Origin of the sequence: Vagococcus sp. WN89Y, from assembly GCF_052220145.1 — a bacterium.
Taxonomy (GTDB): Bacteria; Pseudomonadota; Gammaproteobacteria; order Enterobacterales; family Enterobacteriaceae; genus Kosakonia.
In genome coordinates, this window is sequence record NZ_JBQPOM010000018.1 from 114,829 (window position 1) to 161,320 (window position 46,492).

The following is a 46,492-nucleotide window of genomic DNA, read 5'->3' on the forward strand; positions in this document are numbered from 1 at the left end:
ACGCAGCAATTGCCATAACAGGCAGAGCCAGCATCAGGCCTTTCAGCACTTTGTTCAGTTGCATTTCTTTGATTCCTTTATAATCAATTATTTATTATCACAGATACGGCGACCAGGCAGGGAATTTGACCTGTCCATCAGTTGCCGGAAGACGCGCTTTGAAACGCCCATCTGTAGAAACCAGATTCAGCACGGAACCCATCCCCTGAGAAGAGCTGTAGATTACCATAGTGCCGTTAGGTGCCAGACTTGGCGTTTCATCCAGGAACGTTGACGACAGAACCTGTACGCCACCCGTTTCCAGATCTTGTTTGGTAACGTGCTGCTGACCGCCGTCAGTGCTAACCATTACCATAAATTTACCGTCGCTGCTTACATCAGCATCCTGGTTTTGCGAACCCTGCCAGGTAATACGCTGTGCGGCACCGCCGTTCACATTGACTTTATAAACCTGCGGACGACCGGCCTGGTCAGAGGTAAACGCCAGGTTCTGGCTGTCCGGGAACCAGGTCGGCTCCGTATTGTTGCTGCGACCATCCGTCACCTGACGAATCTGGCCGGAACCGATATCCATCACATAGATATTCAGGCTGCCGGTTTTAGACAGGGCAAACGCAAGCTTTGTCCCGTCCGGTGAAAAAGCAGGCGCACCGTTGTGGCGAGGGAAAGACGCCACCTGACGGATGCTGGCATTAGCCAGGGTCTGAATAACCAGCGCAGAACGACCGCTCTCAAACGTGACGTACGCCAGTTTAGAACCGTCCGGCGACCATGCTGGCGACATCAACGGCTGCGGTGATTTATGCACCAGGAACTGATTGTAGCCATCATAGTCGGAAACGCGCAGCTCATACGGGAACTGGCTGTTCGCCGTCTGCACAACGTAAGCGATACGGGTACGGAACGCGCCTTTGATACCGGTCAGTTTTTCGAAAACTTCGTCACTGGCGGCATGGGCTGCGTAGCGCAACCACTGTTTATTCACTTTGAAAGAGTTTTGCGCAAGCACAGTGCCTGGCGCGCCGCCGGTATCCACCAGCTGATAAGCTACATTGTAGCTGCCATCAGGGTTTGGCGTGACCTGGCCGACGACGACCGCATCAATACCCAGCGCAGACCAGGCGGCTGGCTGAACTTCCTGCGCGGTGCCAGGCTGTTGAGGTAAACGGGCGCGATCGAGCGGATTAAATTTGCCGCTGTTACGCAAATCCGCAGCAACAATACCGCCCGCATCTTCAGGCGCGGCACCCGGCCCCGCCCACTGGAAAGGAACAACACCAATTGGGCGCGCCGAATCCACCCCCTGGGTGATTTCGATACGGACTTCTGCGTGCAGAACCGCCGCCCACAGCATCAGAAAACCAAATGCAACACGTAATGCCTGCTTCATCATATCTCCCTTATCCGGGCGGAAAACCCGCGATAATTTAGCAGAATTTTAACAAACTCAATGAGCCAAAACTACTTATGTCAAAAGCACCTTTAGCCTCTTTCCTCCCTTAGCGCGAGAAGGAAAGTGTATCTTAAGGTTTAAAGTCCAGCGGCGCATTTTTGAACACTTCATACACAGCCTGGCTGGGTGGCTTCGGCATTTTTGCCTGACGTGCTGCTGCAAGTGCCGCCTGGCAGAGCGCCGGATCGCCCCCTTCTGACTGAATATCTAAAAGCATACCATCTGGTGCCATTTTGATGCGCAATGAGCAGACTTTGCCCTTATAAGAGGCGGCATCATAGAAGCGGCTTTCAATGGCTGCTTTAATCTGTCTTCCGTAGCTATCTATCTCAGCACCGGACGCGCCGTTACTCTTAGTGTTACCAGAACCTGCCGGAGACGCATTGTTTCCTTGCGCCCCAGCGCCCGTTTTCGGCGCATTCTTACCGGAGCTTAAGTCGCCAAACAGATCGTCAACACCTGTGGCGGCAGCCTCTTTCTCGGCGGCGGCTTTCTTCGCAGCGGCAGCTTTTTCGGCGGCCTTTTTATCCGCAGCCGCTTTTTCGGCCGCAGCTTTTTTCTCAGCTGCTGCTTTTTCTGCTACGGCTTTTTTCTCCGCCGCGGCTTTTTCGGTTGCGGCCGCTTTCTCTGCCGCCGCTTTTTTGGCGGCCTCAGCCTGCGCTTTCTTCTCTGCATCGGCCTGGGCTTTTTTCGCCGCTTCCGCTTCCGCTTTCTTCTTCGCATCGGCAGCAGCTTTCGCCGCTTCGGCCTCTGCCTTTTTCTGCGCATCGGCCGCAGCTTTCTTCGCCGCTTCTTCGGCCGCTTTGGCCTGAGCTTCCGCTTTCGCTTTGGCATCCGCAGCCGCTTTTGCGGCGGCTTCTTCCGCCTGCTTTTGCTGCTGCTGCGCAAGTTTTGCCGCTTCTTCGGCTTTCTTCTGCTGCTCGGCCTGTTCACGCGCAGCTTCCTGCGCCTGTAAACGTTCCTGCTCCAGCTGCTTCAGACGCTCCTGCTCGGCCGCCTGCTTTTCACGCAGCTCTTCCGCTTGCTGTTGCGCCTGCTTTTCACGCTGCTCTTTGGCGCGCTGTGCGCTGGCCTGCTGCTGCTGTTGACGATTGTAATTGTCTACTACCGCGCCCGGATCGACCATCACCGCATCGATAGCCGAACCGCCGCCGCCACCGGCAGAAGCATCAATATGCTCATCGAACGAACTCCATATCAGCAGTGCTATCAACAGAATGTGCAGCACCACCGAGATAATAATCGCTCGCTTAAGCTTGTCGTTTTGTACGGTTGCCTTTGACACTCTCGGTTCCCAAAAACTGTCCGCCTGTCAGGCGAGTGATCAGATAGGCTGCGTCATCAAACCAACCGATTTCACACCCGCGCTATGTAACAGATTCAGCGCTTTAATAATTTCATCGTACGGCACCTCTTTCGCGCCGCCGATTAAGAACACGGTCTTCGGATTTGCCTGCAGACGACGTTGCGCCTCGGCAATCACCTGCTCCGGCGGTAGCTGATCCATACGATCTTTTTCCACCACCACGCTGTACTGCCCGACGCCGGAAACCTCAATAATGACCGGAGGATCGTCATTACTGCTGACGGTCTGCGACTGCGTCGCGTCCGGCAAGTCCACTTCCACGCTCTGGGTGATAATGGGTGCCGTCGCCATAAAAATCAGCAGCAGCACCAGCAACACGTCCAGCAACGGTACAATGTTGATTTCGGACTTCAGGTCACGCCTGCCTCGTCCACGCGTTCTGGCCATGGCTTACTCCTTGTTGCTGTCGCTGCTGGCAAACGCCTGGCGATGCAGAATAGCCGTGAACTCTTCCATAAAGTTGTCGTAATTCAGTTCCAGTTTGTTCACGCGCTGGTTCAGGCGGTTGTAGGCCATGACCGCAGGAATTGCCGCAAACAGGCCGATCGCGGTGGCGATCAAGGCTTCGGCGATACCTGGCGCAACCATTTGCAGCGTTGCCTGCTTCACCGCACCCAGCGCGATAAAGGCATGCATTATCCCCCACACGGTACCAAACAAACCGATGTACGGACTAATGGAACCGACGGTGCCAAGGAACGGAATGTGATTTTCCAGATTTTCCAGCTCGCGGTTCATTGAAATACGCATCGCTCGCGATGCCCCTTCAACAATCGCCTCCGGCGCATGACTGTTGGCGCGGTGCAGCCGGGCAAACTCTTTGAACCCGCTGTAGAAGATTTGTTCCGAGCCGCTCAGGCTATCGCGTCGTCCCTGGCTTTCCTGATACAAACGCGACAGTTCAATACCGGACCAGAACTTGTCTTCGAAGGCTTCGGCTTCACGCCCTGCTGCGTTAAGGATGCGCGTTCTCTGGATGATGATAGCCCAGGACGCAATAGAAAAACCAATCAAAATCAACATGATAAGTTTAACCAGAAGGCTTGCCTTCAGGAACAAATCAAGGATGTTCATGTCAGTCACTGCTTAAACTCCGCGACAATAGACTTGGGAAGCGCACGAGGCTTCATTAAGAGTGGATCAACGCAAACAATCAGCACTTCTGCTTCGTTCAGCACTGTATTCTCGGCGTTGACTATCCGCTGCGTGAATACCATAGAGGTGCCACGCATTGATGTAATTTCCGTTTGGACTTCGAGCATGTCGTCGAGTCTGGCGGGTGCAAAATACTCCAGCGTCATTTTACGCACCACGAAAGCGACGCGCTCAGCCAGTAGCACTTGTTGGCTAAAGTGATGGTGGCGCAGCATCTCAGTGCGGGCTCTTTCATAAAAAGCAACGTAGCTGGCGTGATAAACCACACCACCGGCATCAGTATCTTCGTAATAGACCCGAACCGGCCATCGAAACAGCGTTGTATTCACTTTACATCCCGGTAATGCAAAAAGTTAGAGCATTCAAACTTCGCTACTATACGCGCGGGAAAGAGGGTTGGGAATGGGTTGACGTAAAGGGAGAGTAAAAATTTATGGGCTTTTGCAAGCCCATGAGGAAGGCGGATATTTCTTATTCAAAAGAAGAAAAAGATAAGACCTGCTAACAGGACTAAATCCGCCAGCGGCGGGCAGAAAACCCCCTGCCAGTGAACAGCGCGCGGGCGAAAACCCACGCCATGGATAACCCCGGCACACACCGCCCACATCAGCAGCAAGCCGTGCCAGATTTCCAGCTCGCTGGTTTTGGCAGCAAAACGGGAGGGGTCCCAAAAAATGCAGCCAGCCAGCAGTAAGGCCATCACTAAGGAAAGGGCCCTCAACGGGCCCTTGTCCATTACCGCATAAAGCTTTGCGATAAGTTTATTCATCAATGTTTTTCTTGTCCGTCTTTGGACGCTTCAACCTGCTCCAGCGCCAGGGCGGTGATCACTCCAAAAGCACAGGCAAGAAGCGTTCCTAAAATCCATGCGAAATACCACATATTCAGCTCCTTCCTTAATACATAGAGTGGGTATTGCTTTCAATATGCTCTTTGGTGATGCGACCAAACATTTTCCAGTAACACCAGGCGGTGTACAGCAAAATGATCGGCACGAACACCATAGACACGTAGGTCATCACGTTCAGCGTCAGCTGCGTCGAGGTGGCATCCCACATCGTCAGGCTGGCTTTCAGCATCGTGCTTGACGGCATAATGAACGGGAACATCGCGATACCTGCAGTCAGGATGATGCAAGCCAGCGTCAGTGAAGAGAACACAAACGCCCAGGCAGCTTTGTCCAGACGCGCGGTCAGGATCGTCAGCAGCGGCAGCACCACACCCAGCGCCGGAATAGCCCACAGCACCGGCATGTTGTTGAAGTTGGTCAACCAGGCACCCGCTTCAACCGCCACATCTTTGGTCAGCGGGTTAGACGGCGCGTAGTGATCCATTACAGACGTCACCACATAACCGTCGATACCGTAAACCACCCAGACACCCGCCAGCGCGAAGCAGACCAGCGTAACCAGCGCGGCAATCTGCGTGGTTGCGCGAGCGCGCAGATGCAGCTCGCCAACGGTACGCATTTGCAGGTAGGTTGCCCCCTGCGTCAGGATCATCGCCACGCTAACCACGCCCGCCAGCAGACCAAACGGGTTCAGCAGCTGGAAGAAGTTACCGGTGTAGAACAGACGCATGTCGTTATCGATATGGAACGGTACGCCCTGCAACAGGTTACCGAACGCGACGCCAATCACCAGCGGCGGTACAAAGCTGCCGATGAAAATGCCCCAGTCCCACATATTGCGCCAGCGGCTAATCTCAATTTTCGAGCGGTAATCAAAACCTACCGGGCGGAAGAACAGAGAAGCCAGCACCAGAATCATCGCCACGTAGAAGCCGGAGAAGGCCGCTGCGTAAACCATCGGCCAGGCGGCGAACAGCGCGCCACCGGCGGTGATGAGCCACACCTGGTTACCGTCCCAGTGCGGCGCGATGGAGTTAATCATCACGCGGCGCTCGGTATCGCTACGCCCCAGGATACGGGTCAGCATCCCGACGCCCATGTCGAAGCCGTCGGTGACCGCAAAACCGATCAGCAGAACGCCGACCAGCAGCCACCAGATAAAACGTAATACTTCATAATCGATCATTTGACGACTCCTGTCTTAGCGTGCCGGCTGAGAAGATACGGTGGATTGCTCAAAGTGGTAGCGACCTGTTTTCAGGCTGCTCGGCCCAAGGCGAGCAAATTTGAACATCAGGAACACTTCCGCCACCATAAACAGCGTATAAAGGCCGCAAATCAGAATCATGGAGAAGAGCAGATCGCCCACGGTCAGCGATGAGTTCGCTACCGCAGTCGGCAGCACTTCACCAATTGCCCACGGCTGACGACCATATTCTGCAACAAACCACCCGGACTCGATGGCGATCCACGGTAGCGGAATACCATACAGCGCGGCGCGCAGCAGCCATTTCTTCTCGCCGATTCGGTTACGAATAACCGTCCAGAAAGAGATACCGATAATCAGCAGCATCAGAACGCCGCACGCCACCATGATACGGAAAGCGAAATAGAGCGGCGCAACGCGTGGGATAGAATCCTTCGTTGCTTGCTGAATCTGCGCATCGGTCGCATCGGCAACGTTCGGCGTATAGCGTTTCAGCAGCAGACCATAGCCCAGGTCTTTCTTGACGCTATTGAACTGATCGCGCAACGCCTGATCGCCTGAGTTAGCGCGCAGCTGCTCAAGCAACTGGTACGCTTTCATACCGTTACGAATACGCTCTTCGTGCTGCACCATCAGGTCTTTAAGACCGATAACCTGCGTGTCAACTGAGCGGGTTGCGATAATGCCCAGCGCATAAGGGATCTGGATAGCGAATTTGTTTTCTTGTGTATCCTGATCGGGAATGCCAAACAGGGTAAACGAGGCCGGAGCAGGCTGGGTTTCCCACTCGGCTTCAATAGCAGCCAGTTTGGTTTTCTGCACGTCACCCATTTCATAACCGGATTCGTCACCCAGCACGATAACGGAGAGGATAGCGGCCATACCGAAGCTTGCCGCGATGGCAAAAGAGCGTTTGGCGAAAGCCACATCACGACCGCGCAGCAGGTAGTAAGAGCTGATACCCAGGATAAAGATGGCGCCGCAGGTATAACCGGAAGCAACTGTGTGCACGAATTTAACCTGCGCGACCGGGTTAAGCACCAGCTCGGCAAAGCTCACCATTTCCATACGCATGGTTTCGAAGTTGAAATCAGAGGCGATAGGGTTTTGCATCCAGCCGTTAGCAACAAGGATCCACAACGCAGACAAGTTCGAGCCAAGCGCAACCAGCCAGGTCACTGCCATATGCTGCACTTTGCCCAGACGATCCCAACCGAAGAAGAACAGACCTACAAAAGTGGACTCGAGGAAGAAGGCCATCAGACCTTCAATGGCCAGCGGCGCACCGAAGATATCCCCAACATAGTGAGAATAGTAAGACCAGTTAGTCCCGAACTGGAACTCCATAGTCAGACCGGTTGCCACGCCCAGCGCAAAGTTGATCCCAAACAACTTGCCCCAGAACTTGGTCATATCTTTATAAATCTGTTTGCCGGAGAGGACGTAGACCGTTTCCATAATGGCCAGCAGGAACGCCATACCTAGCGTCAGCGGCACAAACAGGAAGTGGTACATCGCGGTCAAGGCAAACTGTAAGCGTGACAGTTCGACTATATCTAACATCATGACTCCTTGCTCATCGCATGAAGACGGTGAGAATGAACCCGTAAGCGCGAGTTCACACGCATGCCCCAAAACAAATTATTGCCCCAATAATTACCGCATCGCAAAAAAGTGACGGGGAACTGAAAAAGTGACAATCAGGTTAATAAAAAATCTCAAATTGATCCCTCGAATATAATACTCCGCAAAACCATTACAATAAAAAGGTTTTTATTGAGTTTGTTTTACGTTTTTCGACAGCGATCAATTTCTCACGAATCTATCACTTTCAGGCCAATTTGATCCGCAACAATTTACCCATTTTTAACGCTTTTTCCAAGCATTTACGTATTGATTTAAATCAACATTTTTCAATACTGTTAATTATGTATACTGGTAGATACCACAGTAAAAATAATGTTAATTTAGTGTTTATTTTAGCGTGAACGCCAGGTTACCAATCGGTAGGAAAAGAGAAATAATGATGAGCTTATTTAACGTTTAGTAATTCATGCTGTAAATAAATCTACTAATAAGATTTGAATAGCGCAAATTTAAAAACAATTAACCGCGCACAAATTCACAATTAATTCACTTTATTATTTAACGGCGTTAACACCGCGAAGTGATTATTTCTAAAGCAATACAATAGCGTAGTGACACTATTGATAAGCATAATGGCAGGGAAAATGCTCAGCGGGCGCACGCAAAAAAAGGCCACCCTTACGAGTGGCCAACCATGTCGAAACAGGTATCGCTCCCCTTCAGAGGAGCGTGAGTTTTATTTAATAACAGATTTCAGAGCTTCGCCGATATCGGCCAGGCTGCGTACGGTTTTCACGCCTGCGGCTTCCAGCGCAGCGAATTTCTCATCCGCTGTTCCTTTACCCCCGGCGATGATCGCACCGGCGTGGCCCATACGTTTGCCCTTCGGCGCAGTCACACCCGCGATGTAACCGACAACCGGCTTGGTGACGTGCTCTTTAATATAGGCTGCGGCTTCTTCTTCCGCGCTGCCGCCGATTTCACCAATCATCACGATGGCTTCAGTCTGCGGGTCTTCCTGGAACAGTTTCAGGATATCGATAAAGTTAGAGCCAGGGATCGGATCGCCACCGATGCCCACACAGGTGGACTGCCCGAAGCCGTAATCGGTCGTCTGCTTGACCGCTTCATAGGTCAGCGTACCGGAGCGCGAAACGATGCCGACTTTGCCCGGTTTGTGGATATGGCCCGGCATGATGCCGATTTTGCACTCGCCCGGAGTGATAACGCCTGGGCAGTTCGGGCCAATCATACGCACGCCTGCTTCGTCCAGCTTCACTTTTACCGTCAGCATATCCAGCGTCGGGATACCTTCAGTAATGGTGATGATAAGCTTGATGCCTGCATCGATAGCTTCCAGAATCGAGTCTTTGCAGAACGGCGCCGGAACGTAAATCACGCTTGCTGTCGCACCGGTTGCTTCCACCGCTTCACGCACGGTGTTAAAGACCGGCAGGCCCAGGTGAGTGGTACCGCCTTTGCCCGGCGTAACACCGCCAACCATCTGCGTACCATAGGCAATCGCCTGTTCGGAGTGGAAAGTGCCCTGGCTGCCGGTGAAACCCTGGCAGATAACTTTAGTGTTCTTATCAATCAAAACAGACATTATTTCCCCTCCACTGCGGCAACAACCTGCTGTGCTGCGTCCGTCAGACTTTTCGCTGCAATAATATTCAGACCGCTGTCAGCCAGACGTTTTGCGCCCAGCTCCGCGTTGTTACCTTCCAGACGCACAACAACCGGTACGTTAACACCCACTTCTTCTACCGCGCCGATGATGCCGTCGGCAATCAGGTCACAACGCACAATACCGCCGAAAATGTTAACCAGTACGGCTTTAACGTTTTCGTCAGACAGGATGATTTTAAATGCTTCGGTTACGCGCTCTTTGGTTGCGCCGCCGCCCACATCAAGGAAGTTAGCCGGTTCGCCGCCGTGCAGTTTCACGATGTCCATGGTACCCATCGCCAGACCTGCGCCGTTAACCATACAGCCGATGTTGCCGTCCAGCGCAACGTAGTTCAGTTCCCACTGCGCAGCCTGCGCTTCGCGCGGATCTTCCTGAGACTGGTCGCGCATTTCGCGCAGTTCCGGCTGGCGGAACAGGGCGTTACCGTCAGCGCCCAGTTTACCGTCCAGGCAGATCAAATCGCCCTGTTTGGTGATAACCAGCGGGTTGATTTCAATCAGCGCCAGGTCGCGCTCAAGGAAAATGGTCGCCAGGCCCATGAAGATTTTGCTGAACTGCTGAACCTGCTTACCTTCCAGACCCAGTTTAAAGGCCAGGTCACGACCCTGATACGGCATCGGGCCGGTCAGCGGATCAATAGTGGTTTTGTGGATTAAGTGCGGGGTTTCTTCCGCCACTTTTTCGATTTCCACGCCACCTTCGGTAGAGGCCATAAACACCACGCGACGGGAGCTGCGATCGACAACCGCGCCGAGGTACAGCTCTTTGTCGATATCCGTTGCCGCTTCCACCAGGATTTCGTTAACCGGCTGGCCGTTAGCATCCGTTTGATAGGTGACCAGGCGTTTACCGAGCCAGTTTTCCGCGAAGGCACGGATCTCTTCTTTACTGTTAACGACTTTTACGCCGCCCGCTTTACCACGGCCACCGGCGTGCACCTGGCATTTTACAACCCACGGACCGGAACCGATTTTGGATGCGGCTTCTTCTGCTTCACGCGGGGTAGCACAGGCATAACCAACCGGAGTCGGCAGACCTGACCGGGCAAAAAGTTGTTTCGCCTGATACTCGTGTAAGTTCATGTGTTCTATCCATCCTTCAGGTAATCATTATCATAGTGCCTGTCGAGGAGACAGTGCAGGTGATGACTCTCAGGCCCGGCGCGCATGTCGCCGGGCACAAACGGCGCTATTTACTACACATCCAGCAGCAGGCGTGTTGGATCTTCGAGCATATCTTTGATAGCCACCAGGAAGCCAACCGACTCACGACCATCAATCAGACGGTGATCGTAAGAGAGCGCCAGGTACATCATCGGCAGGATCTCAACCTTGCCATTGATGGCCATTGGGCGATCTTTGATAGCGTGCATACCCAGGATTGCACTCTGCGGCGGGTTGATGATAGGCGTAGACATCAGCGAGCCGAACACGCCACCGTTAGTGATGGTGAAGTTGCCGCCGGTCAGGTCTTCAACGGTCAGTTTGCCGTCACGGCCTTTTAGCGCCAGCTCTTTGATTTTCTTCTCGATATCCGCCATGCCCAGCGTATCCACATCACGCAGAACCGGGGTCACCAGGCCGCGCGGCGTGGAAACCGCCATACTGACATCGAAATAGTTGTGGTAAACAACATCATCGCCATCAATCGATGCATTCACTTCCGGGAAGCGTTTCAGTGCTTCAACCACCGCTTTCACATAGAAAGACATAAAGCCCAGACGAATACCGTGACGTTTTTCAAACGCTTCACCGTATTGCTTACGCAGGTCCATAATTGGCTTCATGTTGACTTCGTTAAACGTCGTCAGCATCGCGGTAGAGTTTTTCGCTTCGAGCAGACGTTCCGCAACACGTTTACGCAGACGGGTCATCGGCACGCGTTTTTCAGAGCGGCTACCCAGCTGCGGTGCCGGGCTGCTTGCAGGTGCTGCTGCCGGTTTCTCTTCTTTTTTCGCCGGACCTTTCGCCAGATGTTTATCCACATCTTCACGGGTGATACGCCCGCCTACGCCGGTGCCTTTGATAGCGCTGGCATCAAGATTATGCTCGGCCAGCAGGCGACGAATCGCCGGGCTGAGCGCATCATTGCTCTGCTCTTCCAAAGACGCCTGCTGACGCTGAGCCGGGGTCGCTTCTTTCGCTTCTGATTTAGCGCTGCTCTCTTTACCCGCGCTGTTGCCTTCGCGCAGGCGGCCCAGGATCTGGCGAGAGGTGACGGTCGTCCCTTCGTCTTCCAGCACCGCATCCAGGATGCCGTCGGCTGACGCCGGTACTTCCAGTACCACTTTGTCTGTTTCGATCTCTACCAGGACTTCATCGCGCTGTACGCTATCGCCAGGTTTTTTGTGCCAGGTTGCAACGGTCGCATCAGCTACGGACTCGGGCAGGTCAGGAACAAGAATATCTACGCTACTCATTTTCTATCCTTTATTTAATCGACGTTCAGCGCGTCATTTACCAGATCTTGTTGCTGCTTCTGGTGAACGGACATATACCCCACCGCCGGAGAGGCGGAGGCCGGGCGGCCTGCATAACGCAGAGAAGCCCCAAATGGAATCACCTCACGGAAATGATGCTGGCTGCAGTACCATGCGCCCTGGTTGAGCGGCTCTTCCTGACACCAGACAAAATCATGCACGTGGGCATAAGGTTTCAACGCTTCCTGCACGGACTGGTGCGGGAACGGATACAGCTGTTCGATACGCACAATCGCGACATCCTTCTGGTCGTTTTTACGACGCAGCTCCAGCAGATCGTAATAAACCTTACCAGAACAAAGGATAACGCGTTTTACAGCTTGCGGATCCAGATCGTCTATTTCACCGATCGCCGGCATAAAGGTGCCGTTTGCCAGCTCATCCAGCGTGGAGACCGCTTGCGGATGGCGCAGCAGCGATTTCGGCGACATCACCACCAGCGGGCGGCGCATACCGCGCAGCGCCTGGCGACGCAGCATGTGGTAGACCTGTGCCGGGGTGGACGGTACGCACACCTGCATGTTCTGCTCAGCGCACAGTTGCAGGTAACGCTCCAGACGTGCGGAGGAGTGCTCCGGCCCCTGCCCTTCGTAACCGTGCGGCAGCAGCATCACCAGACCGCACATACGGCCCCATTTCTGCTCGCCGGAGCTGATGAACTGGTCGATAACGACCTGCGCGCCGTTGGCGAAGTCGCCAAACTGCGCTTCCCAGATAGTCAGCGTGCGCGGCTCTGCGGTGGCGTAGCCATATTCAAACGCCAGCACCGCTTCTTCAGACAGCACCGAGTCCCAGACACGGAACGGGCCTTGCCCATTGTGAATATGTTGCAACGGCGTGTAGGTGGAACCATTCGCCTGATTATGAACAACCGCGTGGCGGTGGAAGAACGTGCCGCGACCGGAGTCTTCACCCGAGATACGAATCGGAATGCCTTCGTCAACCAGCGTGGCGTAAGCCAGCATCTCTGCGCCGCCCCAGTCGAACAGTTTTTCGCCGGAGGCCATCAGTTGGCGATCGTTGTAAATTTTTGCCACGCGAGACTGCATTTCGATGGCATCCGGCACCGTACTGATGCGTTTTGCCAGCTCCTGCAGGCGCTTCATCTCGACCTTGTTCGGGTAGCTTTCGTCCCACTCATGGTTAAGGTATGGCGACCAGGTAAAGGAGTGCATATTCATCGGACGCCACTCTTTCACCACGCATTCGCCTTCATCCAGCGCGTCGCGATAGAGATTGACCTGCTCGGTCGCGTCTTCAAGCGTAATGATTTTTTCCTGCTCCAGACGGTCGGCGTAGATTTTACGCGGCGTCGGGTGCTTTTTGATTTTCTGATACATCAGCGGCTGGGTTGCGCTCGGCTCGTCGGCTTCGTTATGGCCATGACGGCGGTAGCACACCAGATCGATAAACACGTCGCGTTTAAACGTGTTACGGAAATCGAGCGCCACGCGGGTCACGAAAGCCACCGCCTCCGGGTCGTCTGCGTTGACGTGGAAAATCGGCGCCTGCACCATTTTCCCGATATCAGTACAGTACGGCGTGGAGCGCGCATCCAGCGGGTTGGACGTGGTGAAACCCACCTGGTTGTTGATAACGATACGCACGGTACCGCCCACTTCGTAGCCGCGCGCTTTGGACATGTTCAGGGTTTCCTGCACCACGCCCTGCCCGGCTACCGCTGCGTCGCCGTGGATGGTAATCGGCAGCACTTTATTGCTGCTCGGCTCGGCGAGACGATCGAGACGCGCGCGCACAGAACCAATCACTACCGGGCTTACGATTTCAAGATGCGACGGGTTAAACGCCAGCGCCAGGTGCACCAGGCCGCCTTCGGTTTCCACGTCAGACGAGAAGCCCATATGGTATTTCACATCACCCGTGCCCAGGTGCTCTTTATGCTTACCGGCAAACTCGTCGAACAGATCCTGCGGTTTTTTACCCAGCACGTTAATCAGCACGTTCAGACGACCACGGTGCGCCATACCCAGCACCACTTCACGGGTGCCGCTGTTGCCAGCGTGGCGGATCATCTCTTTGAGCATCGGCACCAGCGCATCGCCGCCCTCAAGCGAGAAACGTTTCGCCCCCGGGAATTTTGCGCCCAGGTAACGCTCCAGCCCTTCGGCTGCGGTCAGTTCGCTTAAAAAGCGCTTTTTCTCTTCTGCGCTGAAGTTCGCTTTACCCGCCGCCGATTCAATGCGTTGCTGGATCCAGCGTTTCTCTTCAGTGCTGGTGATGTGCATATATTCCGCGCCAATAGAACCACAATAGGTATCTTTCAGCGCTTTGATCAGCTCGCCCAGCGGCATCGTGTCTTTGCCGATGGCAAACGAACCAACATTGAAGGTATTCGCGAAATCCGCTTCGGTCAGATCGTGAAACGCCGGGTCGAGGTCAGCCACCGTTTCTTGCTGCCACAGCCCCAGCGGATCAAGGTTCGCTTGCTGATGGCCACGGAAACGGTAGGCATTGATCAACTGCAGGACTTTAACCTGTTTGGTGTTGGTATCAGGGTCAGAAATTGAGGAGGAATAACGTGAGGCATCTTTCGCCAGCTGACGGAAATAATCACGTGTTTTTGAATGGATTTGATCCGGTTTGACTCCGGTACCTGGTAACTGCTGGAACATGGAACGCCAGTTAGCATCTACCGAGTCAGGGTCGGTTAAGAAGTCTTCATAGAGCTGTTCTATCCAGCTCTGGTTAGACCCAGAGAGGTAAGAAGAGTCCAGCCAGGCTTTCATTGCGCCGTTCTGCATCGTGATCCCTTAAGCATATTATGCTTACTTCGCCGTGGATAACTTCGACGTATGCGAGTAGCGTACGTCCCAGGGTTCACTTGCGGGCTCTTGAGTGGCCCGCGAAGGAACCTTTAAAAACTGCCTTAATCTTCGCTGTTTGGGCTGCGACTATGTTGGCTGCCTTGTCTCGCTCCAAACATCTCGATTATTTTTATATACAACAGCTTTTAAAGATTTCCTGCTTCCCATTCCCTGGTTTTTGTTCTCTCCTCCCGACATTTGCCGGGAGGAGACAGACCTGCTTACTTATGCGTTCTTACGCGTTACGTTGCAGCAACATCGACTTGATATGGCCGATGGCGCGCGTCGGGTTCAGCCCCTTAGGACATACACTGACGCAGTTCATGATGCTATGGCAGCGGAATACGCTGAAAGCGTCGCTCAAACCGTCCAGACGCTTATCGGTTTCGGTATCGCGGCTGTCAATCAGGAAACGATAAGCAGCCAGCAAGCCCGCCGGGCCGATAAACTTCTCAGGATTCCACCAGAATGACGGGCAAGACGTTGAGCAACAAGCGCACAGAATGCACTCATACAACCCATCGAGTTTTTCACGCTGACCCGGAGACTGAAGATGCTCTCTGGCCGGCGGATTTTGCCCATTATTCAACAAGTAAGGCTTGATTTTCTCATATTGGGCATAGAATTGCCCCATGTCCACCACCAAATCGCGAATAACTGGCAGACCCGGCAAAGGACGAATAACAATCTTCTGCTTGCCGTTGCCAAGCGCGGAAACTGGCGTGATACAGGCAAGACCATTCTTGCCATTCATATTCAAACCATCGGAACCACACACCCCTTCACGGCAGGAGCGGCGAAAAGCCAGCGTAGGATCTTTTTCTTTCAGCTGGATTAACGCATCCAGCAGCATCATGTCGCGGCCCTCTTCGCCCTCCAGGGTGTAATCCTGCATGCGCGGAGCGTCATCAACATCCGGGTTATAACGATAAATAGAAAATTCGAGTTTCATTATCCTGTCTCCGCATTAATAAGTACGAATCTTCGGCGGGAACGCCGGACGCAGTTTCGGCTCCATATTGACGCTGCGACGCGTCATGGACTCCGTATCAGGCAGATACAGGGAGTGGCACAGCCAGTTCTCATCGTCACGATCCGGATAGTCGAAGCGGCTATGCGCGCCACGGCTCTCGGTACGGAAGTTCGCGGAAACAGCGGTTGCATAGGCGGTTTCCATCAGGTTATCCAGCTCCAGGCACTCAACGCGCTGGGTATTAAACTCGGAAGAGGTATCGTCAAGACGGGCGTTTTTCAGGCGCTCGCGGATAACTTTAAGCTGCTCAAGACCTTTTGCCATCGCATCCCCTTCGCGGAACACCGAGAAGTTATGCTGCATGCACTCTTGCAGCGCTTTGCGGATGGTGACCGGATCTTCACCGTCACGGTTGTTATTCCAGCGGTTCAGGCGCGCCAGAGACGCCTCGATATCCGACTCGCTGGCATCGCGCAGCGCGCCCTGCTCGGCGATAGATTCCTGCAAATGCAGACCCGCCGCGCGACCAAAGACCACCAGATCCAGCAGGGAGTTGCCGCCGAGGCGGTTAGCACCGTGCACCGATACGCAGGCGATTTCGCCCACCGCAAACAGGCCAGGCACGACCACATCTTCGCCCTGCTCGTTCACCGTCAGCGCCTGACCGGTCACTTTGGTCGGAATACCGCCCATCATATAGTGGCAGGTCGGGATCACCGGGATAGGCTCTTTCACCGGATCGACGTGCGCAAACGTGCGCGACAGCTCAAGGATCCCCGGCAGGCGTGACTCCAGCACCTCTTTACCCAGGTGATCCAGTTTCAGTTTGGCGTGCGGCCCCCACGGGCCATCGCAACCACGCCCTTCGCGGATTTCAATCATAATCGAGCGCGCAACCACGTCGCGGCCCGCCAGATCTTTCGCGTTCGGCGCATAACGCTCCATAAAGCGCTCGCCATGTTTATTCAGCAGGTAACCGCCTTCACCACGGCAACCTTCGGTGACCAGTACCCCGGCTCCGGCGATCCCGGTTGGGTGGAACTGCCACATCTCCATATCCTGCACCGGCACACCCGCGCGCAGTGCCATACCGACGCCGTCGCCAGTATTGATATGGGCGTTGGTAGTGGACTGATAAATACGCCCCGCGCCGCCGGTTGCCAGCACGGTTGCACGCGCTTTGAAGTACACCACTTCACCGGTTTCAATGCACAGCGCCGTACAGCCAACCACCGCGCCATCCTGGTTTTTCACCAGATCCAGCGCATACCATTCGGAAAAAATCGTCGTATGGTTTTTCAAATTCTGTTGATAAAGGGTGTGCAGCAGGGCATGGCCGGTACGGTCAGCCGCTGCCGCTGTACGCGCCGCCTGCTCGCCGCCGAAGTTCTTCGACTGGCCGCCAAACGGGCGCTGATAGATACGACCATCATCAAGACGGGAGAACGGCAGACCCATATGTTCCAGTTCCAGAATCGCTTCCGGGCCGGTCTTACACATATATTCGATGGCATCCTGGTCGCCGATATAATCGGAACCTTTTACCGTATCGTACATGTGCCATTCCCAGTTATCTTCATGGGTATTGCCCAGCGCAACGGTAATACCGCCCTGCGCGGATACAGTATGGGAACGGGTCGGGAAAACTTTGGAAAGCAGCGCGCATGTCTGGCCGCTTTGGGAAATTTGTAGCGCTGCGCGCATACCTGCGCCGCCTGCGCCAATTACAACCGCATCAAACTCTCTGACTGGCAAATTCATTACACACCCCACACCACAACAAATCCATAAATTACGTAAACCGCCAGTGCAACAACAATAACCAGTTGCAATGTCAGGCGAAGCGCCACTGATTTAACGTAGTCGGTCAACACCTGCCACATGCCAATCCAGGCATGAATTAAAATCGAAAACAGCGCCAGCAGGGTGAAGACTTTGGTGAAAGCGGAGGAGAAAAACCCGGTCCAGACTTCGAAAGTGACTTCGCTGTTTATGGCAAAGAAACCCACCATATAAATGATATATAGCGTCAGGACGATGGCAGTAGCGCGGACAAGGATAAAGTCATGTACGCCGTTGCGTCCTAATGCGGAGGCGTTGCTTACCATACGAGGACTCCTGCGAGAATTGAAAGCACGACAGTGATTGCAAAAGAGAGGTTTGCCGACCGTTTACCTGCTGCAAAGGTTTCTTCCAGTGCGCCGAAATCCATCAGCATGTGGCGAATGCCGCCAACCGCGTGGTACGCCAGCGCAGTCAGAATGCCCCACATAATGAATTTGGCGAAGAAACCGCTCATCATTTCAGAGGCGGCGTAAAAGCCCTCTTCTGAAGAGAGAGACAGACCCAAAACCCACAGCAGAATACCGATCGCCACAAACGTGATGACACCGGAAACGCGGTGGAGAATGGAAGCTATAGCCGTAACAGGAAACCGGATGGTTGTCAGATCCAGGTTGACAGGTCTTTGTTTTTTCACATTTTTTATCATGAATAACGCCCACATGCTATTCTTATAGTTTCCTTCCTCCGGTCTGCGTGCGGGTCAGACAGCGTCCTTTTCTATAACTGCTCGTCATGCAAAAAAATTAGCTTCCAGATGCTAAACGACAGGTTACAACGCTGGGTGGCTCGGGATTGCAGGGTATTCCGGAGACCTGGCCGCAGTATAGGTCGTTCACAAAATCATTACAATTAACCTACATATAGTTTGTCGGGTTTTATGCAGAACAGTGACGAAGGTCACGATAACTACATTTTTTTAAATATTAATCATCTGATTTGACAAAAGTTAAACATTCTTGTTACAAACAACGCCAGAAAGGGCTTATAATTCTCAAAAGTTATGGGGTCTTCCTTTCACCTGAGAATAAGTTATGTAACAGTGTGATGGTATTGACCGAAGTATTCAGGACAGTTAATAGTGATAGTCAGGTTTGATAAATTCGGATCACTTGCACGCTGATTTGCTGTAATTTCGCTGTATTTTCAATGTGTACCTGCATGCGCCCACCGCTCTGTACCCTGGTATCCTCCTCTACACAGAGCTGAGAGCAAAATAACAAACTGGTAACGTTGGCCGACAGACGAAAGCAATGCTGCTGACGGTGGTCTTAAGCAACAAGGCGCTAAGGAGACTGTAAATGTCTGATAAAAAAGCAAATATCACCTATAACGGTGACGCTGCTATTGAACTGGATGTGCTAAAAGGTACGCTCGGTCAGGATGTTATTGATATCCGTAGCCTCGGTTCAAAAGGCGTATTCACTTTTGACCCTGGTTTCACCTCTACCGCATCGTGCGAATCTAAAATTACGTTTATTGATGGTGATGAAGGTATCCTGCTGCATCGCGGCTTCCCGATCGACCAACTGGCGACCGACTCCAACTATCTGGAAGTCAGTTACATCCTGCTGTACGGCGAAAAACCCACGCAAGCGCAGTTCGACGAATTTAAACTGACTGTTACCCGTCACACCATGATTCATGAGCAGATTACTCGTCTGTTCCACGGCTTCCGCCGCGATTCTCACCCCATGGCGGTGCTGTGCGGTGTGACCGGCGCGCTGGCCGCGTTCTATCACGACTCGCTGGATGTCAATAACCCGCGCCATCGTGAAATTGCAGCCTTCCGCCTGCTGTCTAAAATGCCGACCGTTGCGGCAATGTGTTACAAGTACTCCATCGGGCAACCTTTTGTGTACCCTCGCAATGATCTCTCCTACGCCGGTAACTTCCTGCATATGATGTTCGCCACCCCGTGCGAAAACTATGAAGTGAACCCGGTGCTGGAACGCGCAATGGACCGCATCCTGATCCTGCACGCCGATCACGAGCAGAATGCGTCCACCTCAACAGTACGTACCGCAGGCTCTTCCGGCGCGAACCCGTTTGCCTGTATCGCGGCAGGCATCGCCTCCCTGTGGGGACCGGCGCACGGCGGTGCGAACGAAGCGGCGCTGAAAATGCTCGAAGAGATCAGTTCCGTGAAACATATCCCGGAATTCCTGCGTCGCGCCAAAGATAAGAACGATTCGTTCCGTCTGATGGGCTTTGGTCACCGTGTTTATAAAAACTATGACCCGCGTGCGACCGTGATGCGTGAAACCTGCCATGAAGTGCTGCGTGAACTGGGCACCAAAGACGATCTGCTGGAAGTGGCGATGGAGCTTGAGCATATCGCGCTTAACGACCCGTACTTTATCGAACGCAAACTCTACCCGAACGTGGACTTCTACTCCGGTATCATCCTGAAAGCGATGGGCATTCCGTCTTCTATGTTTACCGTTATCTTCGCGATGGCGCGTACCGTAGGCTGGATTGCACACTGGAACGAAATGCACGACGATGGCATCAAAATTGCCCGTCCGCGTCAGCTGTATACTGGTTACGATAAACGTGACTTCAAATCCGATCTGAAAAAAGATTAATACACGACGGCGTAATAACGACAAAGCCCTGGGCACGCGCTCAGGGCTTTTTTATATTCTCTTTATATGAATTTTTGTTATATAAAACTAATGCTGGCAGCCTGGGCACCAGTAAAAGGGGCGCGATGAGAGCGTGGTTTTCTCAATGATAGTGCCGCAGCACTCGCACGGCTCCCCTGCCCGGTGAAACACCTTGAAGCGAAACAACGCGCCGTGATGCCTGTTTTCATCCACGATGCCGCGCGTCTGGTAGGAAAGCCTGGGGATTTCAAGCAGCGCCTGCGCCAGCACATCAAGCTGCGTGTCGCTCAACTCAGCGGCGCGGTGGCGGGCGTCCAGACCCGCCTGCCAGAGGATCTCCACACGCAGGTAGTTACCCAGCCCGGCAAGAAATGCTTGATCGAGCAGGAGTGCGGCAAACTGGCGGCGGCGAAAACGGGGCAAAAGCAAGCGTTCCCTGACCTGTGCCACGGTAAGCGACATATCCAGCACATCCGGCCCGACACGCTGTAAAAATGGATGCTGCGCCAGCTGCTCAGACGTGAGCAGCGCAATATCAGAGGCGCTATAAAGCAGGATAGCGTTATCCGCCGCCGCCAGTTTTACGCGCAAAATACGGTTCGTTTGCGGCGTTTCTCCGGCGTCGACTACGCGCCAGACACCATAAAGTTGATTGTGGCTGTAGAGCGTCAGCCCGCCGGAAAAGTGCGTCAGCAGCGCTTTTCCACGCGTTTCAATACGCGCGACCTGCTGGCCTACCAGCCCGCTGGCCTGCTCGGCAAGCCGGGGCAAACCAAACCAGACATCGGTTAAAGGTTTATTGACAATAGCCGCCGCTAACTTATCCGCCGCCCGGCGGATCTCCGGTCCTTCAGGCATCTTCTCCCCTTATTAACTGGCTGAAACACGCACGCCGTGCCCGGCAAAGGCTTCACGTAAGCGGCGAGCGAATAACAGCGCCTGCTCGCCATCGCCATGCAAACACACCGTCTGCACCTGCACGCGGGTATATTCTCCGTTGATGCTTTTCACACGCCCGTGCAGCACCATCTCCAGCGTTTGCGCCAGCGCGGTCTCTTCATCATGCACCAATGCGCCCGGCTCGCCGCGCGGCACCAGGCGGCCATTGGGCAGATAGCCGCGATCGGCAAACACCTCCTGGCGCGTCGCCAGGCCATAACGCTCTCCCGCCTCGATAAGCGCGCTGCCCGCAAGCCCCACCAGCAACAGACCGGGGTCGGCGTCATAAACAGCTTTAGCAATCGCATCCGCAAGCTGAGGGTCATCCGCCGCCTGGTTATACAACATGCCGTGCGGTTTAACGTGGCGCAGCGTTCCCCCCTGGGCATGAACTATCGCTGCCAGCGCGCCAATTTGATAAAGCACACAGACATAGACACTCTCCGGTGGCAGCTGCATCGCCGTGCGACCAAAATTCTGCCGATCCGGGAAAGAGGGATGCGCGCCAATCGCCACGCCACGGCGCAGCGCCTCACGCACGCAGCTCAGCATGGTACTCGCATCCCCCGCGTGGACACCGCAGGCAATATTTGCCGAGGAAACCAGCTGCAACAATGCCGCATCGTTCGCGCCGCCTTCGCCAAGGTCGGCGTTGAGATCAACTTGCATAATTCAGCCGCCAGGCCAGTTGTTCCAGAAAACGCTGCTGCTCGCGCCGCGCCGCCAGCGCTTCTTCCAGCGAACACTGGACAAAATGCACCGGCTGACCAAGCGGAATTTGCGCAAGATGGTACATATCTGCTTCGATAATGCAGGCAATGCGCGGGTACCCTCCGGTCGTCTGGGCATCGTTCATCAGGATGATCGGCTGCCCGTTGGCGGGCACCTGCACCACCCCTGGCAACAAACCGTGCGACACCAGTTCGCGCCGGGTATTACGCACCAGCGCCTGCCCCTGCAAACGATAACCCATACGGTTACTTTGCGGGCTGAGGTGCCACGGCAGACGCCAGAACGCTTCCTGTGACGCTTTATCGAACTCCTGATGCTCAGGGCCTGGCAAGGCGCGAATACGGTTACTCCACAGAAGCTGTTTTACCCCCTGCTGCGCGTGGAACTGATGCCGGGCGCGCTCCAGCGGGAGCGTATCGCCATCGCGCAGTAAGCGCCCCTCCAGCCCGCCAATACCGGTTTTCAGATCGGTACTGTAAGAACCCATCACTTTGGGCACATCAAACCCACCGGCCACCGCCAGATAAGTGCGCACGCCGTGTATCGGGCGTTTGCACACCAGCCGTTGCCCTGCCTTTACCGCATGCCGCCAGCCGGTCCACACAGCTTTACCATCAAGCCGGGCATCACACCCCGCCCCGGTTAGCGCAAACCAGCCGTCTTGCGTAAATTCCACCTCGCACTGGCCGAGGGTGATTTCCAGCGCCGCCGCGTCGGGTTCATTGCCCACCAGTGCATTCGCGATATGTAACGCCGGGCCATCCAGCGCACCGCAGTAACTGACCCCGGACTGGCGCATACCAAGCCGTTTACCGCCCTGCAAGGAGGTGTGCATTCCGGCGTGAATAATTTTCAACATACACCCTCCTTTTGCGGGATAAAGCGCAGCCTGTCGCCAGGGTGCAGCAATACCGGCTCTGAGCGTTGCGGGTCAAAAAGTACCGTGCGGGTGTGGCCAATTAAATTCCAGCCGCCGGGAGACGCCAGCGGATAGATACCGGTTTGCACACCGCCTATTGCGACCGTTCCCGCTGGTACCCGCACGCGTGGTTCGGCGCGGCGTGGCGTGGCAAGCGCCTGTGGCAGACCGCCCAGATAAGGAAAACCTGGCTGGAAACCAATAAACCACACCACATATTCAATAGATGCGTGCAGCTCGACCACCTGCTGCTGCGTCATACCCGCATGCTCTGCCACAAGACCCAGATCCGGGCCAGCCCGACCGCCATAAATCACCGGGATATCCATTAAGCGGGACTCCGGCTCCAGCGCCTCGCTCTCTTCCCACCAGCGCTGCAACCGTTCGATAGCATCCAGCGCCAGCGTATAAGGATCGCGCAGCACAACGGTAATGTTATTCATCCCAGGAATGGCTTCCACCACGTCCGGCACCTCCGCCAGCCGTTGGGTAAGCCGCCAGATACGTTTTTGGGTGGCAAGGGTCACCGGCGGCTCCAGCTCCAGCACAACGGCCGTCTCCCCTAATAAATAACAACGCGCTCTCTGCATCCTTCCTCCTTATGCCGGGTTGGGAATATCAACAAACGTGACGTCAAGGTCCGTATTTTCGCTCAGCCAGCCGCTCAATGCGCGAATGCCGCCGCGCTCGGTAGCATGATGGCCTGCGGCATAGAAGTGTAGCCCTTGTTCGCGGGCTGAATGAATGGTTTGCTCAGAGACTTCGCCGGTGATAAACGCATCCACGCCGAACTCCGCCGCCTTATCAATAAAGCTCTGGCCGCCGCCGGTACACCAGGCCACGCGCTTGACGTTATCCGGCCCGGTATCGCCGCACCACAGCGGTTTACGCCCGAGGCGCGCCTCAATCCACGAGGCCAGCTCCTGCCCCGGCACCGGCATCGACAGCTCGCCCCAGGGCAGCAGCGCGTCTATTTCACCCATGACCGTTACCCCCAAAAGTGCGGCCAGTTGCGCGTTGTTGCCCAGCTCAGGGTGCGCGTCGAGGGGTAAATGCCAGGCATAGAGGTTGATATCATTGGCCAGCAGGGTTTTGAGTCGGTTGCGCTTCATACCGCGTACCGCAGGCGCTTCGTTTTTCCAGAAATAGCCGTGATGGACAATAACCGCGTCGGCCTGCTGGCGCACGGCTTCGTCGAGCAGCGCCTGGCTTGCCGTGACGCCCGTAATCACCTTCTGCACCGTGTCGCGCCCTTCAACCTGCAGACCATTCGGGCTGTAGTCGCTGAACGCCGCACTGTTAAGCTTCTCGTTAATTAATTTTTCCAGTTCGATATTGTTCATCGTCGCTCTCATTAGGCTTTGCGGGCCGCTTCATAGGCGGCAAGGGTGGCAGTGCGCGCCTGTTTATGCTCAACAATGGGTCGCGGATAATCGAGGCTCACCCCGTGTTTATCGGCCCATAACCAGGGTTGATGCAACGCCTTCGGCGGCACATCGCCAAGCGCTGGCAACCAGCGGCGGATAAATTCACCCTGTGCATCAAAGCGCTCGCCCTGGGTCGTGGGGTTAAAAATGCGAAAATAGGGCGCCGCGTCGGTACCGGTTGAGGCGGCCCATTGCCAGCCGCCGTTATTCGCCGCTAAATCGCCATCAATCAACTGTGAAATAAAATAACGCTCTCCGCAACGCCAGTCGATAAGTAAGTCTTTCACCAGAAAACTGGCGGTGATCATCCGCAGTCTGTTATGCATCCAGCCCGTTGCATTGAGCTGGCGCATAGCTGCATCGACAATGGGATAACCGGTGCAGCCGTTTTGCCAGGCCTGTAAATGCGCCTGATTAACCTGCCACTGCACGTTATCCGTCCAGGCGATAAAAGGACGGTGTTTACATAATGATGGATTATAGGTAATCAGGTGGCGATAGAACTCGCGCCATATCAGCTCATTGAGCCAGACCGAACCACTGCCGCCCTCCAGCGCCTGCGGCTGCTCTTTCAATAAACGGTGCAGGCACTGGCGAGGCGAAATCGCGCCAATCGCCAGCGCCGCCGATAAACGGCTGGTGCCTTCGATAGCGGGAAAATCACGCTGCTGCTCATAATCTGCCGCCAGATGCTGGCAAAAGTGGCGTAACCGCGCGAGGGTGCTTTTTTCATCGGCGGGAAACAGGGTTGCGTCAAATTCCTGCTGCGGATAGTTCAACACCACAGGCTGCACGGGCAAAGCCTGCCCTCGCGCTCGCGGGGCGGCGACACACTCCGGCAGATCTTCTTTCAGGCGACGTATAAACGCGTTTTTAAACGGCGTAAACACTTTATACATTTGGTGATTGCCGGTGACCACGCTGCCGGGCGCTAACATGACGCTGTCATCAAACCCCTGGCAGGCGACATGGGGCAGCGCGCGCTCAAGCGCCGCATCGCGCTGGCGCTCGTTAAATTCATACTGATAGTTATAAAAAAGATGGCTTACCTGCTCGCGCTCGCACACCTCGACCACCGTTTGTACACTGGCGGCAAAATCCGTCGCCTCGCGGTAAATCAGCGGGATGCCCCTTTCTGCCAGCGCCTGCTGCAACCCGTTAAGGTGCGCCTGGATAAAGGCCGCCTGGCGCGGTGCCATACCGTGCTGGCGCCACTGTTCAGGCGTGGCAATAAACAGCGCGAGGGTGCGTGCGTTGGGGTTGCGACAGGCCGCCGCGAGCGCAAGGTTATCCTGTACGCGTAAGTCGGCGCGAAACCAGACCAAATGGGTGGTCATAATGATCCGAAACTCCATAACAAAGGTCGAAATAGCGTTGCCCGGCCAGATAAGCGTCGGGAAATTCAAGCATATAGTGTTTGAGTAGCGTAACGGGCGCAAGCAGCGGTTGCTCGCCCCGACGGTAGCTATCGATAAGCCGGGTCAATTCTTCACGCTGGCTGGCGTTAAGCTGTGGGCGAAAATAGCCCTGGATGTGCATCAGCGCATTGGTGTGATTACGGCGCGTCGCCGGGCAGGAAAGCAGCGCTGATAAGCGCTGTTTGTATTCAGAAAACCAGGCCTCCAGCGAGTCCCACTGATGGATCCCGGCAACAAAAGGGCCAATCTGGCGATAGAGCGGCTGCGAATGCGCCAACAACAAATATTTATAACGGCTGTGAAAGGCAATCAGCTTGCCGCGCGTTAAACCGCTTTCACCCACCCTATCCAGTTCTTGTAATACTGCATTACGTACGGTGAAATCCGCTCGAAAAACAGGGATTTTCTTACTCATGGCTGCTCCTTTTGTGCTTCTGTTAGTGTAGCCAAAAGGTTGCAGATAAAAAAAACCACCGCATTTAGCGGTGGTTGACTGTATTGCTGTGTGCCGTCTTTTAATAAAAATCGCAGGTCGCTTTTTCGGCCTGTTCCATCCACACCGGTTTTTCACTGGTTTTCACCCAAACGCGGTGCAAATAGCTGTAAAAACGTGCCCGATCTTTCCAGAATAACATGATCGGTAGCGCCAGAACGCCTGCCACAACGGCGAAAGCGCGGCGTAAAAACACGATATGTGCTGGAAATTCTTTATAAGTGCTCATAATCCTCTCCCCTTTTGTCAGGCCGGTAACATTCACCGGAAAAATGTTCATCACCGCTGAAGTTAGTGCTCATGTATTCAGGGCGGTTCTGGAATCTGTTTAAAATAATACCGCTTTGTATGTAATTTTACTACTCATCCGACCACTATTTTCACGGTCATTTACCGATTATTTATCTGCGCGCCGTAATTAAGTTACAAAACGGTTAAATTAATACTAAACATTAGTTAAATTGAGCATTTAGCCATTTTTATATTTTTTTTACACCCTCCCTTTCTATTTTTGCGAAATCTTTGCACCGCCTCACTTACCTTCTCATCACGACGTTTTTCTCTGGAGGTGTACTGTGAGTGCAGGCGTAATAACCGGTATCGTGCTGGTTTTCCTGTTGTTGGGCTACCTGGTGTATGCCCTGATTAACGCGGAGGCGTTCTGATGGTAGCCCAGGCATTTTTGTTAATCGCCAGCTTCTTACTGCTGCTCTTTATTCTGGCGCGTCCGCTTGGCTCGCTGCTCGCGCGCATGATAGCCGGTGAACCGCTGCCAGGGTTTGGCCGCATTGAAAGCATCATCTGGCGCGGCATGGGTATCAATACGGCAGAGATGGGATGGCGGCACTATTTATTCGCCCTGCTGATGTTGAATATGGTGGGTCTGGTGGTGCTGTTCGCCATGCTGATGTTGCAGGGCATGCTGCCGCTCAACCCGCAGCAGTTACCCGGCCTCTCCTGGCACCTGGCGCTGAATACCGCCATCAGTTTCGTGTCCAATACCAACTGGCAATCCTATAGCGGGGAGAGCACGCTCAGCTATTTCAGCCAGATGGCCGGGCTGGCGGTGCAAAACTTCCTGTCGGCGGCAACCGGCATTGCGGTGGCTTTTGCGCTGATCCGCGCCTTTGCGCGCCGCAGCCAGCAAACACTCGGTAATGCCTGGGTGGATATTACCCGTATCACCCTCTGGCTGTTATTACCGCTCTCTTTACTGCTGGCGCTGTTTTTTATCCAGCAAGGGACACCGCAAAATTTTTTACCCGCCCAGCCTTTCACCACGCTTGAAGGCGTTTCGCAGCAGCTTACGATGGGGCCGATTGCCTCGCAGGAGGCGATCAAACTGCTGGGAACCAACGGCGGCGGCTACTTTAATGCCAACTCCGCGCATCCATTTGAAAACCCGACCGCACTGACCAATTTTGTGCAGATGCTGGTTATCTTTCTGATCCCGACGGCTCTCTGTTTTGCCTTTGGCGACACGGTGGGCGATCGTCGCCAGGGTCATGCTCTGCTGTGGACGATGACGCTTATCTTTGTGGTCTGCGCCGGGGTGGTGATGTGGGCGGAAGCCCACGGTAACCCGCACCTTCTGGCGCTCGGCGCAGACAGCGCCAGCAATATGGAAGGCAAAGAGAGCCGGTTCGGTATCCTTGCCAGTAGCCTCTATGCGGTGGTCACCACTGCGGCCTCATGCGGTGCCGTCAATGCGATGCACGACTCATTTACCGCCCTCGGCGGCATGATGCCGATGTGGCTGATGCAGATTGGTGAAGTGGTGTTCGGCGGCGTTGGCGCAGGGCTTTATGGCATGCTGCTGTTTGTGCTGCTGGCGGTGTTTATCGCCGGGCTGATGATTGGCCGCACGCCGGAGTACCTCGGTAAAAAAATCGCTATCCGCGAGATGAAAATGACCGCCCTCGCCATTCTGGTGACCCCGGTGCTGGTGCTTTTGGGTACCGCGCTGGCGATGATGACGGAGGCCGGGCGCAGCGGCATGCTCAATCCGGGGATTCATGGTTTCAGCGAAGTGCTCTACGCCGTCTCCTCGGCGGCGAACAACAACGGCAGCGCCTTCGCAGGCTTAAGCGCCAACACCCCGTTCTGGAACTGCTTGCTGGCCTTTTGCATGTTCTTTGGCCGTTTCGCCGTGATAGTCCCGGTGATGGCCATCGCCGGATCGCTGGTCGCGAAAAACATTCAGCCCGTCTCAACCGGTACGTTACCAACACACGGCCCGCTGTTTATCGGCCTGCTGACAGGAACCGTGCTGCTGGTCGGCGCGTTGACGTTTATCCCGGCCCTGGCGCTTGGCCCGGTTGCCGAACTTCTTTTACCCTGAGACAGGCGGAGACACATTTTATGACTCGCAAACAACCCGGCCTGTTCGAACCTCAGCTTGTTCGACAGGCGTTAATTGCCGCTATCACCAAACTCAGCCCGCGCGTACAGTGGCGCAACCCGGTGATGTTTATTGTCTGGATTGGCAGCGTGCTGACCACTGCGCTGGCGCTCGCAATGGCGACCAATCATCTCAACGGCAGCGCTCTATTTACCGGTGCTGTCTCGCTGTGGCTATGGGTGACGGTGCTGTTTGCTAATTTTGCCGAAGCGCTGGCGGAAGGTCGCAGCAAAGCCCAGGCCAATAGCCTGAAAGGAGTGAAGAAAACTGCTTTCGCCCGCAAACTGCGCGCGCCGGAGTATGGCGCGCAAATTGACCACATTCCGGCGCAGGATCTGCGCAAAGGCGATGTGGTGCTGGTGGAAGCCGGAGACATCATTCCGTGTGACGGCGAAGTGATTGAAGGCGGTGCGTCGGTGGATGAGAGCGCGATAACCGGCGAGTCTGCCCCGGTTATCCGTGAGTCCGGCGGGGATTTTGCCTCGGTGACCGGCGGCACGCGCATTCTCTCTGACTGGCTGGTTATCCGCTGTAGCGTGAATCCGGGCGAAACCTTTCTCGACCGGATGATAGCGATGGTGGAAGGCGCGCAGCGGCGTAAAACCCCTAACGAAATCGCGCTGACGATTTTACTCCTCGCGCTGACCATCGTCTTTCTGCTGGCAACCGCAACCCTGTGGCCGTTCTCCGCTTACGGCGGCACGGCGGTTAGCGTCACGGTGCTGGTCGCGCTGCTGGTCTGCCTGATCCCCACTACCATCGGCGGGCTGTTGTCGGCGATTGGCGTGGCAGGCATGAGCCGGATGCTCGGCGCAAATGTTATCGCCACCAGCGGGCGCGCGGTGGAAGCCGCGGGCGATGTCGATGTGCTGCTGCTGGATAAAACCGGCACCATCACCCTGGGTAATCGCCAGGCCAGCGCTTTTTTACCCGCGCAGGGTGTCGATGAGAAGACGCTGGCCGATGCCGCGCAGCTGGCTTCGCTTGCCGATGAAACACCCGAAGGCCGCAGCATTGTTATCCTCGCGAAGCAGCGCTTCAACCTGCGCGAGCGGGATATGCAAGACCTGCAAGCGACCTTTGTTCCTTTTACGGCGCAGACGCGAATGAGCGGTATTAATGTGCACGACCGCTTGATCCGCAAAGGCTCGGTGGATGCAATTCGCCGCCATATCGCTGCAAATGGCGGCCAGTTTCCGGCTGATGTGGAAGCGCTGGTGGAACGCGTCGCACGCGATGGCGCAACGCCGCTGGTGGTGGCCGAAGGGGCGAAAGTCCTCGGCGTTATCGCCCTTAAAGATATCGTTAAAGGCGGCATAAAAGAGCGCTTTGCTCAGCTGCGCAAAATGGGTATCAAAACGGTAATGATAACCGGAGACAACCGCTTGACCGCTGCGGCCATTGCTGCCGAAGCGGGCGTGGATGATTTTCTGGCCGAAGCAACGCCGGAAGCGAAGCTTGCGCTTATCCGCCAGTATCAGGCCGAAGGGCGGCTGGTGGCGATGACCGGCGATGGTACTAACGACGCACCGGCGCTGGCGCAAGCGGATGTGGCGGTAGCGATGAACTCCGGCACGCAGGCGGCGAAAGAAGCGGGCAATATGGTCGATCTCGACTCAAACCCCACCAAGCTTATCGAAGTGGTGCATATCGGTAAGCAGATGCTGATGACGCGCGGCTCGCTGACCACGTTCAGTATCGCCAACGACGTGGCGAAATACTTTGCCATCATCCCGGCAGCCTTTGCCGCCACTTACCCGCAGCTTAATGTGCTGAATGTGATGCATCTGCACTCGCCCGCATCGGCCATTCTAAGCGCGGTGATTTTTAACGCGCTGATCATTGTGTTTCTTATCCCGCTGGCGCTAAAAGGGGTGAGCTACCAGCCGCTGGCCGCCTCTGCCATGCTGCGCCGCAACTTATGGATTTACGGCCTGGGTGGCCTGGTGGTGCCGTTCATCGGCATCAAGGCTATCGACCTGCTGCTCACGCTCTTCGGCCTGGTTTAAGAGGATTCATCATGGCTATGTTTCGCCCCGCTTTATTACTTTTTATCCTGCTGTCGCTGATAACCGGCGGGCTTTATCCGCTGCTCACTACCGCGCTTGGGCAGTGGTGGTTTAACCCGCAGGCCAACGGTTCGCTTATCCATCAGGGAGACAAGGTTGTTGGCTCCACCCTGCTGGGGCAAAATTTTACCGCACCGGGATATTTTCACCCGCGCCCTTCCGCCACCGCAGATACGCCTTATAATCCAGGAGCATCCGGCGGCAGTAACCTGGCGGGCAGCAACCCGGCGCTGGATAACATAATAGCTGAGCGCGTCGCCATGCTTCGCGCGCAGAATCCGCAGGCGGATGCGCGCGTGCCGGTCGAGCTGGTGACCGCCTCTGCCAGCGGGCTGGACGGGCAGCTCTCGCCTGAGGCGACGGCCTGGCAAGTGCCGCGCATTGCCACGGCGCGGCATCTGCCGGAGCAGGAGGTGGCCCGGCTGGTGGCTGAGCACACCGAAAAACCGCTGGCGGATTTCCTCGGTCGCCCGGTGGTGAACATTACCGAACTCAACCTGGCGCTGGATGCGCTCAAGGATAAGTAACGCATGACAGATGAGCCGTTGCGCCCCAACCCTGACCGCTTGCTGGAACACGCCGCGAGCGCGCACCGGGGCAAGCTGAAAATCTTTTTTGGCGCCTGCGCCGGGGTCGGGAAAACATTCGCTATGTTGCAGGAAGCCCAGCGGTTGCGGGCGCAGGGGCTGGATATTCTCGCAGGCGTCGTAGAAACCCACGGGCGCCAGGAGACCGCCGCCCTGCTCGACGGGCTGGCGACGCTCCCTGCCCGGCGCATCGCGCATCGCGGTCGCGTGCTGACGGAGTTTGATCTCGACGCCGCCCTCGCCCGGCGTCCGGCGCTGATTTTAATGGATGAACTGGCGCACAGTAATGCGCCCGGCTCGCGCCATCCCAAACGCTGGCAGGACGTAGAGGAGCTGCTGGAAGCCGGTATCGATGTCTTCACCACCATCAACGTGCAGCACCTGGAAAGCCTGAATGATGTGGTCAGTGGCGTGACGGGGACGCCGGTGCGTGAAACCGTGCCGGACCCGTTTTTCGATAGCGCCGATGAGGTAGTACTGGTGGATTTACCGCCGGACGATCTGCGCCAGCGGTTGCATGAAGGCAAAGTGTATATCGCAGGCCAGGCGGAGCGCGCTATCGAACACTTCTTTCGTAAAGGGAACCTGATAGCGCTGCGCGAACTGGCGCTGCGGCGCACCGCCGATCGGGTGGACTCGCAGATGCGCGACTGGCGGGACAGCCTGGGAGAGGAGAAAGTCTGGCACACCCGCGATGCGATTTTGCTCTGTATCGGGCATGGCGCGGGGAATGAAAAACTGTGCCGCAGCGCCGCGCGGCTGGCGGCTAAGCTTGGCAGCGCATGGCATGCGGTGTATGTCGAAACCCCGACGCTGCATAAACTTCCCGAAGCGCAGCGGCGGTCAATTTTAAGCGCGTTGCGCCTGGCGCAGGAGTTGGGCGCTGAAACCGCGACGCTTACCGACACGGCTGAAGACAAAGCCATTTTACGCTACGCCCGCGAGCACAACCTCGGCAAAATCATACTCGGCAGGCACAACAAACGCCGCTGGTGGAGTAAGCCCTCGTTCGCCGAGCGGCTGGCGCGCCGCGCGCCGGATGTGGATATCGTGCTCATCACGCTGGATGATGGCCCCCTCCCGCTTCCCGCCCGCCCGGCAGAGCCGCGCTCATTTATTGAGCGCTACCGGGTGCAACTCAAAGGCTGCGTGGTGGCCCTCGCCCTGTGTGCCGCCATCACGCTGATTGCCATGCAGTGGCTGAGCGCTTTTGACGCCGCCAACCTGGTGATGATCTACCTGCTCGGCGTGGTGCTGATAGCGCTGTTTTATGGCCGCTGGCCTTCAGCTTTTGCCACGGTCATTAACGTGGTGAGTTTCGATCTCTTTTTTATCGCGCCGCGCGGGACGCTGGCGGTCACCGATGTGCAATACCTGCTGACTTTTGGCGTGATGCTGAGCGTGGGCCTGCTGATTGGCAACCTGACGGCGGGCGTGCGCTACCAGGCGCGCGTGGCGCGCTACCGGGAGCAACGCACCCGCCATCTGTATGAGATGTCAAAAGCGCTGGCGGTCGGGCGCAACAGCCTGGATATCGCCACCACCTGTGAAACCTTTATTCACTCCACCTTTAACGCCCGCAGTAAACTGCTGGTGCCGGACCATAGCGGGCAACTGGTGGCGTTGACGCAAAGCCAGATAACGCCCTGGGATGATGCGATTGCCCGCTGGAGTTTTGATAAAGGCCAGCCTGCCGGAGCAGGCACCGACACCCTGCCCGGCGTGCCGTATCAGATCCTGCCGCTAAAAAGCGACGCCAAAACCTGGGGATTGTTGGTTGTCGAGCCTGCCCATCTTCGCCAGTTAATGATCCCCGAGCAGCAACGGCTGCTGGAAACGTTCACGCTGCTGGTTGCCAGCGCCCTGGCGCATCAGGCACTGGCTGCCAGCGAAGAGCAGGCGCGGCTGGCAAGCGAACGGGAGAGCGTGCGCAATGCGCTGCTGGCGGCGCTTTCGCACGATTTACGCACGCCGCTGACCGTGCTGTTTGGCCAGGCGGAGATCCTGACGCTGGATCTCGCCAGCGAAGGCTCAAAACACGCGCCGCAGGCCAACGAAATCCGCCAACATGTGTTGAACACCACGCGGCTGGTGAATAATCTGCTGGATATGGCCCGTATCCAGTCCGGCGGTTTTAACCTGAAAAAAGAGTGGCTGACGCTGGAAGAGTTAGTGGGTAGCGCGCTCAAAACGCTTGAGCCAGGCCTCGGCGGGCGGCACATTACCCTGGCGCTGCCCGACCCGTTAATGCTGGTGCATGTGGATGGCCCACTCTTTGAGCGGGTGCTGATTAATTTGCTGGAAAATGCGGTGAAATACGCCGGATGGCAGGCGGAAATCGGCATCCGCGCCCACAGCACGCCCGATGCCCTGATGCTTGACGTGTGGGATAACGGACCGGGTATTCCACCAGGCCAGGAGCAGGCGATTTTTGCGAAGTTCGCGCGTGGCAACAAAGAGTCATCCATTCCCGGCGTCGGGCTTGGCTTAGCTATCTGCCAGGCGATTGTGGAGGTTCACGGCGGCACCCTTAGCGCCCACAACCGCCCGGAAGGCGGCGCGCTGTTTTGTGTTACGCTTCCTCGCGAAAATCCACCGCAACTTGATGAGTTATCAGAGGATCTGTGATTAACGTTCTGATTGTTGAAGATGAACAGGCTATTCGTCGCTTTCTGCGCACCGCGCTGGAAGCCGAAGGACTGCGCGTTCATGAAGCGCAGACGTTGCAGCGAGGCTTAATCGAAGCCGCCACCCGGAAACCGGATCTGGTTATCCTCGATCTGGGTTTGCCGGACGGAGACGGGATCGATTTTATTCGCGACCTGCGCCAGTGGAGCCAGATGCCGGTGATTGTGCTGTCGGCCCGCACGGAGGAGAGCGATAAAATTGCCGCCCTTGATGCGGGGGCCGATGATTACCTGAGTAAACCGTTCGGTATTGGCGAGTTGCAGGCGCGCCTGCGGGTGGCGCTGCGCCGCCACGCCAGCAGCGCGCCGGATGAGCCGATCTTCACGTTTTCCGACATCCGGGTTGATCTTGCCAACCGGCGTATTCAGCGCGGTGATGAGGAAATCCATCTCACGCCTATCGAGTTTCGCCTGCTGGCGGTGCTGCTCAATAACCACGGCAAGGTGCTGACCCAGCGGCAGCTTCTCAGCCAGGTATGGGGGCCAAACGCCGTCGAGCACAGCCACTATTTGCGCATCTATATGGGGCATTTACGGCAAAAACTGGAGCGAGACCCGGCGCGTCCTTGTCATTTAATCACCGAAACCGGGATTGGCTATCGATTCATGCTCTGAAAGCGTATCCTGTTGTTATACAGGAGGTGAATCATGAGCGCCTGGTTAATTTATGCTCTGCTGTCGGCGCTGACCGCCGCGCTGGTAGCGATTTTCGGTAAAATCGGCCTGCAACATCTTGATGCGAATACCGCCACTGCCGTGCGCGCAGTGGTGATGGCGCTGTTTCTGGTGGGCGTGGTGGTGGTGCAGGGAAAGTTGTCGCTGGTCAGCGCGGTGCTGGCAGATAAAAAAGCGTTGCTGTTTGTCGTGCTAAGCGGCGTGGCGGGTGCGCTGTCGTGGCTGTTCTATTTTATGGCAATTAAAAACGGTAGCGTGTCGCGGGTGGCGCCCATCGATAAGCTCAGCGTGGTGTTTGCCGTGGTGCTGGCGGTGGTGTTGCTGGGTGAGAAGGTCTCGCTGGTTGCCGGTGCAGGCGTGGTGCTGATTGCTGCTGGCGCGTTGCTGGTCGCGCTGGGGTAAAGGCTCCCGCAGGAGCCTTACTGGTTATGCGTTTTTCAGCACGTCGCTGACAATCTCTACCGCTTCTTTTTCAATCTGCTGACGGTGCTCAGCACCGAGGAAGCTTTCGCAATAGATTTTGTAAGCGTCTTCCGTACCGGACGGGCGCGCGGCGAACCAGCCGTTTTCCGTCATCACTTTCAGACCGCCAATCGACGCGCCGTTACCGGGTGCTGCCGTCAGACGCGCAATGATCGGGTCTCCGGCGAGCGTGCTGGCGCTGACCATCTCTGGCGACAGCTTAGAAAGCGCGGCTTTCTGCGCCGACGTCGCCGCTGCCTGCAAACGGTTATAGCTCGGCGCGCCAAAACGCGCGGCCAGCTCATCGTAATGCTGCTGCGGGTTTTTCCCGGTCACCGCGGTGATTTCTGCCGCCAGCAGGCACATAATGATGCCGTCTTTATCCGTTGACCACGGCGTGCCGTCGAAGCGCAGGAACGACGCGCCCGCGCTCTCTTCGCCGCCAAAGCCAAAGCTGCCGTCATGCAGGCCATCAACAAACCATTTAAAGCCGACCGGCACTTCCACCAGCTTGCGCCCCAGCGCGTCAACAACACGGTCAATCATCGCCGAAGAGACCAGCGTCTTACCGACAGCAACCTCTTTGCCCCACTGCGGACGATGCTGGAACAAATAATTGATAGCCACCGCCAGGTAGTGGTTCGGGTTCATCAGCCCTGCCGGGGTCACGATACCGTGGCGGTCATAATCCGGGTCGTTTGCGAAAGCCAGGTCAAACTTATCGCGCAGCGCCAGCAGACCGGCCATTGCGCACTCGGAGGAGCAATCCATACGGATAGCGCCGTCTTTGTCCAGATGCATAAAGCGGAAAGTCTGATCGACCTGATCGTTAACAAGGGTCAAGTCCAGCTTGTAGTGCTCAGCGATACGCTTCCAGTACTCGATACCGGAACCGCCCAGCGGATCAACGCCCAGCTTCAGCCCTGCTTTCTGGATAGCGGCCATATCGACGATGTCGGCCAGCCCTTCAATAAAAGGTTGCACCAGATCTTTTTGCGTCACGTGGCCGGATGCCAGCGCCGCGTCCAGCGAAAGGCGTTTGACCCCTTTCAGGCCATCGGCCAGCAGCGCGTTCGCGCGGTCTTCCACCACTTTGGTGACATTGGTATCGGCCGGGCCGCCGTTTGGCGGGTTGTATTTGATGCCGCCATCTTCCGGCGGGTTATGCGACGGTGTGATAACGATACCGTCGGCCTGCGCGCCGCCGTTTTTATTGTGTACCAGGATAGCATTGGAAACCGCAGGCGTCGGCGTAAAGCCGTTATTTTCCTGCACAATCACGTCCACGCCGTTGGCTGTCAGCACTTCCAGCACCGAGATAAACGCCGGCTCAGAGAGCGCATGGGTGTCTTTGCCCACATAGCAAGGCCCGGTGATGCCGTTTTTCGCACGCTCTTCGGCAATCGCCTGGGCAATCGCCAGAATATGCTGCTCGTTAAAGCTGTGGCGACCCGCGCTGCCGCGGTGACCAGACGTACCAAATTTGACCGCATGTTCTGAGTTGCCGACTTGCGGTTTTAGCACGTAGTACTGCGCAGTGAGCTGAGCGACGTTAATCAAATCGTTCTGTTGTGCAGGTTGCCCCGCACGTGGGTGGTTAGCCATTGCCTGGTCCTTTTCAATGCAAGGATTAAATTGTACCGCAAACTTTTTCAATCAATTCCGCCGGGAACTGCATTGACTGCATGATGTGCTCGATCATGCTGCATTTACGGCCCGTATTCGTGTTGGTAATAACCCAAAATGGGGTATCCGGCACCTGTTTTGGTTTCGTCTGGTTGCCGTTTTGCAACAACGTTTGCTCGTTGAGAGCAAAGTATACGCGCGTGCGCCCGTGCAGGGATTCAGTGGATTCTGTAAAGCCTTTTTCATCAAGTGAATAAAGCGTCGACAGCACCAGCAGAAAACGGTTAACCGCTTTTTTCTGCTCCGCGTATTCATCAGACAATAATAGTTCACGCACGGCGCGGACTTTGTCTTTTGCGGTATTGACCGGTTTCACCGCTTCAGCGGTACGCGCTTCTTTTACCGGAGCATGTGTGTGGGCAGGCAGAGACTGTGGTACGGCGGAAAATTTCAGCATGCGCCGTAAAATATCTGACGCGCTTTCGCCAATATGCTTAGTATGGCTGGCAATATAACTGTAAAGCTCGTCATCAACTTCGATAGTTTTCATCTTAATCCAGTGAGATATCTAATCTGAATACAAGTGTTGGGATTATAAAGTGAAATCGCAACATCGGGTAGCGTCAAACCAGGATGGCGGCAAAACTCAGAGAAATTCTCAACCTTGCAGCCGGGCGGTAGAATGTTCACCATAATAGCCTATCCCTGAGGCGTGAAAAAAAGAACTTTGCCATGAAATTGAATACGCGCGCGCAAACTGCGCAACAACCGCACAACAATTCACCCATTATTCTGGTGCACGGTCTGTTTGGTAGCCTGGATAACCTCGGCGTGCTGGCCAGGGATCTGGTGGCCGACCACGATGTGGTGCAGGTGGATATGCGCAACCACGGGCTTTCGCCACGTTCTGCTGAAATGAACTACCCGGCGATGGCGCAAGACCTGCTCGATACGCTTGATGCGCTGCAGATAGAGAAAGCGACGTTTATCGGCCACTCGATGGGAGGCAAAGCCGTAATGGCGCTCACCGCGCTGGCACCAGAGCGCATTGACCAGCTGGTGGCAATTGATATCGCGCCGGTGGATTATCAGGTGCGCCGCCATGATGAAATCTTTGCAGCTATCAATGCGGTCAGTGAGGCGCATGCCACCACGCGCCAGCAGGCCGCTGCGCTGATGCGCGAACAGCTTAATGAAGAAGGCGTGATTCAGTTTTTACTGAAATCGTTTGTTGAGGGCGAATGGCGGTTTAACGTGCCGGTCTTGTGGGATCAGTATCCGCATATTGTTGGCTGGCAGACCGTTCCGGCGTGGGATAAACCCGCGCTTTTCGTGCGCGGCGGCAACTCGCCTTATGTCACCGAAGCGTATCGCGACGCGCTGCTCACACAGTTCCCGCAGGCGCGGGCACATGTTATCGCCGGGGCGGGCCACTGGGTGCATGCAGAGAAGCCCGAAGCGGTGATGCGCGCCATTCGTCGTTATCTTGCTGATAAGCCTGAGTGATTAAAAATCCGCCGACTGGTCGATTCCATGCGCCCGGTCGTTGGCGCGCTCGTTATGCTGATGTATGATGGCGCGCTAATCAGCCCGGGCACTGGCCCGATTGCTTGTATCTCCCGTAGTATGCTTAAACCATGGCTAAAGAACAAACGGACCGCACGACACTAGATCTGTTCGCAAATGAGCGTCGACCGGGCCGACCCAAGACCAACCCGCTCACGCGCGATGAACAGTTGCGCATTAACAAACGCAACCAGCTAAAACGCGATAAAGTTCGCGGGCTTAAGCGTGTCGAGCTGAAGCTGAATGCCGACGCGGTTGACGCGCTAAACGAGCTTGCCGAAGCGCGGAACATGAGTCGCAGCGAACTGATAGAAGAAATGCTGCTCACTCAGCTTAACGCCTTGCGCGGCTAGCGAATAATCCGAAACGCCTTCCAAAATTTTGCTTTCATGTAGCATACAGTGCAGTCGGCGGTGATTCCGTTTCCGCGCGCTTGTCTGTTCTGCTATGATTGCCCTTATCTGTGGGCTTATCGCCACCACCATACCATTTAGTTTCAAGAGGTTATTTTACTCATGGCAATTACAGGCATTTTCTTCGGCAGCGACACCGGTAACACCGAAAATATTGCAAAAATGATCCAGAGTCAGCTTGGTAAAGACGTTGCCGACGTACATGACATTGCCAAGAGCAGCAAAGAAGATCTCGAAGGCTATGACATCCTGCTGCTCGGCATTCCGACCTGGTATTATGGTGAAGCGCAGTGCGACTGGGATGACTTTTTCCCTACGCTCGAAGAAATTGATTTCAACGGTAAGTTAGTGGCGCTGTTCGGCTGTGGCGACCAGGAAGACTACGCGGAGTATTTCTGCGATGCGCTGGGCACCATTCGCGATATCATTGAACCGCGCGGCGCAACAATTGTGGGTCACTGGCCTACCGCCGGGTATCATTTTGAAGCATCGAAAGGTCTGGCGGATGATGATCACTTCGTGGGTCTGGCTATCGACGAAGACCGCCAGCCGGAGCTGACCGCCGAGCGCGTGCAGCAGTGGGTGAAGCAGGTGCGCGAAGAGTTGCACCTTGACGATATCCTCAATGCCTGATGATGACGGCATGTCGGCAAGACATGCCGTATTAATAGGTAGAAGCAATGAAATTAATTGCTACAAATTTTTAACTTTTTCTGCCATCGCGGTACAATAGGCCCTGCTAATGTGAGGTGGATCATGGACCAGGTCGTCCACCCCACGTTTTATAAGCTTACCTTACTTGAGGGCTTGCAGTTTTCATTTATACATGGCAGTTCTATAATGAGACGCATTATCCCAGGTGCATTCCTTATAACTTCCTTGAGGGAAGTGAATCGTATAGCAACAGGACAGATTCCGCATGACTGACAACAATACCGCATTAAAGAAGGCCGGCCTGAAAGTCACGCTTCCTCGGTTAAAAATTCTGGAAGTGCTTCAGGAACCGGATAACCATCATGTCAGTGCGGAAGATTTATATAAACGACTGATCGACATGGGCGAAGAGATTGGGCTGGCCACGGTGTACCGTGTTCTTAACCAGTTCGATGACGCCGGGATTGTGACCCGTCATAATTTCGAAGGCGGTAAATCCGTTTTTGAACTGACTCAGCAGCATCACCATGATCACTTGATTTGCCTCGACTGTGGCAAAGTGATTGAATTCAGTGACGACTCTATCGAAGCTCGCCAGCGTGAAATTGCCTCCCGACACGGCATCCGTCTGACGAACCACAGCCTTTACCTGTATGGTCACTGCACCGAAGGTGACTGCCGCGAAGATGAGCACGCTCACGACGCAAAGTAATTTGTGCAACATACTCTGAGCCAACCTGACGGTTGGCTTTTTTTTGCCTGTAATAAAAAGCCCGGCAAGCTCTCGCCGCCGGGCATCTTCACCGCTCTCTTTATGCTTTTACGTTATCCACCCGGCTCATACGTTTCCCGTCCGGGCTGACCGTGCGCACCTGCACCTCACCGCTGACCTGCGGGCGGGCACTGTCATTATAGCGCTGCCAGTTTTTGCCGCCGTCGGTTGAGTACTCAACAACCATACCGGGGAAACTGGTGTTGGCTTCAAGCTTGCCCTCCACCACGCGCGCGCCGGGCACCGGCAGACGGTAGTTCACGCCTGCTTTATCCAGCTTCGCCAGCTCGCGACTGCCTAACAGATTGGCAAAGCGTACCCAGTCTTTGTGCAGTGCGTTCACATCGACCTGATGTGTCTCGCCGCCTTTATACTCCCGGCCCGCCTGGTAATCCTGCTCCCAGGCCGCGCGATGCCAGGCGCGTTCAGCAACAGAGAACATACGCGGGTAGATCATGTATTCCATCTGGTCATCGGTACGCACCACTTCGCTCCACAACTGGGCTGAGAGGCCATACGCGCCCGGCCAGGGTTTATCGGATTTGGCGCTAAAAGCGTTGCCGTCCCGATCGACTGAGGTTTCCGCGTTTTGTGGCATATTGTCCGGCGCGAAGCTAAAGATTTTACGCTCATCGCTAAAACGCGTTCCCCAGTAGTAACCGCTCTCTGCCGGATGTACCTCATTCGGGAAGTCGAGGTAAACATAGTCCGGGTTAGAGACGACAACACGGAAGCCTTTATTCGCCCAGTCGTTTACTGAGTCAAAACCGCCCCAGTAAAGGGTATCCCAGAAGTTAACATTGACATGATCGGTCGCAAATTCCGAGGCGTTTTTGGCATCCTTCAGCCCATCCTGCCAGGCCTGCATGGTGTTGATGCCGTGTGCTTTCACAAGCTTACTCACTTCAACGCCAAAGTAGCTGGAGAGGTGCTCAACATCGGCAACCTTGCCTGCTTTGATCATTGCCTGGCACGCCTGAGACTTCGCCCAGGGTTTATCCTGATTGCTTTGATCGATAATCCCTTTGCCCGCTTCCGGGTTTTTCTTGTCGGTGTAACCCGCGCCGAGATAGATATTTTTCGCTTCGTCACCGCCAAAATGCCAGGTATTCAGCGTCAGTCCGGCTTCTTTATGCATCTGCTGAATTTCACCCATCACTTTATCAACAAAGTTACGCGATGAATTGAGGCACGGGTTGAGATAGCCGGTACGGTTATAGAACTGCACGCCGGTGGTGTTGGAGGTATCGGTCGGATCGAGCAGGCGGAACTGGTTCGCTTCCTGCTCTTTGCCCTCTTTCATCAGCTTTTCATAACGGGCTTCCATGGCTATCACCGCCGCACGCGCGTGGGCAGGCATATCGATCTCCGGGATCACTTCTATCTGCCGCGCTTTGGCGTATTTTAAAATCTCGATGTAATCCGCGCGCGTAAAGTAGCCGCTGCCGGTGTTATCGCTGCCAGGGCCGGAGCCAAGCTGCGGCAGCAGGCAGGTTTTCTCGCTCAGATCGTGGCAGCGCTTGCTGCCGATGTCGGTCAGCTCCGGCAGGCCAGGGATCTCAATGCGCCAGCCTTCGTCATCGCTCAGATGGAAGTGGAATTTATTGAGCTTGTAAGCCGCCATTTGATCCAGCAAACGCAGCACCGCCTCTTTGCTGTGGAAATTGCGGCCAACGTCCAGATGAATCCCGCGATAGTCAAAGCGCGGCGCATCTGTCGCGGTTAGAGTTGCGATTTTCAGCGGCCCTTCGGCCGGGAGAAGCGACAGAACAGATTGCAGGCCGTAGAACACGCCCGCTTCGTCATAGCCGGTGATAACCGTTTCTTTCTCGCCAATCGTCAGCTGATACGCGCCGGACACCGGTTCATCGCCTTCAAACTTATCGCTGGCGATTTCCCCTCGAACCGGGTATGTCCCCTCTTTCACCCCTAACAATGCAAAGCGTGCTTTCACCGCCTCCAGCGATGCCGCCGACAGCCCCGGTAGCGCAAGCTTCACGCCGTTACTCAGATCCACATCCTGGCCGTGCACGCTCACCTCGCGCGGCGTCGGCACAATTTGCCCGCGCAGCGCCTGCAGATTCAGCGCCTTGACGTCGCTGTTTTTATCAAAGCGCGCTTCGGCCGTCATCAGCACGTTTTTATCATCCGGCGTCCGTTTCCACTGCCCGGTCAGCGGTGTGACGAACTGCGACAAATCTTCGCTATCCGTATTGGCGATAACTTTTGGCGTGGCCCCGTCGGCAGTGACATACCAGCGCGGCAGCACGTCGGTGACGAAAAGCTGCCAGTATTCATTGATAACCGGGATCTCAACCGACTGCTTTGCCGGGAAGCCGGTGAATTTTTCCGTCGGCTCCAGCTTGTGCAAATCGCCCATAATATGGGTCACTTTAAACTGGTCATTCGCCACGTCCAGAATCGGGCGAATGCTGTGGAAATAGATAGCCCAGTCCTTGTCAGTGACCGCTTCGCCGTTATTGGTCAGCGTCACCACAGCCTTGCTACAGGATGCCCAGTCTGCGCCAAGCTTTGCGCAATCGACACCGTTGAGGGCGGCAAAATTATCCTTCACCGCGTAGTTAAGATGGAACTGGCTGATCGCATCCACTGTGCTCTGGCTTGCCTGCGCAGGCAGGCTGCCCATCAGGCCAAGTACGGCGCTGGCAAGTAGTGTTAATCGAACTGTTTTCATGAGTTATTCCTTCAGGCGTCCGGCATGCTTATCAAAAAATAGTGAAAGGTGCAGTGACCATAAATTTCACGTCGCGCTCATCCTGGAAGATGTTGCCGTAACCACCGCTCCAGCTCGGAATGTCGGAGTGGTTGTCGTATTGTGTGAAGTGCAGCTTAAACATGGTGCCTTTCGCACGGCCTTCCTGAACGGTGTAGATAGCATCCAGGCTGTAGGCAGACTCTTTGATTTTATTCGACGGGAAATCCGTGGCCTGGCCGTTAACCAGTTGCCATGTTGACGGTTTAGCATCCCAGGCGTAGGCATACGAAGCCCCCACTGACCAGCCCGGCAGATCCCAGTTTTTCAGGTCATACATCGCACCAAAGAACACCGCTTTTTCGCCGTTGGCGTTGAAGTCCGAGCGGTTATCCCACCAGATATCCAGACGACCGTTGGAAGAGGCATACTTTGGCGTCATACGTTGCAGAAAGTAGCCCTGCTGGCCTTCTGCTTTGACCCAGGTTCCTTCAAGACGTAAATCCACCGGGCCGATGGTGTAGCCAAAGGTCAGCGCCTGTAACCAGGCCAGGCCGTCGTAAATATCGTTAACAGTGTGGCTGGACGCTTTATCACGCGCGCCATAGAACTGGTAGCTGGTGCTAAGCGGGCTGCCCGCTACCGGGAATTTGTAGCTCGCTTTGGCAAAATACTGATCGACAAAACCTTCGGCCTGACCAAATGCCGCTTCCAGCACCAGGTCGTTTTTAAAATCGTACTTCGCGCCCAGCGAGTGCAGGTATTTAACTTTGGTCTTATTGTCGTTGCGGTAAAACTTATCCATCTCCAGATGCCACGGCGCTTTGTACTTGTTGGTCCACATGTACGAGAAGCTCAGCGCGCCCGCATCGCCGTAGTCAAAATTCGCCCCGGCTTCCGCGCCCTGATAAGTGCCCGGCATAAAACTCCAGTGTGGCGCGAATAATGTCTGACCGGTCGGCTGGATATAACCGGCGCGTACCCACACCGGGCCATATTTAAATTTCGCCGCCGCTTTATATAAACTTACGCCGCTTTTATCGCCTTTATAGGTTTCTTTATACGCTTTATTACTGTGAGAAAAGGCGATTTCGTTCGGGTGCCCGCTCTTGCTGTCTTCCGCCATTTCAATGGCTGTAAAAGCAGCAATATCCAGGCCGAACATATCCGCAGCAAAACCGGACTGGAAATCAAGGTTCGCATTCCAGGTTGCGTGTGAGAGGTTAGTCGTATATTTGCCGTAATCTTCACTGCCTGGTGTAAGATCTTTGCGGTCGCGCTCACGCTGCCAGTAATAAATACCCCCGGTTAGCGTGGAATCATCAATAAAACCCGCCGCCTGCGCCTGCGGTGCTACAACCCAGCCCGACATTGCCGTGACGCTGGCAATAGCCAGCGCCAGCGCACTACGTTTGCCAATAAACGTACGCATGTGTAATTCCTTTAATTTGATGTTTATAACGTCGCCGGGAACGGCGAAAAAAAGACAAAAAGTTTAATTAGTTAGCAAAACACCCGAATGAGCTAATGCCTTAAGACTATTTTTCGCGACGCGAATTATCAATGCCTTTTGTTCATCAAATTACAGGATTATGACAGAGTGCACATATTTAGACGTATTTTGTAATATTCACAAAATCACCACACAATTAAGAAAAAACTCGTTACTTTTCAGATATTATTTTTTATTGATAACGATTACATTAATATTTTTTATTTAATGGCGAGGTATTAATTAACTTAAATAATGTCAATGGGGAGATATATTAATTCGCGACGCGAAAATTAATACAAGTAATCACTTAAAGGATAAGCAAAAAAAACGCCGCGAGTCGCGGCGTTGGAATTAAATGGTATGTGGTTGACCTGGTCAGTCAGCGATTTTCGCCCAAGTATCCCGCAAACCTACAGTGCGGTTAAACACTGGTTTGGTAGCGGTTGCATGGCGGCTGTCGAGGCAGAAATACCCCTCGCGCTCAAACTGGTACGCTTTGCCCGCTTGCGCTTCTTTGAGTGACGGTTCCGCGTAACCCTGGCGAATAACCAGTGATTCCGGGTTAAGCGTTGCCAGGAAATCTTCCGCAGCGCCAGGGGTTGGCACGCTGAACAGGCGATCGTAGAGGCGAATCTCTACCGGCAGCGCATGCTGTGCGCTAACCCAGTGGATAACACCTTTCACTTTGCGGCCATCTGCCGGATCTTTGCTGAGCGTGTCCGCATCGTAAGAGCAGAAAATGGTGGTGATATTGCCTTCGGCATCTTTCTCCACGCGCTCGGCTTTAATCACGTACGCATTACGCAGACGCACTTCTTTGCCAAGCACCAGACGCTTGTATTGCTTGTTGGCTTCTTCGCGGAAATCCGCGCGATCGATCCAGATTTCGCCGCTGAACGGTACTTCACGCGTGCCCATTTCCGGCTTGTTCGGATGGTTCGGCATCGTTACGATTTCGCTGCTGCCCTGCGGGTAGTTTTCGATAACCAGTTTCACCGGATCGATAACCGCCATGGCGCGCGGCGCGTTTTCGTTCAAATCTTCGCGAATGCAGGACTCCAGCGACGCCATCTCGATAGTGTTGTCCTGCTTGGTGACGCCAATGCGTTTGCAGAACTCACGAATGGAGGCCGCGGTATAACCACGGCGGCGCAGACCAGAGATGGTCGGCATACGCGGGTCGTCCCAGCCTTCAACATGCTTATCTGTGACCAGCAGGTTGAGTTTGCGCTTGGACATCACGGTGTACTCCAGATTCAGACGAGAGAACTCGTACTGACGCGGGTGAACCGGGATGGTGATGTTATCCAGCACCCAGTCATACAGGCGACGGTTGTCCTGGAACTCCAGTGTACACAGTGAGTGGGTAATGCCTTCCAGCGCATCGCTGATGCAATGGGTAAAGTCATACATCGGGTAGATGCACCACTTATTACCAGTCTGGTGGTGTTCTGCAAATTTGATGCGATACAGCACCGGGTCGCGCATGACGATAAATGGCGAAGCCATATCGATTTTCGCACGCAGGCAAGCGGTGCCTTCGGCGAAACCACCGGCACGCATTTTCTCAAACAGCGCCAGGTTCTCTTCTACGCTGCGATCGCGAAACGGGCTGTTTTTGCCCGGCTGCGTCAACGTACCTCGATACTCGCGGATCTGCTCCGGGGTGAGTTCATCAACGTATGCCAGGCCTTTGTTGATAAGCTCAATTGCATACTGATAAAGCTGGTCGAAATAATCTGAGGAGTAGCAGATGTCGCCTGACCACTGGAAACCCAACCACTGCACGTCGTTTTTAATCGACTCAACGTATTCGATATCTTCTTTTACCGGGTTGGTGTCATCGAAGCGCAGATTGCACTGCCCCTGGTAATCCTGGGCAATACCAAAGTTCAGGCAGATGGATTTTGCATGGCCGATGTGCAGATAACCATTCGGCTCAGGCGGAAAACGGGTATGGATCGTGGTGTGCTTACCACTGGCCAGATCTTCATCAATGATCTGACGAATAAAGTTAGTTGGGCGGGCTTCTGCCTCACTCATCGCGGGTTCCTCAAAACGTAAATAACGTATAACGGCACATGATCTTATAAGAGGACGCAGGAAACAACCCTTAGTTATATAATTCCCCCTCCTGCGCAGGATGCTAAATAAGGCAGTGGCCAGTAACACGCCCTGGGAGCCACGCCGATCAATGTTAATGCAGGCAAATGGTTGCGTAGTGTGAAATTCAGCCGCTTAATGCCAGGCTGCTTTATAGAAGAAGCGCCAGCTGGAAGGCATAATAAATATCCTCCGGCATAGCCGGAGGTTTTTCAGATGCGCCTATAAGGCTCTATTACCAGCCGCGCCCTAACAGGCGCATACGATCTGACATTTGCATCAAACTTCGTTACTTACGGCCCGTA

General features: G+C 55.0%; 44 protein-coding genes (1 of these 44 cut by a window edge). 13 read left to right on the top strand and 31 right to left on the bottom strand.

The window, feature by feature from the left end:
* From pal to sdhC, 18 genes are all read right to left on the bottom strand, one after another.
* Positions 1-64, bottom strand: the start of a protein-coding gene (gene pal / locus ACTU3N_RS06470; RefSeq protein WP_443085316.1) for a peptidoglycan-associated lipoprotein Pal. It extends 452 nt beyond the left edge of the window; the window shows 64 of its 516 coding nt (coding positions 1-64); its start codon is at positions 62-64; its stop codon lies off the left edge, out of view.
* Between the two features lie 33 nt (positions 65-97).
* Positions 98-1,390 carry a Tol-Pal system beta propeller repeat protein TolB gene (gene tolB, locus ACTU3N_RS06475; RefSeq protein WP_443085359.1) on the bottom strand — a complete coding sequence of 431 codons (1,293 nt, stop codon included), beginning with the start codon at positions 1,388-1,390 and terminating at the stop codon, positions 98-100.
* Between the two features lie 133 nt (positions 1,391-1,523).
* A complete protein-coding gene (gene tolA, locus ACTU3N_RS06480; RefSeq protein WP_443085317.1) occupies positions 1,524-2,738 on the bottom strand; it encodes a cell envelope integrity protein TolA in 1,215 nt (404 codons plus the stop codon).
* Between the two features lie 39 nt (positions 2,739-2,777).
* Positions 2,778-3,206 (bottom strand): colicin uptake protein TolR, encoded by a 429-nt coding sequence (tolR, locus tag ACTU3N_RS06485; protein WP_443085318.1) that lies wholly within the window; start codon positions 3,204-3,206, stop codon positions 2,778-2,780.
* 3 nt (positions 3,207-3,209) lie between these two features.
* Positions 3,210-3,893 (bottom strand): Tol-Pal system protein TolQ, encoded by a 684-nt coding sequence (gene tolQ / locus ACTU3N_RS06490; protein WP_443085360.1) that lies wholly within the window; start codon positions 3,891-3,893, stop codon positions 3,210-3,212.
* Positions 3,894-3,898: 5 nt separating this feature from the next.
* Entirely contained in the window at positions 3,899-4,303 is a 405-nt protein-coding gene (gene ybgC / locus ACTU3N_RS06495) for a tol-pal system-associated acyl-CoA thioesterase (protein ID WP_443085319.1), read from the bottom strand.
* A gap of 146 nt (positions 4,304-4,449) precedes the next feature.
* Positions 4,450-4,743, bottom strand: a complete 294-nt coding sequence (gene ybgE / locus ACTU3N_RS06500; protein WP_443085320.1) for a cyd operon protein YbgE — start codon at positions 4,741-4,743, stop codon at positions 4,450-4,452.
* A complete protein-coding gene (gene cydX / locus ACTU3N_RS06505) occupies positions 4,743-4,856 on the bottom strand; it encodes a cytochrome bd-I oxidase subunit CydX (protein WP_443085321.1) in 114 nt (37 codons plus the stop codon). The genes ybgE and cydX overlap by 1 nt, the downstream gene beginning before the upstream one ends.
* Before the next feature lie 14 nt (positions 4,857-4,870).
* Positions 4,871-6,010 carry a cytochrome d ubiquinol oxidase subunit II gene (cydB, locus tag ACTU3N_RS06510; RefSeq protein ID WP_443085322.1) on the bottom strand — a complete coding sequence of 380 codons (1,140 nt, stop codon included), beginning with the start codon at positions 6,008-6,010 and terminating at the stop codon, positions 4,871-4,873.
* Between the two features lie 15 nt (positions 6,011-6,025).
* Entirely contained in the window at positions 6,026-7,597 is a 1,572-nt protein-coding gene (gene cydA, locus ACTU3N_RS06515; protein ID WP_443085323.1) for a cytochrome ubiquinol oxidase subunit I, read from the bottom strand.
* 757 nt (positions 7,598-8,354) lie between these two features.
* Positions 8,355-9,224: a succinate--CoA ligase subunit alpha gene (sucD, locus tag ACTU3N_RS06520; RefSeq protein WP_443085324.1), complete on the bottom strand. Its 870-nt coding sequence runs from the start codon at positions 9,222-9,224 to the stop codon at positions 8,355-8,357.
* A complete protein-coding gene (sucC, locus tag ACTU3N_RS06525; protein ID WP_443085325.1) occupies positions 9,224-10,390 on the bottom strand; it encodes an ADP-forming succinate--CoA ligase subunit beta in 1,167 nt (388 codons plus the stop codon). Before sucC ends, sucD begins: the two co-directional genes overlap by 1 nt.
* Positions 10,391-10,503: 113 nt before the next feature.
* On the bottom strand, positions 10,504-11,727 hold the full coding sequence (gene odhB / locus ACTU3N_RS06530) for a 2-oxoglutarate dehydrogenase complex dihydrolipoyllysine-residue succinyltransferase (RefSeq protein ID WP_443085326.1): 1,224 nt from the start codon (positions 11,725-11,727) through the stop codon (positions 10,504-10,506).
* Between the two features lie 14 nt (positions 11,728-11,741).
* Positions 11,742-14,549: a 2-oxoglutarate dehydrogenase E1 component gene (sucA, locus tag ACTU3N_RS06535; RefSeq protein WP_443085327.1), complete on the bottom strand. Its 2,808-nt coding sequence runs from the start codon at positions 14,547-14,549 to the stop codon at positions 11,742-11,744.
* A gap of 298 nt (positions 14,550-14,847) precedes the next feature.
* Complete coding sequence (locus ACTU3N_RS06540; protein WP_443085328.1) at positions 14,848-15,564, bottom strand: succinate dehydrogenase iron-sulfur subunit; 717 nt, start codon at positions 15,562-15,564, stop codon at positions 14,848-14,850.
* Between the two features lie 15 nt (positions 15,565-15,579).
* Complete coding sequence (gene sdhA, locus ACTU3N_RS06545; RefSeq protein WP_443085329.1) at positions 15,580-17,346, bottom strand: succinate dehydrogenase flavoprotein subunit; 1,767 nt, start codon at positions 17,344-17,346, stop codon at positions 15,580-15,582.
* Positions 17,346-17,693: a succinate dehydrogenase membrane anchor subunit gene (sdhD, locus tag ACTU3N_RS06550; protein ID WP_443085330.1), complete on the bottom strand. Its 348-nt coding sequence runs from the start codon at positions 17,691-17,693 to the stop codon at positions 17,346-17,348. The genes sdhA and sdhD overlap by 1 nt, the downstream gene beginning before the upstream one ends.
* Positions 17,687-18,091: a succinate dehydrogenase cytochrome b556 subunit gene (gene sdhC / locus ACTU3N_RS06555; protein ID WP_443085331.1), complete on the bottom strand. Its 405-nt coding sequence runs from the start codon at positions 18,089-18,091 to the stop codon at positions 17,687-17,689. The genes sdhD and sdhC overlap by 7 nt, the downstream gene beginning before the upstream one ends.
* Before the next feature lie 275 nt (positions 18,092-18,366).
* Here sdhC and ACTU3N_RS06560 point away from each other — a divergent pair, with 275 nt between their 5' ends.
* On the top strand, positions 18,367-18,525 hold the full coding sequence (locus tag ACTU3N_RS06560; RefSeq protein WP_443085332.1) for a hypothetical protein: 159 nt from the start codon (positions 18,367-18,369) through the stop codon (positions 18,523-18,525).
* Positions 18,526-18,728: 203 nt separating this feature from the next.
* Complete coding sequence (locus ACTU3N_RS06565) at positions 18,729-20,015, top strand: citrate synthase (RefSeq protein ID WP_443085333.1); 1,287 nt, start codon at positions 18,729-18,731, stop codon at positions 20,013-20,015.
* An 87-nt stretch (positions 20,016-20,102) separates the two neighbouring features.
* On the opposite strand, the gene nei is transcribed toward ACTU3N_RS06565, so the two are convergent.
* From nei to ACTU3N_RS06605, 8 genes are all read right to left on the bottom strand, one after another.
* Complete coding sequence (nei, locus tag ACTU3N_RS06570) at positions 20,103-20,894, bottom strand: endonuclease VIII (protein WP_443085334.1); 792 nt, start codon at positions 20,892-20,894, stop codon at positions 20,103-20,105.
* 12 nt (positions 20,895-20,906) lie between these two features.
* Positions 20,907-21,644 (bottom strand): 5-oxoprolinase subunit PxpA, encoded by a 738-nt coding sequence (pxpA, locus tag ACTU3N_RS06575; RefSeq protein ID WP_443085335.1) that lies wholly within the window; start codon positions 21,642-21,644, stop codon positions 20,907-20,909.
* A complete protein-coding gene (pxpC, locus tag ACTU3N_RS06580; RefSeq protein WP_443085336.1) occupies positions 21,634-22,566 on the bottom strand; it encodes a 5-oxoprolinase subunit PxpC in 933 nt (310 codons plus the stop codon). The genes pxpA and pxpC overlap by 11 nt, the downstream gene beginning before the upstream one ends.
* Positions 22,560-23,216: a 5-oxoprolinase subunit PxpB gene (gene pxpB, locus ACTU3N_RS06585; protein ID WP_443085337.1), complete on the bottom strand. Its 657-nt coding sequence runs from the start codon at positions 23,214-23,216 to the stop codon at positions 22,560-22,562. The genes pxpC and pxpB overlap by 7 nt, the downstream gene beginning before the upstream one ends.
* A 9-nt stretch (positions 23,217-23,225) precedes the next feature.
* Positions 23,226-23,969, bottom strand: coding sequence for a type 2 GTP cyclohydrolase I (locus ACTU3N_RS06590; protein WP_443085338.1), 744 nt, complete (start codon positions 23,967-23,969; stop codon positions 23,226-23,228).
* A gap of 11 nt (positions 23,970-23,980) precedes the next feature.
* Positions 23,981-25,390 (bottom strand): deoxyribodipyrimidine photo-lyase, encoded by a 1,410-nt coding sequence (gene phrB / locus ACTU3N_RS06595; RefSeq protein ID WP_443085339.1) that lies wholly within the window; start codon positions 25,388-25,390, stop codon positions 23,981-23,983.
* Entirely contained in the window at positions 25,341-25,886 is a 546-nt protein-coding gene (locus ACTU3N_RS06600; RefSeq protein WP_443085340.1) for a DUF1722 domain-containing protein, read from the bottom strand. The genes phrB and ACTU3N_RS06600 overlap by 50 nt, the downstream gene beginning before the upstream one ends.
* A gap of 100 nt (positions 25,887-25,986) precedes the next feature.
* Entirely contained in the window at positions 25,987-26,193 is a 207-nt protein-coding gene (locus ACTU3N_RS06605; RefSeq protein WP_443085341.1) for a YbfA family protein, read from the bottom strand.
* A 346-nt stretch (positions 26,194-26,539) separates the two neighbouring features.
* Between ACTU3N_RS06605 and kdpF the strand changes: the two genes are divergently transcribed.
* The 7 genes from kdpF to ACTU3N_RS06640 are packed head-to-tail and all read left to right on the top strand — an operon-like array spanning position 26,540 to position 34,785.
* The gene (gene kdpF, locus ACTU3N_RS06610; RefSeq protein ID WP_001670793.1) at positions 26,540-26,629 is read left to right on the top strand and encodes a K(+)-transporting ATPase subunit F; all 90 of its coding nucleotides are present in this window, start codon (positions 26,540-26,542) and stop codon (positions 26,627-26,629) included.
* Positions 26,629-28,305: a potassium-transporting ATPase subunit KdpA gene (gene kdpA / locus ACTU3N_RS06615; protein ID WP_443085342.1), complete on the top strand. Its 1,677-nt coding sequence runs from the start codon at positions 26,629-26,631 to the stop codon at positions 28,303-28,305. Before kdpF ends, kdpA begins: the two co-directional genes overlap by 1 nt.
* A gap of 20 nt (positions 28,306-28,325) precedes the next feature.
* Positions 28,326-30,374, top strand: coding sequence for a potassium-transporting ATPase subunit KdpB (gene kdpB, locus ACTU3N_RS06620; RefSeq protein ID WP_443085343.1), 2,049 nt, complete (start codon positions 28,326-28,328; stop codon positions 30,372-30,374).
* 11 nt (positions 30,375-30,385) lie between these two features.
* On the top strand, positions 30,386-30,961 hold the full coding sequence (gene kdpC / locus ACTU3N_RS06625) for a potassium-transporting ATPase subunit KdpC (RefSeq protein ID WP_443085344.1): 576 nt from the start codon (positions 30,386-30,388) through the stop codon (positions 30,959-30,961).
* Positions 30,962-30,964: 3 nt separating this feature from the next.
* On the top strand, positions 30,965-33,649 hold the full coding sequence (gene kdpD / locus ACTU3N_RS06630; RefSeq protein ID WP_443085345.1) for a two-component system sensor histidine kinase KdpD: 2,685 nt from the start codon (positions 30,965-30,967) through the stop codon (positions 33,647-33,649).
* Positions 33,646-34,323 (top strand): two-component system response regulator KdpE, encoded by a 678-nt coding sequence (kdpE, locus tag ACTU3N_RS06635; protein WP_443085346.1) that lies wholly within the window; start codon positions 33,646-33,648, stop codon positions 34,321-34,323. Before kdpD ends, kdpE begins: the two co-directional genes overlap by 4 nt.
* Positions 34,324-34,356: 33 nt before the next feature.
* Positions 34,357-34,785 (top strand): EamA family transporter, encoded by a 429-nt coding sequence (locus ACTU3N_RS06640; protein ID WP_443085347.1) that lies wholly within the window; start codon positions 34,357-34,359, stop codon positions 34,783-34,785.
* Between the two features lie 24 nt (positions 34,786-34,809).
* Here the strand turns inward: ACTU3N_RS06640 and pgm are convergent, their stop codons facing one another.
* Both pgm and seqA read right to left on the bottom strand, forming a co-directional pair.
* Positions 34,810-36,450: a phosphoglucomutase (alpha-D-glucose-1,6-bisphosphate-dependent) gene (gene pgm, locus ACTU3N_RS06645; RefSeq protein WP_443085348.1), complete on the bottom strand. Its 1,641-nt coding sequence runs from the start codon at positions 36,448-36,450 to the stop codon at positions 34,810-34,812.
* 25 nt (positions 36,451-36,475) lie between these two features.
* Positions 36,476-37,021, bottom strand: coding sequence for a replication initiation negative regulator SeqA (gene seqA, locus ACTU3N_RS06650; protein WP_443085349.1), 546 nt, complete (start codon positions 37,019-37,021; stop codon positions 36,476-36,478).
* Positions 37,022-37,203: 182 nt separating this feature from the next.
* Between seqA and ybfF the strand changes: the two genes are divergently transcribed.
* From ybfF to fur, 4 genes are all read left to right on the top strand, one after another.
* A complete protein-coding gene (gene ybfF / locus ACTU3N_RS06655) occupies positions 37,204-37,977 on the top strand; it encodes an esterase (protein ID WP_443085350.1) in 774 nt (257 codons plus the stop codon).
* Between the two features lie 131 nt (positions 37,978-38,108).
* Positions 38,109-38,390, top strand: a complete 282-nt coding sequence (gene ybfE, locus ACTU3N_RS06660; protein ID WP_443085351.1) for a LexA regulated protein — start codon at positions 38,109-38,111, stop codon at positions 38,388-38,390.
* Between the two features lie 162 nt (positions 38,391-38,552).
* Entirely contained in the window at positions 38,553-39,083 is a 531-nt protein-coding gene (fldA, locus tag ACTU3N_RS06665) for a flavodoxin FldA (protein ID WP_443085352.1), read from the top strand.
* Positions 39,084-39,369: 286 nt separating this feature from the next.
* Complete coding sequence (gene fur / locus ACTU3N_RS06670; RefSeq protein ID WP_443085353.1) at positions 39,370-39,816, top strand: ferric iron uptake transcriptional regulator; 447 nt, start codon at positions 39,370-39,372, stop codon at positions 39,814-39,816.
* Positions 39,817-39,916: 100 nt separating this feature from the next.
* Here fur and ACTU3N_RS06675 read toward each other — a convergent pair whose 3' ends face one another.
* The 3 genes from ACTU3N_RS06675 to glnS form a co-directional block, all read right to left on the bottom strand.
* Positions 39,917-42,571, bottom strand: a complete 2,655-nt coding sequence (locus ACTU3N_RS06675; RefSeq protein WP_443085354.1) for a beta-N-acetylhexosaminidase — start codon at positions 42,569-42,571, stop codon at positions 39,917-39,919.
* Positions 42,572-42,602: 31 nt separating this feature from the next.
* A complete protein-coding gene (chiP, locus tag ACTU3N_RS06680) occupies positions 42,603-44,021 on the bottom strand; it encodes a chitoporin ChiP (RefSeq protein WP_443085355.1) in 1,419 nt (472 codons plus the stop codon).
* Between the two features lie 438 nt (positions 44,022-44,459).
* Positions 44,460-46,127 carry a glutamine--tRNA ligase gene (gene glnS / locus ACTU3N_RS06685; protein WP_443085356.1) on the bottom strand — a complete coding sequence of 556 codons (1,668 nt, stop codon included), beginning with the start codon at positions 46,125-46,127 and terminating at the stop codon, positions 44,460-44,462.
* Positions 46,128-46,492: the final 365 nt, after the last annotated feature.

Coding starts and splice junctions, on each gene's coding strand:
- tolB (WP_443085359.1), bottom strand. CDS start 1,390: ATGAAGCAGGCATTACGTGTTGCATTTGGTTTTCTGATGCTGTGGGCG.
- tolR (WP_443085318.1), bottom strand. CDS start 3,206: ATGGCCAGAACGCGTGGACGAGGCAGGCGTGACCTGAAGTCCGAAATC.
- tolQ (WP_443085360.1), bottom strand. CDS start 3,893: ATGAACATCCTTGATTTGTTCCTGAAGGCAAGCCTTCTGGTTAAACTT.
- ybgE (WP_443085320.1), bottom strand. CDS start 4,743: ATGAATAAACTTATCGCAAAGCTTTATGCGGTAATGGACAAGGGCCCG.
- cydX (WP_443085321.1), bottom strand. CDS start 4,856: ATGTGGTATTTCGCATGGATTTTAGGAACGCTTCTTGCCTGTGCTTTT.
- cydB (WP_443085322.1), bottom strand. CDS start 6,010: ATGATCGATTATGAAGTATTACGTTTTATCTGGTGGCTGCTGGTCGGC.
- cydA (WP_443085323.1), bottom strand. CDS start 7,597: ATGATGTTAGATATAGTCGAACTGTCACGCTTACAGTTTGCCTTGACC.
- sucD (WP_443085324.1), bottom strand. CDS start 9,224: ATGTCTGTTTTGATTGATAAGAACACTAAAGTTATCTGCCAGGGTTTC.
- sucC (WP_443085325.1), bottom strand. CDS start 10,390: ATGAACTTACACGAGTATCAGGCGAAACAACTTTTTGCCCGGTCAGGT.
- odhB (WP_443085326.1), bottom strand. CDS start 11,727: ATGAGTAGCGTAGATATTCTTGTTCCTGACCTGCCCGAGTCCGTAGCT.
- sucA (WP_443085327.1), bottom strand. CDS start 14,549: ATGCAGAACGGCGCAATGAAAGCCTGGCTGGACTCTTCTTACCTCTCT.
- ACTU3N_RS06540 (WP_443085328.1), bottom strand. CDS start 15,564: ATGAAACTCGAATTTTCTATTTATCGTTATAACCCGGATGTTGATGAC.
- sdhA (WP_443085329.1), bottom strand. CDS start 17,346: ATGAATTTGCCAGTCAGAGAGTTTGATGCGGTTGTAATTGGCGCAGGC.
- sdhD (WP_443085330.1), bottom strand. CDS start 17,693: ATGGTAAGCAACGCCTCCGCATTAGGACGCAACGGCGTACATGACTTT.
- sdhC (WP_443085331.1), bottom strand. CDS start 18,091: ATGTGGGCGTTATTCATGATAAAAAATGTGAAAAAACAAAGACCTGTC.
- ACTU3N_RS06565 (WP_443085333.1), top strand. CDS start 18,729: ATGTCTGATAAAAAAGCAAATATCACCTATAACGGTGACGCTGCTATT.
- nei (WP_443085334.1), bottom strand. CDS start 20,894: ATGCCTGAAGGACCGGAGATCCGCCGGGCGGCGGATAAGTTAGCGGCG.
- pxpA (WP_443085335.1), bottom strand. CDS start 21,644: ATGCAAGTTGATCTCAACGCCGACCTTGGCGAAGGCGGCGCGAACGAT.
- pxpC (WP_443085336.1), bottom strand. CDS start 22,566: ATGTTGAAAATTATTCACGCCGGAATGCACACCTCCTTGCAGGGCGGT.
- pxpB (WP_443085337.1), bottom strand. CDS start 23,216: ATGCAGAGAGCGCGTTGTTATTTATTAGGGGAGACGGCCGTTGTGCTG.
- ACTU3N_RS06590 (WP_443085338.1), bottom strand. CDS start 23,969: ATGAACAATATCGAACTGGAAAAATTAATTAACGAGAAGCTTAACAGT.
- phrB (WP_443085339.1), bottom strand. CDS start 25,390: ATGACCACCCATTTGGTCTGGTTTCGCGCCGACTTACGCGTACAGGAT.
- ACTU3N_RS06600 (WP_443085340.1), bottom strand. CDS start 25,886: ATGAGTAAGAAAATCCCTGTTTTTCGAGCGGATTTCACCGTACGTAAT.
- ACTU3N_RS06605 (WP_443085341.1), bottom strand. CDS start 26,193: ATGAGCACTTATAAAGAATTTCCAGCACATATCGTGTTTTTACGCCGC.
- kdpA (WP_443085342.1), top strand. CDS start 26,629: ATGGTAGCCCAGGCATTTTTGTTAATCGCCAGCTTCTTACTGCTGCTC.
- kdpB (WP_443085343.1), top strand. CDS start 28,326: ATGACTCGCAAACAACCCGGCCTGTTCGAACCTCAGCTTGTTCGACAG.
- kdpC (WP_443085344.1), top strand. CDS start 30,386: ATGGCTATGTTTCGCCCCGCTTTATTACTTTTTATCCTGCTGTCGCTG.
- kdpD (WP_443085345.1), top strand. CDS start 30,965: ATGACAGATGAGCCGTTGCGCCCCAACCCTGACCGCTTGCTGGAACAC.
- ACTU3N_RS06640 (WP_443085347.1), top strand. CDS start 34,357: ATGAGCGCCTGGTTAATTTATGCTCTGCTGTCGGCGCTGACCGCCGCG.
- pgm (WP_443085348.1), bottom strand. CDS start 36,450: ATGGCTAACCACCCACGTGCGGGGCAACCTGCACAACAGAACGATTTG.
- seqA (WP_443085349.1), bottom strand. CDS start 37,021: ATGAAAACTATCGAAGTTGATGACGAGCTTTACAGTTATATTGCCAGC.
- ybfF (WP_443085350.1), top strand. CDS start 37,204: ATGAAATTGAATACGCGCGCGCAAACTGCGCAACAACCGCACAACAAT.
- ybfE (WP_443085351.1), top strand. CDS start 38,109: ATGGCTAAAGAACAAACGGACCGCACGACACTAGATCTGTTCGCAAAT.
- fldA (WP_443085352.1), top strand. CDS start 38,553: ATGGCAATTACAGGCATTTTCTTCGGCAGCGACACCGGTAACACCGAA.
- fur (WP_443085353.1), top strand. CDS start 39,370: ATGACTGACAACAATACCGCATTAAAGAAGGCCGGCCTGAAAGTCACG.
- ACTU3N_RS06675 (WP_443085354.1), bottom strand. CDS start 42,571: ATGAAAACAGTTCGATTAACACTACTTGCCAGCGCCGTACTTGGCCTG.
- chiP (WP_443085355.1), bottom strand. CDS start 44,021: ATGCGTACGTTTATTGGCAAACGTAGTGCGCTGGCGCTGGCTATTGCC.
- glnS (WP_443085356.1), bottom strand. CDS start 46,127: ATGAGTGAGGCAGAAGCCCGCCCAACTAACTTTATTCGTCAGATCATT.